The following is a 57,671-nucleotide window of genomic DNA, read 5'->3' on the forward strand; positions in this document are numbered from 1 at the left end:
GGCAATCGGCACACCGACGCGAATATCACCCTGGCCGGTGTAGCGATGCAGCAAAACATTGAACGCGCCCAACAGCAGCATGAACAGCGTGACGTTGTGTTGTTGCGCGCAACTGCGCAGTTGCGCGGCCAATGCCGGCTCAATCGCGAAGTTATGCCGTGTACCTCGGTAGCTGGGCATGGCCGGGCGCGGGTGGTCGGTGGGCAGCTCCAGCACCGGATGTTCATCGCCCAGGCGCGCCTGCCAGTATTCCAACTGGCGCGCCTGCTCCCCCGCTTCCAGCCAGCGGCGTTGCCACAGGGCATAGTCGCTGTACTGGATCGGCAGCGCCGGCAATTGCGGTTCTTCGTTGCGTTCATGGGCGTCATAGCAACGGATGAACTCGTCGATCAGCACATTCATCGACCAACCATCGGAGACGATGTGGTGCAGGGTCAGCAGCAGCACGTGCTCTTGATCGGCGAGTTTGAGCAGTTGCACACGCAGCAGCGGGCCGTGCTCCAGGTCGAACGGCAACAGGGATTGGCGGGTAGCGGCATCGCTGACGGCCTGCTCGCGCTCGGCGGCCGGCAAGGCGCTGACGTCCAGCTGCTCGACCTTCACCGCCGGTTCTACCGCCACCTGCGTCAAGCGCTCGTCAGCCTGACGCTGGAACACGGTGCGCAGGGTTTCGTGGCGCGCCACCAGGCTGGCGAACGCCTGCTCCATCGCAGACAGGCACAGCGCGCCGGTCAAGCGCACCGCGCCAGGCAAATTGTAGGCGCCGCTGGTCGGGTCCAATTGCCAGAGAAACCACATGCGCTGCTGCGCGTAGGAAAGCGCCTGGCGATCCTCAACCTGCACCCCTGCCGGTATCGGAAACCTGGAAAAATCCACGCCCTCTTTCTGCAGGGCTTGCAGGAACAGTTGGCGTTTTTCCAGGGGCAGCCCTATAAACCGGCGAGCAAGTTTCAAGGAGTCTTCAGCATTCATTTCTTCGAATCCGGGGCAATAGGCGGGAAGCACAAAGGCACGTCGTCCCTATAAAACGAACCGGGAAGGGAAAAATTAGCGGGGGGATAGGCGGCCGTTATCCGCGGGGAATGCGGGCTGGCGGGAAACGTCCTACAAAAAAAAGCGTGCGCGGCCGATATTTTCAGCGATGCGTAAGATTCAGGCTTGCCGAGGCCAAGTTATCCAGCCGTTTACGTGAGGAAAATCCGCACAATGAATCGCCAACTGCAATACAAAGGCTATAGAGGCTCGGTTGAACACAGCGCGGCCGTAAATGATTTTCTTGACCGGGAGTGCTCCGTAGCCCCTTCATCCTAAACGCCGGTAACCCAATGCAGCCGAGCACAACACCACCACCCCCGCCGCCAACGCCACCCGGAACCCACTGGCAGCGCCGAAATGATCGATCATCCAACCAGAACTGGCGGCGCCGATAGCAACGCCAATGCTCAGCCCGGTGATCAGCCAGGTCATGCCTTCGGTGAGGCGGCTGGGCGCAACGATCTGCTCGACCATGGCCATCGACACGATCAAGGTGGGCGCGAAAAACAGACCGGAGATAAAGATGGCGACGGCCAGGCCGGGGATGTTGCTCACCAGCAACAAGGGCAAGGTCGTCAACGCCGTGGCCATGCCGCAGAACAGGAACTGACGCGGCAACGGCGCCTTGAGCTTGAGGGCACCGAAGGCCAACCCGGCCAGGCACGAGCCGATGGCGTACACCGACAGCACGATACTCGCCGCCGCCGGCTGGCCCTGATGCTGGGCGAACGCCACACTGACCACGTCCACCACGCCGACGATCACGCCCATGGCCAGCAGCAGGGTCATCAGGATCAACACCGCAGGGGAAGCGATCAACCAGCGGCCGTGAGCGCCGTGGTGCTCGTGAATGGGTGGCTCGGTTTGCCGCTGCAGCACAAAGGTAGTGACGCCCACGGCCAGCAACAGCGCCGCCATCAAAGGTCCAGCTTCAGGGAACAGCCCCACGCTCAGGCCCACAGAAACAGGTGGGCCGATAATGAAGCACACCTCATCGAGCACCGACTCCAGCGCGAACGCGGTTTGCAGCCTGGGCTGGCCGCGGTACAACTGGGTCCAGCGCGCCCGCACCATGGCGGACATATTGGGCATGCAGCCGGCCAGCGCCGCGAACAGGAACAGCGTCCAACTCGGTGCCTGCAAGCGCGTACATAGCAACAACATCAATAGCGCCCCGCCGCCGACCAGCGCGGCTATCGGCAGGACCTTGCCCTGGCCGTAGCGGTCCACCCAACGCGACACTTGCGGCGCACAAAACGCAGTGGCCAGGGCAAACACCGCCGCCACCGAACCTGCCAGTCCATAACCGCCATGCACTTGAGCGAGCATGGTGATCAGGCCGATACCGGTCATCGAGATCGGCATCCGCGCCAACATACCCGCGAGCACAAAGGCCCGGGCGCCGGGGACCTGGAATAATTCGGCGTAAGGGTTTGCCATCCTGCGTAACCTCTTGCTCAACGCCACGGGTTTGCTATCTGAAGCGATCCGGGCAGAATACATACGGTGCGTATGTGACAGATCATGCTTCGCATACGCAGCGTATGTCAATCAACAACCCGTGAGAACTCCATGAGCCGAGCCCGTGCCGAAATGATCGAAGAGACTCGCGCCCGCCTGATCGCGAGTGCGCGCCGGGCATTCGCCACCCTGGGCTATGCCCGCACCTCGATGGATGACTTTACCGCTCAAGCCGGGCTCACACGCGGTGCGTTGTACCATCACTTCGGTGACAAAAAAGGCTTGCTGGCAGCGGTAGTTGCCCAACTCGACAGCGAGATGGACGAGCGTTTGCAGCGCATCAGCGAGCAGGCCGTAGAGCCCTGGAGCGGTTTTTGCGAACGCTGCCGAGCTTATCTGCGCATGGCTCAGGACCCGGAAATCCAGCGCATTGTGTTGCAGGACGCGCCAGCGGTGCTGGGTGATACCGGCTCACAACACCACTGCGTTGAGTCGTTGCGCCAATTGTTGGAGGCCCTGATGCAAGCCGGCTGGGTCGCACCGGCGCCCAGCCAGGCGCTGGCGCAGTTGATCAACGGCAGCCTGGTCAATACAGCGCTGTGGATCGCCCGGGATGCGCACCCCAGCGTGCGGCTGGAGGAAGGTTTGCAGAGCCTGGAAGTGTTATTGCGCGGGCTCAGCCTCACACCAAGCGCTTGATTTGCTTATGCCTCCATACCAGCCGGTAATACGCGGTCTGCAACACCAGCATCGCCAGGTAGGTCACCGGGAACGCCATCCATACCCCTTCCAGCCCGAAGTGGGCGTTGAACAGATAGGCCATCGGCAGCTCCACGCAAAGCACGCAGAAAATCGAGATCGCCACCGGCATCAGCACCACGCCGCTGGCGCGCATGATGCCGCCGATCACGGCCTGGAAACCGAATACCAGGATGCTCCAGAGCATAATGTGCAGCAGGTGCTCGGCTCTGACACGGGCGCTGTCGTCGGTGATGAACAGACCCAGCAACCAGTGCGACAGCCCATAACCGAGCACGATCAGGCCACCGGTCAGGCACAGGTTGATCACCAACCCCGTGCGCAGGATCGGCCCGATGCGCTCCAGGCGCCCGGCGCCGATCGCCTGGGCACCGAGGATCGAGGCGGTGATGGCAATCGACAGCGCCGGGAACTGGACGTAGTTGACGATCTGCGTCACCGCGCCATAAGCCGCCGTGGCCTGGGAGCCATGGCTATTGACCAGGGCCAGGATGACCAATTCAGACAACGACAACACCACCATCTGCAAGCCGGTCGGCAGGCCGATGCGCAGCACTTTACCGAGGATGACGCGGTCCAGACGTAAAGCCGCGAGCAGCTCGCGATCCGGTGCCATCACATGGTTTTTATGTCGCAGGCGCAGGACCAGGAACAGCATCGCCAGGGCGTTACCCACCAAACCTGCGTAAACCGCACTCTGGATGCCAAGGGGCGGCAGGCCGATCCAGCCGCGAATCAGCGCTGGCGTCAGCAGCAAGCCCACCAGGGTCGAAACCATTAACGCCAGCAACGGCGAAATCGTGTCACTCACCCCACGCAGCAACTGGGTATAGAGGATGAACACCAGCAACAGCGGCATGATCAACATCATCATCTGGGCATACCCCACCGCATCGTCGAGCACATCCACCGGGGTGCCTAACGCCTGCAGCGCCGGGCGCGCAAACAGGCCACCCAGCACGGCGGCGATCAGGCCAACCAGCGCCCCGAGCGTCAGGGTGGCGCCGGTAATCACCTTGACCAACCCGATCTCCCGGGCGCCCCACGCCTGGCCGATCAACACCGACGCGCCCGCCCCCAGGCCGATCACCAGGGCGATAAAGAAAAATACGATGGGGAACATTCCCGACACTGCCGCCAACGCCTGGGTGCCGAGCATTTGCCCGACATAAATGCCGTTGAGCGTGCCGGAAAAGCTTTGCAGAAAGTTGGACAGCACCATCGGCGCCAGAAAGATCAGGTAGATCTGCCACAACGGGCGTTGTAAAGGGGTTTGCATGAAAAATGGGGCCTCGAATAACGAAAGCGTCGCAGGGTTATACCGTATGTGGATCCAATCCTCCCTGCGCTTTCTCAAAGAACGCTTATCCTCCGAATGTTTGGGAGGGCCTGCGCAAGGTTGGATCAAAGGGATTTATTCGCGGCCCGATTGCCGCCGCCTCACGCTTCAACAACTCCACCACCATCGGCAATCGGCTGGGCCCCAGGCGATCACTGATGGTCGCCACACTCAACGCCGCGACCGCGTGCCCGTCGCGGTTGAGGATCGGCACCGCCAGCCCCGCCATCCCTTCCAGTACGCCGGTGTTGCGTGCCGCATAGCCTAAATTGCGGACATTCTCCACTTCGCAGCGCAGCAGCACTTCGTCATACAGATGAAAATCCTTGAGCCGTGGCAGGTTGTAGCGAATCACCGTTTCGCGCTCTTCCTGCGGCAGAAAGGCCAGGATTGCCAGGCTGCCCTGCCCGACGCCCAGGGCCACGCGCCCACCGATATCACCGGTGAAGGTACGAATCGGGTATGGGCCTTCGCTGCGGTCCAGGCAAATGGCGTCGAAGCCGCTGCGCGCCAGCAGGAACAGCGAATCGCCCAACGATGCACTCAGGCGCAACAGGCTGGGGCGCACCAGATCGCGCAGGTTGCCGGTCTTGCCGGCATTGGCCGCCAACGCGAAGAACTCCAGGCTCAAGCGATAGCGTTTACTGCGCGCATCCTGTTCGACCATCCCTTCATCCATCAGGCTGCGTAGCAAGCGGTGCGTGGTGGGTTGGGAGAGGCCAACGTGTTGCGCGAGCTGGGTGACCCGTTCCCCACCCTCGGGCACCTCACCCAGGGCGCGCAGCAAGGCGAACACGCGGGACACGCCACCTGCCCCCACTTCCTTGCCGCTTTCATTCCGCTCAATGGAATCCATATCAGCCAGTCTCAACATTAATTCTGCTCAGTGAATAAATCTTAAAATAGTAGTCCGTTGAGTGAAATTCCATCTTTCGCCCATCCTAGTCTTCGCTCTAATCTGCGTCCACAGGGGCGAAACGAACAACAACTGGCAGCCGACTCAAGATCGAGCGTCAACGCACCGGCAACACTCTTTTCGCATCTGCCCAAAACAATAAGCGCGCTTCTGCGCGGCTCAATAAAAGGTGGAACGCAGACATGGCATTTCTCCAACTCAACGCCTTGAGTAAACGCTACGGCGCCGTTGATGCAGTAGTCGCCACCGACCTCGCGGTGCAAAAAGGTGAATTCGTTTCACTGCTCGGCCCTTCGGGCTGTGGCAAGACCACCACTTTGCAAATGATCGCCGGCTTTGTGGATGTGAGCAGCGGCCAGATCCTGCTCAATGGGCGCGACATCACCCACGCCAAGCCTGCCAGTCGTGGCCTGGGCGTGGTGTTCCAAAGCTATGCGCTGTTTCCCCATATGAGTGTGCGCGACAACGTCGCCTTCGGTCTGAAGATGCGCAAGGTACCGGCCGCCGAGATCGCAAGCCTGGTCAAAACCGTACTTGAGCTGGTTCGCCTGGCGCCTCACGCCGAGCGCTATCCCAGGGAATTGTCCGGCGGCCAGCGCCAACGCGTGGCCCTGGCCCGTGCCTTGGTGATTGAGCCACCGGTGCTGCTGTTGGATGAGCCGCTATCCAACCTTGACGCCAACCTGCGCGAAGAGATGCAGTTCGAAATCCGCCGCATCCAGTGTGCGGTAGGGATCACCACCTTGATGGTCACCCACGACCAGGCCGAAGCGCTCTCCATCAGCGACCGCGTGGTCGTGATGCAGGCCGGACGCGTGACCCAGATTGACGTGCCGTACAAGCTTTATGAACACCCACGCACGCGCTTCATTTCCGACTTTGTCGGCAAGGCCAACCTGCTGGCCGGGGACTACGATGCGCTCGGCGTGCCCCAAGTACGTCACCAGGGCGGCGCTGGCGAACTGACGCTGAGCTTGCGCCCGGAAAAAATCCAACTGGTTGAGGCCGGCTCGGGCCGCGTGCAAGGGCAAGTGCTTGACCGTTATTTTTTCGGTAGCCAATGGCTATACCGCATCCAGACCGCCCTTGGCGAAATCACGGTGGTACGCAGCAACGACGGCAGCGCACCGCTGGACAGCGGCGCGGCTGTGGGCCTGCAGTGGCAGGCCGATTTACTGCGGGTGCTGACGGCCGATGAGGTGCACCCATGAGTCGTGGCTACCTGCTCTCGTCGCCGGCGCTGGTGCTGTTTGCCGGGTTGCTGATCCTGCCCCTGGCCTTGACGCTGGTGCTGTCCTTTAACGTCTTCGATTACCAGGTGGGCGTAAAGGCCGATCAGTGGACTCTGGCCCACTACCTGGCATTGTTGAGCGATGCCTATTTCTACGAGATCTTCTGGCGCACCTTCTGGATCAGTGCGCTGGTAACGTTGCTGTGCGTGGTGATCGGTGTACCGGAGGCCTACATCCTCAGCCGCATGGGCACGCCGTGGCGGTCGATCTTCCTGATTTTGATCCTCACACCGTTATTGATTTCCGTGGTGGTGCGCGCATTTGGCTGGAGCTTGCTGCTCGGCGCCGACGGCCTGGTCAACCAAGTGATCCAGGCCCTTGGCGGGCGCCCGGTGAAGCTGCTGTATACGCCGTTCGCCGTGATCATCGCGCTGGTGCACGTGATGCTGCCGTTCATGATTATCCCGGTATGGACCTCACTGCAAAAACTCGACCCCTCGGCGGAACAAGCGGCGTTGTCCCTGGGCGCAAGCCAGGCCACGGTGATGCGCAAGATCGTGTTACCCCAAGTGATGCCCGGCGTGCTCTCCGGCACTTTGATCGTGTTCGGCCTGGCCGCCAGTTCGTTCGCGATTCCAGGGTTGCTGGGCGGACGGCGTCTGAAAATGGTCGCCACTGTGGTGTATGACCAATACCTCTCGGAACTCAACTGGCCCATGGGCGCGACCATTGCGGTGGTGCTGCTGTTGGTCAATCTGCTGATCATGCTGAGCTGGAACCGCATGGTCGAAGGCCGCTACAAAAAATCCCTGGGGGTTTAAGCGCATGTCCAGAAACGGTCCTTTGGCCCTCGGTTTTCATGCTTTGGTGGTGCTGTTCATGATGGCGCCGCTGGTGGTGGTGTGCCTGGTGGCGTTTACACCGGAAAACACCCTGAGCCTGCCCACATCGGGCTTTTCCCTGCGCTGGTTTCGCGCCGTGTTCGAACGCGCCGACTTTATTCAGGCGTTTTATAACAGCCTGGTGCTGGCGTTTACTGCCGCAACCCTGGCGACCTTGATTGCGGTACCGGCGGCCTTGGCGATCAGTCGCTATACGTTCCCGGGGCGCAACTTTTTCAGTGCACTGTTTCTGTCGCCGATCATCATCCCGCACCTGGTGCTGGGGGTGGCGATGCTGCGCCTGTTTGCGCTGATGGGCGTCAATGGCAGCTTTACCTGGTTGATGCTGGCGCACGTGGTGATCATCACTCCCTATGTGCTGCGCCTGGTGCTGGCCGCAGCCATCGGCATTGATCGCAGTGCCGAACAGGCCGCCCAATCCCTGGGAGCCGGGCGGTTCACGCTGTTTCGGCAGATCACTTTGCCGATGATTCTGCCTGGAGTGGCCGGTGGCTGGTTGCTGGCGTTCATCAACAGTTTCGATGAGGTGACCCTGTCGATTTTCGTCAGTTCGCCGGCCACGCAAACCCTGCCGGTGCGCATGTACGTGTATGCCACCGAGTCCATCGACCCGATGATGGCGGCGGTATCGGCGCTGGTGATCGCACTCACCGCAGCCACCATGATCCTGCTCGATCGGGTCTACGGTCTGGACCGCGTCCTGGTGGGGAAACACTGATGGCGTTGTTCAAGCGACTGACCGAAACCCAGCGCCCTGCCCTGGCGTTCACCCTCGACGGCCAGCCCGCCACCGGTTTGCTCGGGGATACCTTGCTGACTGCGATGCTGACCTGCGCGGATCACTTGCGCGGCAGCGATTTCAGCGCCGAGCGGCGCGCCGGGTTTTGCCTGATGGGCGCGTGCCAGGACTGCTGGGTGCGGCTTGCAGATGGGCGTCGGGTACGCGCCTGCTCGACCTTGCTCGAAGAAGGCCACGCGATCAGTCGCGATCCTGGACGTCAGCCATGAAGCCTGTGGTGATCGTAGGTGCAGGACCGGCGGGCATTACTGCCGCACGTACGCTGCTTGACCACGGCATAACGCCCTGTCTGATCGATGAGAGCCCGCGCGGTGGAGGGCAGGTTTATCGGCGCCAACCGGCCAATTTCCAGCGCTCGGCCAGACAGCTTTACGGCTTCGAGGCAGGCAAGGCGCAGGCCGTGCATCGCACCCTGGACGAGCTCGCACCGTTAATTGACTACCGAGCGCAAACCCTGGTGTGGAACGCCGAAAACAAACGCCTGGACCTGCTCAACAACAATCGCACCGACAGCGTCGAGTATTCACGCATCATCGTTGCCACCGGCGCCACCGACCGCATCCTGCCGGTGCCGGGGTGGACATTGCCGGGTGTCTACAGCCTGGGCGCGGCGCAAATTGCCTTGAAATACCAGGGCTGCGCAATTGGCGAGCGCGTGGTGTTTTGTGGTTCCGGGCCACTGCTTTATCTCGTCGCCTACCAATACGCCCAGGCCGGCGCCAAGGTGATGGCAGTGCTCGACAGTGCGCCGTTCAGCGCTCAGTGTCGCGCATTACCGGCGTTGCTCAGGCAACCGGCGACCCTGGCCAAGGGTTTGTATTACCGCGCGTGGCTGACCGCCCATGGGATAGCCGTGCATCAGGACGCAACGCTGGCGCAGATCAAGGGAGAGCAACGGGTGCAGGGCATTCGCTGGGGCGAGCACACACTGGAATGCGATGCGGTAGCCTTCGCTCATGCCCTGCGCAGCGAAACGCAACTGGCGGACCTGCTCGGTTGTGAGTTTGCCTGGAACAGCCTCAACCGCGCCTGGCTGCCACAACGCGACAGTACCGGGCGCAGCAGCGTCGAGGCGGTATATCTGGCTGGCGATGGCGCCGGGATCATGGGCGCGGATGCGGCGCAGATCGCCGGCGAATGTGCAGCGTTGGCGCTGCTGGAGGATGCCGGTGTCAGTGTCGATCGGCATCGGCGCGATACGTTGGTCAAGCAACTGGCGAATATCCAGCGCTTTCGCCAGGGCCTGGAAACCGCATTCCCGTTCCCTGAACAGTGGGCCGTGCAAGCCCCCGACGAACTGATTCTTTGCCGCTGCGAAGAGGTCAGCGTCGGTGAAGTGCGGGCAGTGGTGGACGAGGGTCACTGGGAAATCAACCGGGTTAAAGCCCATTGCCGCGTTGGCATGGGCCGCTGCCAGGGGCGTATGTGCGGGTTGGCGGCAGCGGAAATTGTTGCCCAGCGCAGCGGGCGTGGCATCGCACACATCGGACGCCTGCGAGGCCAGGCGCCCATCAAGCCGCTGCCCTTTGGCGTGGAGGAACAGCCGTGATTGACGTCATCGTACTGGGCGGCGGGATCGTCGGCGCATCCGCCGCCTTGATGCTTGCTCAGAAGGGTCAGCGCGTGGCGCTGGTGGAACGGGATTTTTGCGGCTCGCATTCCAGTGGCGTCAATTATGGCGGCGTGCGGCGCCAGGGTCGGCCCTTGCATCAGTTACCGTTGTCGCAGCGCGCCCATCAATTGTGGGCCGACTTGCCAGGTTTGATTGGCATCAGTGGCGAGTACGTACGCTGCGGGCATTTGAAGCTGGCACGCAGCCCCGAAGATTTTGCCGCGCTGCAAGCCTATGCCGAGCAAACCCGTGGCTTCGACCTGGGCTTGCAGCTGTTGGACCGCACCGCGTTGCGCAGGCGCTTCCCCTGGGTGGGCGACGTGGCAGTGGGCGCTTCCTTGTGCCCGGACGACGGACATGCCAACCCGCGTCTGGTGGCTCCTGCCTTCGCCCGCGCCGCGCTGCGCCATGGCGCCGAGGTATACGAGCAAGCCGAAGTGATCCGCATCGAACACAACAGCCACCTGTTCCAGGTGCACTGCGCCAATGGCCTGCATCTACAAGCTCCCTGGCTGCTCAACTGCGCCGGCGCCTGGGCCGGCAGCCTCGCCGCGCAGTTTGGCGAACCGGTGCCGATCACCTCGGCGCACCCGGCGATGCTGGTGACTGAACCACTACCCGTGGTGATGACTGTCAGTACCGGTGTCGAGGGTGGGGGAATCTATGCGCGACAAGTCGCCAGGGGCAACTGCATCCTCGGCGGCGGTCGCGGCTTTGCACTCGGTCCGCAAAAAGCCAGGCCAGGTCAGGCGGCGCTATTGGAGATTCTGCGCAATGCCGGCGAGCTCTACCCCTTTCTCAAAGGCGCCCAGGCGATTCGGACCTGGAGCGGGACCGAAGGTTACTTGCCCGATCACGAACCGGTGATTGGTCCCAGCAGCACCCAACCTGGCCTGCTCCACGGTTTCGGCTTTGCCGGCGCCGGGTTCCAGCTCGGGCCCGCGGTCGGTGAAGCCCTGGCAGAGATCGTCTGCGAAGGGGCCAGCCGCCAACCCATAGATGCGTTTTCCATCCGTCGTTTCCAAGCCTGAGAGGAAAAGATCCATGCACTCACGTATCGCTTTATCCTGCTTGTCCCTCGCCTTGCTCACCGGCACCGCCCATGCCGCACCCACGCTGTACCTGGGCATGAACGGCGGAACCATGGAGCGGGTGTACGCCGACAAGGTGCTGCCCGCCTTCGAGAAAGCCAACAACGTCAAGGTGGTGATCGTACCCGGTACCTCCTCGGACATCCTTGCCAAGGTCCAGGCCAACAAGGCCAACCCGCAGATGCACGTGATGTTCCTCGACGACGGCATCATGTACCGCGCCATCTCCATGGGCCTGTGCGACAAGCTCACGCCAAATCCGACCCTGGAGCAAATTCCGGCCAAGGCCAGAATCAAGGACGAAGCCGTGGCCGTGACCCTGGGCGTCACCGGCCTGGGTTACAACGCCAAGATGTTCAAGGACAAAGGTTGGGCCGCGCCCACCTCGTGGATGGACCTGGCCGACCCGCGCTTCAAGGACAAGGTAGTCTTCCAGTCCCTGGCCTCCTCCACTTTCGGCTTGCACGGGTTTCTGATGTTCAACCGTATCCAGGGTGGCGACGAAACCAACGTGGAGCCCGGCTTCAAGGCCTGGCCAACCAGTGTCGGCCCCAACGTACTGGAATACATCGCCAGCTCAGCGAAGATCTCCGAGATGGTGCAAACCGACGAAGCCGCGATCTTCCCGCTCACGCCGACTCAGGTCGCCACGCAGAAGCTGCTCGGCGTACCGATGGAGTACGCCCAACCCAAGGAAGGCGCCGTGGTGCTGAACGTGGCCGAGTGCGTGATCGCACGCAATGACCAGCCGGAACTGGCGCAGAAGCTCGCGGCGTTCCTGCTGACCGCCCAAGCCCAGGCACCGGCATTGGAAGAAGGTGACCAGATCCCGTCGAACCCAACCACCCCCACCACCGAAAAAACCCGTACGCGAGTGGAGGCCATGCAAGGCTATTTGCAGACGGCAATTTCGATTGATTGGGACCAGGTTAACCAGGCCCGACCGGAGTGGAATGCGCGGTGGAGTCGCTCGATTGAGCGTTGAGGTGTGAGCCCTGCGCAATCGCGGCCAGTTCTTCGCGGGTGCTGCTGATAACAGCACCCGCCTTGAGCAACTCATTGACCGCCTGTACACCCCCCTCCTCGCTGATGCTGCGACAAGCCGGCAGGTGCAGGACCACTTGCAGGCCGGCCTTGAGCAACTGCAACGCGGTAATCTTGACGCAATAGTCCAGGGCCAGGCCGCCGACGATCACGCGCACCACCTCTCGGGCCTTGAGGTACTCGATGACGCCGGTGGACAGTTTGTCATGCAGGTCGTGGTAGCAGGCGCCATATGGGTGCAGGTCGGGTTCGACGCCCTTCCAGACGAAGTAGTCATAGTCATAAGGCATTGGCAGTTCGTCGAGCAATGCAAAGCCTTCGGTACCCGGTACGCAGTGGCTGACCCAAGTGACATCGGCGTGGGCAAGGCCGGTGGGTTGCAACATCTCGCTGTGCTGCGCAACCACCCAGGGGGCGTGCGGGGTGTGGGCGTCCTTGCTGCCGATGCGATGACCGGCGAGACTGGCCATGTAGTTGAGTTCGGCGCCAATGCGGTCGCCTCCGACCACCGGCAATTCATTGGGGCACAAAGGCGTGAAGCTTTTCTGCGCGTCGACGTCGAATGAAGCGATGGCGGTTTTCGAAAGGGTCATGACGTTCACATCAATGGCGGTAGGGGCAGGCCCCCGATGACGAAGTGTCAGTCACTTGCCACGTGGCTGGCAACACCCTTATCGGGGCACAGGTATAGACGCAATCTTGCTGTAACGCCGGACCTGTGGCGAGGGAGCTTGCTCCCGTTGGAGTGCGAAGCGCTCCCAAGATTTGGCGCCGCTCCGCAGCCCAGCGCAAGCAAGCTCCCCTCGCCACAGTTATTGGTTGTCTTAACTGACTGGCATCAGGCAACCCGCCTCCACCATTTTGAACGGCGCATGGCTTCAGTTCATCCAGTTGCCGCCATCCACGTTGTAGGTCTGCGGCAGACTGCGATGCACGTATTCAACCCCTGTCGCCAAGGTCGTCCGCCGATTTCTGACCAAAGCGTCCGCTAATTCGCATTTTTTCCAAACAGTTCAAGCCATTGACACAAGTTGGTACAACCTGTGCAAACGTTTGCGGAACGAACTTGACCGCCAAGTTCAGCCCTACCCGACGAATCGGGCATAAACCGCGTACGAATAAGGACTTTCAATGCATCTCACCTCTAAGCCTCGTGCTTGCCTTGGTGTTTCCTTGCTACTGGCCGCCGTTACGGGAGTACTCAGTGGCCCCATTTTGGCGCAGCAAAACCCTGCCGATGACTCAGCCCAGGGCGAAACCCTTAGCCCTGAGGCCAGCCCGCCAGCGAAAAAAGGCGTTTACCTGTCGGAATGGTTCAACCAGGACCTGACGCTGATCGGCAGCAAAGACATCAGCTTCGGCCCCAAGCCTCAGGACGATGTCTACCTGGAATACGAATACTTCGGCCGCAAGGGGCCCTTTGAGCTGTATGGCTACATCGACGTGCCGAAGATCCTCACCATCGGTAACAGTAATGACAAAGGTGTGTGGGACCATGGCTCGCCAGTGTTCATGGAGCACGAACCGCGGATTTCCATCGACTACCTCGCAGGACGCAGCCTGGCAATCGGCCCGTTCAAGGAGTGGTATGTGGCCTTCGACTGGATTTACGATCACGGCAGTCATAAAGAAAACCGCGCCAACACCTTGTACAGCGGCCTGGGCACCGATATTGACACCCACTCGCGGGTTAATCTGTCGGCCAACTTCTATGGCCGCTACCAGTGGGAAAACTACGGCGCCAGCAATGAATATTCCTGGGATGGCTACCGCGCGCAGATGAAGTACATCGTGCCGATCGGCAAGTTCGACAACGGTGCTTCGCTGACCTATATCGGCTTTACCAACTACGATTTCGGCTCGGATCTGCACAAGGACAACCCGGCGCGCACCGCCAACTCCCTGGTGGCGACCAACGTGTTGCTGTACTCGTTCACCCACCTGCGTTTTACCCTGGTGGGTCGTTACTTTCACAACGGTGGCAACTGGGAAGACGGCAGCGAGTTGAATTTCGGCGAAGGCAACTTCCGCGCCCGCTCCGATGGCTGGGGTTACTACGCCGGTGTGGGTTACCAATTCTGATCAAGGAGCTGTACATGAAGGCACTGACTCGTATCTCGCTGGCCGTCGGCCTCGCCCTGCTGCCCCACATGGTGCTGGCGGATAACCCGGCACCGATCAAACCCAAGGTAGTGTTGATCACCATGTTCGCCCCCGAGGCGCAAACCTGGATCGACCGCCTGGAACTCAAGCAGGAAGTACGCGTGCCGGGGCTGTCTGCCGACTACCCGGTGATTCGCTGCAACACCCAGGACGTATGCCTGCTGGTAACCGGCATGGGCCAGACCAACGCCGCTGCGTCGACCCTGGCCCTGGCCTTGTCGCCCAAATTCGACCTGCGCCAGAGCTACTTCCTGATCGCCGGTATCGCCGGCATCAGCCCCAAGCACGGCACCATCGGCACCGCTGCCTGGGCCCATTATCTGGTGGAGTTCGGCACCCAGTGGGAGCTCGATTCACGGGATGCGCCCAAAGACTGGCCGACCGGTTATATCGGCATCAACACCCAGGGGCCCAACGAAAAGCCACCGCTGGACTACAAGACCGAAGTGTTCGAGCTCAACCCCAAGCTGCAAGCCAAGGCGTTTGCCTTGTCGCACAAGGTAGAGCTGACCGAAAGCAAAGAGTCCGCCGCCTGGCGCAAGCACTACCCCCAAGCCCCGGCCAACCAGCCGCCGCAAGTTACGCGTTGCGACACGCTGGCGGGCAACACCTGGTTCTCCGGCACCCGCCTGAGCGAACGCGCCGAAGTCTGGACCAAGTTGCTCACCGACAATAAAGGCGAATACTGCACCACCCAGCAGGAGGACAACTCCACTTATGAAGCCCTGCTACGCGCCAGTCGCGAGGGTCTGGTGGACATCCAGCGCCTGGCCGTGGTGCGCGCAGGCTCCGACTTTGACCGGCCTTACCCAGGTTACAGCGAGGTCGACAACCTGCTCAAGTATGCGGACCAGGGTGGCTTTGCACCGGCCCTGGAGAACCTGTACCGCACGGGCAACCCGTTAGTGCAGGCGATTGTGAAACATTGGTCGGAATGGGAAAACGGCGTACCCGAGGTCGAATAAAGATCAGCTGTAGGAGCGAGCTTGCTCGCGAAAAACCCAAAGGCACCGCGTTTATTCAGGAAACACGCGATATCGTTGGCGTTTTCCGCGAGCAAGCTCGCTCCTACCCATTAGTCGAGGCCATTTCGCGCTGATGTCAACCGTGAGCCGACTTGGCGCACTCACAGCCCGTTGCGGCGGCGCAAGGCTCACCATGGGCATGGTGCTCGGCACAGCCCTGGCAGCAATAGCCCTTACCGTCTTTCATGATCGCATCGGCACCCAGTACGCATTTGCAGTGGGGGCAAGCACAGGTTTGATCCGGCATGGTCAGACTCCTTCTTTATGGTCGTCTCGGTGCGGCGAATGCCGCACCTTAAGCAGTGACTGCACGCGCAACACCAAGGTTCAAAGCCATCAGTCGGCCGCCCGGGTATTGCTGCGGTACATGAACACCAGCGCCAGAGCCAGGCACAGCATCGCCACGATGCGGCTGCCCGACAATTCGATCGCAGGGTTGCCCAGCCAGCCAAAGTTGTCGATCAGCATGCCCATGCCCAATTGCCCGACAATCACCGCCACCGTGGCGACCGCCGTGCCCACGACGGGCACTGCGCCGACCATCACCAGCATGTACACCACACCGAACAGGGCGCCGGTCAACTGCCATTTCGGCACGTCCAGCAGGCTGACGGCCTGGGCCGGTTCGAAGAAGAATATCAACAGCGCCGTGATCAGCGCGCCGACGGCAAAGGTCAGCAGACTGCTGCGCAATACGCCGACCGTCTGGCCCAGGCGCCCGTTGATGGCGGCCTGCACACTCAACACCGCCCCGGCTGCAATCACCACCACCAGTAACATCATCAGATTCATCGTCTTACCCTCGTGCAATCAGAACCAGCGCCGCCACAATCAACGCCAATGCAATCCAGCGCTCGCCATTGACCCGCTTGCGCGCCGCGCCGAACCAGCCGAAGTGGTCGATCAACACACTCTTGCCCACCTGTCCCGACAGGATCGCAATCATGGTCATCGCGATACCGATGTGGGGCGTGGCCAGCGTCAACACCACCACGTACATCGGCCCCAGGAACCCGCCAATCAACTGCCAGCGCGGCAGTTCGGTGAATGCCGGGCCCTTCTGCGGTCCGCTGAACAGCAGCAGTAGAAGGAGAATCGCGGTGCCGACGCCGAAGATGCTCAACGTCGCCCACAAATGCCCGACCTGCGCGCCCAATGGCCCGAGCAGGCCAGCTTCCACCGACAGGCCCATGCCCGCCAGGATCACCAACGGCAACAACAGCAACCGCAGAAAATTTTTGTTAGGTCTGGCCTGCGCCACACCTTCAATAGAACGTGCCTGCATAGATCACCTGCGCATCAACAAGGAAAACATGGCGCGCATTATCCGGTGGCCGTCCTGTGCGATAAATGGGAGCATACAAACAACACCTTTGCGCAATACGCACAGCCAGGAGAGATGATGCAGGGTTTGAATGAGCTGAGTTTCAAGGCGCTGCGCCTGTTCGTCGCCGTGCTGGACCACGGCAGTTTTTCCGAAGTGGCCCGCCGCGAGAGCCTCGCACCCTCCTCCATTTCGCGGCAAATTTAACTGATGGAACAGGCCCTCGGCCAGCAGTTGCTGTACCGCCACACTCGCGCCGTCAGCCCTACCGAAGCCGGGCGCCTGCTCGGGCGTCATGCCCGACTGGTCCTGGAGCAGTTGGAAACCGCGAACCAAGCCTTGCAGGAACAGGACAGTGAGCCCAGCGGGCTGGTGCGTATCAACGCGCCCATGGTATTCGGCCAGCGCCACCTTTCACCGTGGCTGGGAGCGCTATGCCGGCGCTACCCGAAGCTGCAACTGGATATCCAGCAAACCGACACCTTCGTCGACCCACTGCAAGACGGCACCGACCTGCTGTTTCGCATCGGCGTGCTCAATGATTCGGGGATGCAGGCACGCATCTTCGCGCCCCAGCGCTTTCGCATTGCCGCCAGCCCCGCCTACCTGGCGCAACATGGCACACCGCACCACCCCGACGAACTGGTCAACCACCAATGCCTGGCCTACAAAGGCATCACCGGCCAGCAACGCTGGTTCTTCAGGCGCGGCCAAAGTGACTGGTCCGCCTACAGCGTCAAGGGCCCGATCACCGGCAACCACGCCGACACCTTGACCCACGCCGCCGAACAGGGCCTGGGCCTGGTGGTATTTCCCTCCTGGCTGATTGGCGAAAGCTTGCGCGCCGGCAGTTTGCAGGCTGTGCTGACTGAATATGATGTCGCGACCACCCTGGAGCCCCAGCAGATTGCCGCGCTGTGGCCGGGCAGCCGAAGGTTGTCGCTGAAAGTGCGTACGGTGATCGACTATTTCGTGGAGTGCTTTGGGGCGGTGCCGTATTGGGATCGGTAAGTGAAGCCGCCCTTCCTGATGATGTCACCGAGGGAAAATTCCTCGGAAGAAAAGTAGGCCGGTTCTGATTTTACGAGCCAGTATTTCTGGATACCGAGCGCTGGGGCAGACTTTGGTTTGTTCTTTCTTGGAGATATGCCATGGATGTCGTGTATTACAAACCATCACGCGCGGAACGAGCAGCTTTGGCCAGTGGTCGAGCCGTCTTTGATAGCTCACGTAGTTTTGGCTATATTTGGCCAAAATACGGGGAAGACCACATGATTACCGTTCCTCTCGGTGAGGCAAAAAACAACCTGTCCAAGCTGGTCGACGATGCCGCCGCCGGTAAAATCATCACCATTGCCAAGCATGGGCGCGCAATGGCACAGCTGGTGCCCGTCGGTAAGACCAACCGACAGCGGATTGGCGCAATGAAGGGAAAGCTGGTCATCCCTGAAGATTTCGACGCGCCACTCCCTAGCGATCTACTGGATGCATTCGAGGGCAACCACGCGTGAGACTGTTGCTGGATACCCATATTCTGCTGTGGGCGCTCAACGATGACCCCAGGCTATCCGGCAAAGCTCACAAGCTGATTGAAAATGCCGCAGACATTTATGTCAGCGCAGCAACATTCTGGGAAATGGCAATCAAGGTTGGGCTGGGTAAGCTCGATGTAGACCTGGATGAAATCCGTGAATATTGCTCCAAAAGCGGTTTCGTCGAATTACCCATCACCCTTGAACACGCCATTGCGGTCAAGGATCTTGAGCATTATCACAAGGATCCTTTTGATCGGCTGATCATTGCAACAGCGTTGAGTGAGCCGATGAAGTTATTGACGGCTGATCCGCAGGTTGCCCAATACACATCATTGGCTATGTTGGTGTAGGTCGTGTTCCAGCGGCCTTCCATCAATCAAACAACCACTGCCCAATCAACCACGCATTCGCCCCACTGATCACCGCGAACAGGAACCACGCCAATAGCCGCGTGGGCAGTCGATTGACGAACGGCCCCATCAACTGCTTGTCACCGGTCATGCGGATCAGTGGGTACAGCGCAAAGGGCAACTGCAGGCTCAGTACCACCTGGCTGAGAATCAGCAGCTTGCCGATGGCATCGTCGCCCATCAACCATACCCCAAGGAACGCCGGGATCAACGCCAGCCCGCGGGTGATCAGGCGTCGTTGCCAGCAGGGTATGCGCAGGTTCAGGTAGCCCTCCATGATCACCTGGCCGGCAATGGTGCCGGTAAAAGTCGAGCTCTGCCCCGACGCCAGCAAGGCGATACCGAACAGGATGCTGGCGAAGGCGCCGCCTACCAGTGGGTCGAGCAGGTGGTAGGCGTCCTGGATTTCCACCACATCGGTATGGCCCGTCTTGTAGAACGCCGCAGCGGCCAGCACCAGGATCGCTGCGTTGACCAACAACGCCAGGGCCAGGGAACCGATGGTGTCGATGCGCGCCAGCTTGACCGCATCCTGCTTGCTCGCCAGGTCCTTGCCGATCAGGCGCGTCTGCACGATGGAACTGTGCAGGTAGAGGTTATGGGGCATGACCGTGGCGCCAAGGATGCCGATAGCCAGGTACAAAGGCGCCGCGTCGCTGATCGCCGACAGTGAAGGAGTGAAACCGCTGAGCACGTCGGGCCAGTAGGGTTTGATCAGCACCAGTTCGATAAAGAAGCACACGCCGATGGTCGCCACCAGCGCCAGCATGATCGCTTCAAGGCGGCGGAAGCCACGGTTTTGCAGGGCAAGGATCAACAGCGTGTCGAAGGCGGTGATGACGATGCCGGTGGTCAGCGAAACGCCAAGCAGCAGGTGAAACGCCAGGGCGCAACCGAGCACTTCGGCAAGATCGGTGGCGATGATGGAGATTTCCGCCAGCAGCCATTGGGTACGTGAGGAGCGCTTGCTGTAGCGCTCGCGGCACAGTTGCGCCAGGTCCTTACCGGTGGCGATGCCCAGCCGTGAGCACAGGCACTGCACCGCCATCCCTGCAAGGCTGGCCAGCAGCACCACAAACAGCAGGCTGTAGCCGTAGCGGGAACCGGCTTCAATGGCGGTCGCCCAATTGCCGGGGTCCATGTAGCCGATGGAGATCAACAAACCGGGGCCGGCGAACATCAACATTCGTTTGAAAAACGACGCCTTGGGGTCAACGGCGACAGAGCCGGCCACTTCCGGCGGGCAGAACGGGGCGGTAGCGATTTTCGGCAGGTTGAATTTCACGCGTCATTCCAAACAATACACAAGGCTTGGGCAGCAGCTTATCAGCCGGACGCGACCGTGCGCATCACCGTGTCCCGCGGCAAATCAAAGGCTTCCACCACTTGCACCACCAGGTCCAACTCCTGGTTCAGTGCCTCGCGCTCCATGCGCTGGCGAATCACGCCGACCACCAATACCGCCAAGGTGGTGATCGAATACGCCGGGCCGGAAAACGCTCGCACACCGCTGACCAGCAGCATCGCCGCCGCCAGCGCCTGGCCCACCACCGGAATCGCCGTGGCCGCACCGCGGCGCAGGATAAATCCGGTCAGCCCGGCCAGTGCGGTACCGCTTAAAGCTGTGGTGGCCGAACGGCCCACGTCGAAGCGGGTGAACAACCCCTGCTCTTTTTGCGCAGCGGCCTTGAGTTCGGCGTCGAACGCCTGACGGTCGGCGCGGCTGAGTTTGTCCTTGTACTGCTCGATCAGCTTTTCTGCGACCTGCGCTTCGATATCAGCCAGCGCCACGCTTTCAAGCGGTTCATCGAACTTGATGCCCAGGCGTTGCGCCACCTCCTCGGCAATCTGGCGATAGCCCACGCCGTGACCACGGGCCAGGTTCATGAAGCTGTCACCGCCCATGCGCTGCAATTCAATAGCCAGCTTCAGCGGTTCGCGCACACTGGCGTCAATCGAGGCACTGCGCTTTTGCGCCATCAACTCGGCGAGAAACTTCAGCTCTTGGGGCCGTGCCTGCACCAGCACCGGGAACAGTTCGGCATCTTCTTCGGCAAACCGCACTTCGCTGCTGCGCAGGTCGGCGCGGATCAGGCCCCGGCGCTCCTGCAGCAAGTCGGTGTACTGCACCACCGTCTTCAATTGCGGCCAATAAGCGGCATGATCGAAGCTGGCCAGATGCACGTTGGTGACCTTGGTCTTGAGTGCTGGCGTGACGTCAATCGCATAACGGCCGATACAGCGCTCGCTATCCGGCTTCAGGGCCAGTGGCCAGTCCTTGCTGGAGTGGCAGTTGATCAACCGGCCCTTGAGCGGCGCCGACACTTCATCCCAGGGGCTTGACGTACAGATCGCGCCGCCCATCAGCAACAGGTTGTTCAATGGCAGTTCGCGGGCGGTATCGGGGCTGGCCAACAGGCTCTTGACCAGGATACGCGCCCCCAGGGAATGACCAATCAGGTTGATGCGCCGCACAGGCAACGACTCGTCGTGCAGGTAGCCGGCCAGTTCCGGCAACAAGGTCCTGGCCACTTCATCAACCCGCGCCTCCACACTTTTGTAATGGTCAAGAAAGTAGGCAATCGCCCTGCCCACGCCCACCGTCGCTGCGCCCAGGCCACCACCGCCGAGCATCGAAGCGATCACATCCTTGAACGGCGCAAACAGGTTTTCCAGAAAGTGCCCCGCCGGCCAGAACAGCATCAGGTTGGTCGAGCCTTCGATACCCGCCAATTGTGCCTTGAAATTGCCCAGTTGCTGGCGGTTGAAAAAGGCCGAATAACCGTGAACATAGAGATTGAGCACATCCCCCTGGGGCTCGCCACATAGAACGAAGGTGGGCTTGCGGGTGCGGTGCATTTCATCCCACTGGTGTTGCATGGGCCGGTGACTCCTGGTGGCAAGGGATGGCGATAGTAACAAACAGTGCCCGCAAGGAAGGTGAATCCTGACGGGCGTTAGCCACGTTCAGGACAACGGGAATAACCCGAGTCGAGCACGCCACAGTTCAGCCAGAGCCAACACTCAGCCTGTGTGACGAGTGAGCTTGCTCCCGCTGGACTGCGCAGCAGTTCCACTCTGGCGAAGAACACAGCGGCTTCAACAGGCAAAGTTGTCAATCTTGACCTGTCCATCCGGAAAGGTTGCGATGATTTCCAACTCGCCCCCCATCGCACGTATGTAGTCACGCAACGTACTGATGTACATATCAGTACGACGCTCCATCTTCGAAACCGCTGCCTGGTTGATATTCAATGCCTTCGCCAGGCTTGCCTGACTCAACTGCTGGGCCTTGCGCAGCTCATGCAGTGGCATTTCTTTCAAATGTTGCTCGAATATCCGTTCGGCATCGGCGCGCGACTCGGGCGTCATGTGAGCTTTCAGTTCCGCGAATTTCTTAGCCATGGTCACGGCCCTCTTTACGCAATGTTTCTAAATGTACGTCGTACAGCTTCTCTGCCAAGGGTACGTACTCGTGGTACCAACGGTGCTGTGCGGTTTTATCGCCACCTATCAGCAACACTGCACAGCGCCGAAAATCGAAGGCATACAACACTCTATAAGGTCGTCCTGCATGCTGTACCCGCAGCTCTCGCAGGTTGCCGTGTCGAGCGCCCTTGATATCGCTGCTATGAGGAAAGCGCAGCCCCGGCCCGAACAGCTCCAGCAAATCAACACTGGCAGCTACCGACGACTGCTCCTTTGCATCCAAGCCACCCCACCAGTCTCCGAATTCATCCGTGTATTCAATGTCCCAGACCATGCAAATATGCCACCCGAGGAATATAAACTCAAGGGCATAACTTTAGGTCGACGTTGGTTAGCCAGCCAGCCGCGCTCCGGAAGAAATTGTGTGTACATTCTTCAGCCTGGCGGGTGAGCCATAAACTCTGTGCATTCAGGAACCCTGAAATACTTCAAAAAAAACCGCCCTTTCGGGCGGTTCAAAAAACTCGGCCTTGATCAAAAACCGAGGGAGAAACTCACCGTCACCGCATGGTCCTTGTCGTTGCGCGAGAGTTGACCCGAATAGCCCAGGCCCAGCTTGCCGTTCTGGCTGATCTGGTAATCCAGGCCCGCTTCCACCACCGCGCTGTCCTTGGCAATCGGCACGCCCTGGGTGCTGAACGAGCCACCGCCATTGATGAAGCTCAGGTCGGCGTCAGGCTTGGTATCGCCGAAGGCATGGCGCCAGCCGATGCTGCCCCGTGGGGTGATTTTCGAGCCGTTGCCCAAGGTGAGGGTCTGGCCGATGCGCACGCCCAGGGTCGAGTAGGTGATGCTCTGGTCAGCGTCGCCACGCAGGGCTGCCGAACCGCCTTTTTCCTTGATCGTGTCGCTGTCGTAGTTGACGTAAGCCAGGCCGGCGAACGGTTCGAGGGCGACGCTGGCGGTTTGGATGGTATAGCCGACTTCACCGAACACCTGTGCACTGCGTGCCTTGTAGTCGGCTTTCAGGCGTTGGCCCGCACCGCCGACAGACACGTTGCGTTTGCTTTCGACGTCATGCCAGCTGTACGCCACGCCCATGCGTGCGGCGAAGGCTTCCTGCTGGTAGGCGGTGTAGGCCATCAAGTGGTAGCTGTCCACATCGGCACTGGAGTTACGACGCTTGGCATCCAGGTCGCTGCGGGTGTAGCCGGCGGCCGCGCCGACGCGCCAGGCGTCGTCCACTTGCTTGTCGGTGCCGAGCAGGAAGCCGCTGAGGTTGCGGTCCAGCTTGGCGGTGTTGCTGTCACCGCCCATATGGCCCCAGGTGCCGAGTACGCGCATCCAACCGACCATCTCGCCGTGGCAACCGGCACTGGTCAGACGGTTTTCGCTTGGCGCCAGGGCATTGCGTGGGTCATCCTCGCGGTAGCAACCGGGTTGGCGCATGCGCTCGTTGACCGCGTCACGTACGTACCGCGAATCTTCGAGCATCGCGCTGGCGGTGCTGGCATGAATCTCGCCAGACAAGCTGTCGAAGGCTGCGCGCGCCCCTGCCACGTCAGAATTGAGCAACGCGTTCTGCACCGCTGCGCCACCGACGGCTGCACCACTGCCCAATGCCGCCGCCACGCCGCGCTGGTTAGCGGTAGCCGCCACACTGGCGTAGCTGACGTTATTACGGCTGACCGCCAGGGCTACCTGGGTTGGGCTGTAGTTAAGCGCGGTAGTGAGGAACGCCAGGTTCTCCAGGTTGGTGGTGGCAAAGGTGCCGTTGACCGCGCCCGCGGTCAGCAGTGTGTAGGTGGTCGCGCCGGCATAGGGTGCCAGGTTGATCACATTCAAGGTGCCGCCCAGGTTAGCAGTGCCGCCCACGGCCAGGGAGCCGGTGGTGGATGGGGTAATCACCAGGTTCAGCGCGCCGGTGCTGGCGTTGGTGAAGTTGCCGGCCACGCTCAACTTGCCGCCGTCAGGCGTTACCGAGCCGTTGTTGACCAGCGAACCGACGCTGCCGTTGCCGGTCAGGCCCGCACCGTTGGCCACGGTGACTTGGCCGCCGAGCACGGCGCCTGGGTTGGCCGCGTTGCCCACTTGCAACACGCCCTCTTCTACCGCCACGGTGCCGCTGAACGGCTGGTTGCCGGTCAGCAGGAGCGCGCCTGCGCCTTGCTTGATCAGCGCACCGGTGCCGCTCAAGGTGCCGCTGAATTGGCCATTGGTGCGTTGGGCAAACAACAACCGAGCGTTGTTGAGGATCCTGCCACGCAGGCTGGTGGTGGTGCCCGCAAGCGTACCGCCACTGACGGTAGTGCCGCCGGTGTAGGTATTCGCGCCAGTCAGCAGCAAGGTACCGGCATCCAGTTTGTTGATGCCGCCGGTTCCCACCAGCGGTGCATCGATCTGGGCCGTCACGCCGGAATTGACTCGCACCGCCGCCAGGCTGCCATCCGCCGCGTTGGTCGGGCTCAAGCTGCCGCCTTCGCCGGCCGTCAGCACGTAGCCGGCGTCCAGCACTTGCAGACCGGTAAAGCCTTGGTTACCGACAACCGTCACGGTACCGCCCTGCCCGCCAAATACGGCGAACTGGTTGGTGGACGCCTGCCCTTGGGTGCCGGTGGGGTCGGTCCAGTTGGTGCCCGGGCCCCAGGTACCACTGCCACCGGTGATGGTGCCATCGGGGTTGGTGGTGCCGCCGTTCCAGAACTGGATCTGCCCTGGGGCGGTTTGCACCACCAGGTTGAGCTGGTTGGCCAGCGCGGTTTGCAGGCTCACGTTGCCCAAAGCGACGGGCAAGGTGCCAAAGGTCAGGCCGTTATCGGTCAGGCTGCCGCCATAGCGGAACAGTTGATACACGCCCAGACCAAAGCCGCCCGCATCACTGACGTTAAGCGTTCCGTCCAGGGTCAGGTTGCCGGCCACATTCACCGCCGTGCTCGAAGCACCCGGGGCGCCGAGGGCAAAGTCCAGCGTGGTGCCCGATGACAACGCCAGCGAGCCGACCGACAGTGGTGTTGCCGCGCCCGCCTTGAGCACCGAACCGTCCGCCATGCTCACCGCACCGCCCAGGGTGCCGCTGCCGCCCAGGGTTGCGCCGCTGGCTACTTGCACCGCAGCGCTGTTGAGGGTGCCGTTGACCAACAGGCTGCCGGTGTTGACGTTGGTAGCGCCGGTAAAGGTGTTGTTACCGGTCAGCAGCAACGCACCGGTCCCGGTTTTGTTCAATACGCCAGTACCCGTGAGGTTGCCGGTGTAGGTACCGTCGGTGGCTTGCTCAAAGGTCAATGCCGCATTGTTGGCGATGGCGCCTTGCAGGCTGGTGGTATTGCCGGTTGTGGTGCCGCCGTTGAGGGTGGTACCACCGCTGTAGGTGTTGGCACCCGCCAGCAGCAAGGCGCCGCTGCCGTTTTTCACCAGGCTGCCGGTGCCGCTGACGACGCCGTTAAGGCCCAGGTCGTGGCTGCCGGCCAGAGTCAGCGGGCCACCCAGGTTGATGGCATTGGCCAGTTGCAGGTCAGTGCCTCCATCCAGTTGCGCAGCGCCACCGACAGTCAAGGCACCGCTGCCCAGTGCGGCGTTGTTGCCCAACACCAGCTGACCGACGTTGAGGCCCGTGCCGCCGCTGTAACTGTTGACGCCATTGAGGGTCAGGGTTGCAGCGCCGTTTTTCACCAGACTACCGCTGCCGCTGATGCCACCATTGAGGGTCAGTGCGTTGCTGCCGCCAATCGCCAGAGCGCCATTGACTACCGCCGCATTGGCCAGGGTCACCGCCGCATTGCTGTCCAGGGTGGTGCCACCCGCCGCTGTCAGCACGCCGGTGCCCAAGGCACTGTTGTTGCCGACCACCAGGGTGCCGCCATTGAGCGCGGTGCCGCCGGTGTAGCCATTGGCGCCATTAAGCACCAGGGTGCCGCTGTCGAGCTTGGCCAGGGTACCGGCACCGTTGAGCGTGACACCGAGGGTAGCGGTAACGTTCGGGTCGACGCGCACCGCGGTGTTGCCGGTGCCGCCATTGACCAGGTTAAGCACCCCCGCAGCGCCGGAGGCCAGGTTATAGCCATCGGTGACGAACTGCATGCCGGTGATGTTTTGCGTGCCGTCCACCGTCACATTGCCGGCCGCGCCCTGGAACACTGCGAAGCTATTGGTCCAGCCTTGGTTGAGCGTGCCGTCGACATTGGTCCAGTTGGTATTACCGGCGCTCCAGGTACCGTTACCACCGTCGATGGCAGCGTTGCCGATCAGGTTATTGCCATCCCAGAACTGCACAGTGGTGTTAGGCGCAGTTACCAGCAGGTTGACCTTGTTGCTGATGGCGGTCTGCACTTGCAGATCGCCCGGCACCACGCTGCCCGGCAATACGCCGAGGGTCAGGCCGTTATTGGTCAGCGCCCCGCCGTAGTTGATGAGGTTGTAAACGCCACTGCCAAAGCCGCCGATATCGGTGACGTTGAGGTTGCCGTCCAGGGTCAGGTCGCCGCCGACATTCAGCAGCCCGGTGCCGCCGCCCAGCACCGGGGTGCCAAGGCCGACATCCAGGTTGGAATTGCCGCCCAGCACCAGCGAGCCCACCGACAGCGTGCTGCCGGTGTTCAGGCCGACATGGCCCCCGTCGGCAACGGTCACGGCACCGGCAAGGGTGCCACTGCCGGTCAGGGTCGCGCCGTTGTTGACCGCCACCGTGGCGCTGGCCAGGGAACCTGTGACATTCAAGGTGCCGCCATTGACATTGGCTGCGCCGCTGATGCCATTGGTGCCGCTCAGGTTGAGCACACCGCTGCCGTTTTTATCCAGGCCGCCGGTACCGCCCAGCGAACCGCCAAAGGTGTTGTCCAGGTTGCTGCCGCCCACCGCCAGCGTGCTACCGCCCGCCACCTGCACCGTGCCGTTGCCGGCCAGGGAATTGAGGCTGGCATTGCCACCCAGGTTGAGACTGGCGCCGCTGCCGACGGTCACGCCCGAGGTAGTGCCCAGCGCGCCGTTCCCCAGCGTGGTCACACTGCCGCCGGCCACGGTGAGTGGGCCGCTGAAGGTATTGCTGCCCGTCAGCAGCAGGTCCGCCGCGCCATTCTTGATCAGCGCCGCGTTGCCGGCCAGCACACCGGCCAGGGTCAGGTTATTGCTGCCTGCGACGGTCAGGTCGCCATTGAGATTGACCGCATTGGCCAGCACCAGTGGCGTGCTGTTGGCCAGGGTTGCCGCACCGCCGACGGTCAAGGCGCCCGAGCCCAGGGCAGTGGCATTGCCCAGGGTCAACGTACCGGCATTCAGAGTTGTGCCACCGCTGAAGGTGTTGGCACCGTTGAGCACCAGGTTGGAGGCACCGGCCTTGATCACGGAACCGCTGCCATCGACTACGCCATCAAGGCTCAGATCATTGCTGCCGCCGACTGTCAGCGCAGCATTCAGGCTGGTGTTATTGGCCAGGGCCAGTGCAGCGCTGGTATCCAGGGTCGCGACGCCATTGACTGCCAGAGCTCCACTGCCCAGGGCCGACGCGTTGCCCAGGGTCAAGGACCCCGCGTTCAATTGGGTGCCACCGAGGTAGGCATTGGCGCCATTGAGGGTCAAGTTGCCCGCACCGGTTTTGGTCAGGCCGCCCGCACCGCTGACCACGCCGTTCAGGCTCAGGTCGGCAGTCCCCAGAATGCCCAGGTTACCGGCCAGGTTCACCGTATTGGCCAAAGCCACCGTCGTGTTGCTGTCAAGACTGGTACCGGCTGCCGCGTTCAAGGCACCACTGCCCAGTGCGGTGTTGGAGGCGACGATCAAGCCGCCGGCGTTGAGTGCGGTTGGCCCGGCATAGGTGTTGTTGCCACTGAGGGTCAGGTTGGCGATGCCATTTTTGATCAGGCTGCCGGTGCCCGCCACGTTACCGGCCAGGGTCAAGGCATTGCTGCCAGCGATGGTCAGCGCACCGTTGACGTCCACATTATTGGCCAGGTTGACCGCCGCGTTGCTGTCCAACGTAGTGCCATTGGCGGTGGTCAACAGGCCGCTGCCCAGGGCACTGTCGTTACCGACCACCAGCGTGCCGCCATTGAGCGCGGTGCCGCCGGTGTAGCTGTTGGCGCCGTTGAGCACCAGGGTGCCTGTGTCGAGCTTGGCCAGGGTACCGCCACCATTGAGCATGACACCCAGGGTCGCGGTGACGCCAGGGTCGACCCGCACGGCGGTGTTGCCGCCGGTACCATTGAACAGGGTCAAGGCCCCCGCCGTGCCACCCGCCAGGTTGTAGCCATCCGTGACGAACTGCAACCCAGTGATAGCTTGCGCGCCGTCAACGGTGACGGTGCCCGCCGTACCTTGGAACACCGCGAAGCTGTTCGGCGCCCAGGCTGTGTTAAATGCGCCATTGACGCCGGTCCAGTTGCCGGTGCCTGCGCTCCAGGTGCCGCTGCCGCCTTCGATGGCGCCGTTGCCGGTGATCTGGCTGCCATCCCAGAACTGCACGTTGGTACTGCCGTTGACCAGCAGGTTGACCTGGTTGCCGATGGCGGTTTGCAGGTCCAGGTCGGCAGCCGGGATATTCACCGGCAGGCTGCCCAGTTGCAGGCCGTTATTGGTCAGGCCGCCGGTGTAGTCGATCAGGCGATAGATACCGGTGCCGAAGCCGCCGATATCACTCACGTTGAGCGTACCGTCCAGGGTCAGGTTGCCGTTGACCTGTACCAGTGCCGTACCGCCGGTGGATGGCGCGCCGAGGCCCGCATCCAGGTTGGAGTTGGCATTGAGCAGCAACGCGCCGGTGGTCAGGGTTGCGCCCGAGTTAACCGCCAGGTGGCCGCCATCGGCGATGACCACATTGCCCAGCAAGGTACCGGTACCGCCCAGGGTCGCGCCGCTGCCCACGTTCACATTGGCGCTGGCCAATGAGCCGTTGACGAGCAGGCTGCCGCCATTGACCAGCGTATCGCCGGTCAACACGCTGAGGCCACCGAGGGTCAGGGCACCCGTGCCATCCTTGGCAAAGTTGCCGAGCCCCGCCAAAACGCCACCGAACGTGCTGTCGAGGTTATTGGCGCCGACACTCAAGGTATCGCCTGCCCCGACTGTCGCAAGCCCAGTGCCGGTGAGCGCGCCCAGGCTGGCGGTGCCGCCCAGGTTCAAGGAGGTACCGCCCGCCAGATTGACGCCGGCACCCACACCCAATGCGCCATTGCCCACGGTGGTAAGGCTGCCCGCTTGCACATCGAACAAGCCGTTGAAGGTGTTGTTGCCGGTCAGGCTCAAATCAGCCGTGCCGGTTTTGATCAGGTCACCGCTGCCTGCCAGCACACCCGCGAGGGTCAGGTTGTTATTGAGGCCGCCCACGGTCAGGCCCGCATTGAGGTTGATCGCGTTGGCCAGCACCAGCGGTGTGCTGTTGGCCAGGGTGGCCGCACCGCCGACCGTCAAGGCGCCGGTACCCAGCGCCGCTGCGGTGCCGAGGGTCAAGGTGCCCGCATTGAGGGTGGTGCCGCCTTGATAGATATTGACGCCATTGAGCGTCAGGTTGGCGGCCCCGTCCTTGACCAACGCGCCAGTGCCACTGAGCAGGCCAGCCATTGTCAGGTCATTGCTGCCGGCCACGGTCAGCGCCGAGTTCAGGATGGCATTATTGCCGACGGTCAAGGCTGCATTGCTATCCAGGGTTGCTGCCCCTCCGACGGTGAGATTGCCCAGCCCCAGCGCCGCCGCATTGCCCAGGGTGAGCGTACCGGCGTTCAGTGTGGTGCCGCCGAGGAAAGCATTGGCGCCTGTGAGGGTCAGGTTGGCCGCACCGTCTTTCGTCAGGCTGCCGGCGCCATTGACCGCACCGGTCAGCGCCAGGTCGGCGGTGCCGCCGATGCCCAGGTTGCCCGCCAGGTTAATTGCATTGTTGACGGTCAGCGCAGTGCTCGCATCCAGAGTCGTGCCGCCCGCCGCATTGAGTACACCATTGCCCAACGCGGTATTGGCCGCCAGCACCAGACCACCTGCGTTCAAGGCCACCGGGCCAAGGAAGGTATTGCTGCCGCCCAGGGTCACACTGGCGGCGCCATTTTTGATCAAGCCGCCTGCGCCGCCAATCACGCCGCTGAGCACCAGCGCGTTGCTGCCCGCCAGGTTCAAGTTGCCGTTGAGGGTAATGTCATTGCCAAGCGCTGCTGCGGTATTGCTGTCCAGGGTGGTGCCCGCCGCTGCGGTCAGGGCGCCAGTGCCCAGCGCGGTGTTGCTGCCGACCACCAACGTGCCGCCGTTAAGCAAGGTGCCCCCGGTGTAGCTGTTGGCGCCACCGAGTACCAGTGTGCCGGTATCGAGTTTATCCAGGACGCCCGCCCCGGTGATATCCACGCCAATAGTCGCGGTCGCCAGCGGGTCGACACGCACCGCGAAGTTGCCGCTGCCGGTGCTCAGCTGCCCGCCGGTGCCATTGACCAGGTTGTAGCCATCGGTGACGAACTGCATGCCGGTAAGAGCCTGCACGCCCTCCACGCTGACCGTACCGGCCGCGCCCTGGAACACTGCAAAACCACCGCCCCAGGTCTGGTTGAGAATGCCGTCGGCCGAGGTCCAGTTGGTGCCGCCCGCCGTCCAGGTGCCGCTGCCACCGTTAACGCTGCCGTTGGCCACGGTTTCGCTGCCGTCCCAGAACCGGATGTTCGGTGCCGACACCACCAGATTGACCTGGTTACTCAACGACGTTTGTACCAACAGGTCACCCAGGCCATAGCCCAACGGCACGCTGTTGACGTTTAATGCGCCGGTCAGGCTGCCGGTGTAGTTGATCAACCGATACACACCGGCGCCGAAGCCACCGGCATCGCTCACATTGAGGTTGCCGGCCAGGTCCACATTGCCCCCGACATTCAGCAACGACGTCAGCGAAGGCGCACCGAGCGCCACATCCAGATTGCCGCCAGCGCTCATGCTCAAGCTGCCGGCGGATAAGGTCGCCCCGCTGTTCAAGGCCAGGTGCCCGCCGTTATTGATATTCACAGCCCCCAACAGCGAACCGGTACCGGTCAGGGTGCCGCCGCTGTTCACGTCAACCACTGCACTGCCCAGGGAACCGGTGAGGTTCAAAGTGCCGGCGTTGATCTGCGTGTTACCGCTGATGCCGTTGATCCCGGTAAGGTCCAACGTGCCGGTGCCGACCTTGATCAAGCCACCCGCGCCACTGAGGCTACCGTCAAAAGTACTGCTGGTGCTCAGGCCACCTACGCTGAGATTGAAACCTCCGCCCACCGCCACGTCGCCCGTGCCGCTGAGGCCGGCCAGGCTGGAATCCACATTCAGGTTCAGCGCCGCACCGGCTGCCACGTTGGCGCCGGAACTGCCCGCCAGGGCATCGGCACTCAACAGTGTGACGCTGCCGGACAAAATATCCACGGCGCCAGTGAAGGTGTTACTGCCCGACAGCGCCAGATCGGCCAAGCCATTTTTGATCAGGCCACCCGCGCCGCTGATCACGCCGTTCAGGGCCAGGTCGTTGTTGCCTGCCAGGCTCAAGTCGACATTCAGGGCAATGGCGTTGCCGATCCCGAAGGCTGCGCTGTTATCCAGGGTGGCGGCGCCGCCGACCGTCAAGGCGCCGCTGCCCAGCGCGCCCGCTGTGCCGAGGGTCAAGGTACCTGCATTGAGGGTGGCGCCACCGCTGAAGGTGTTGGTGCCGTTGAGGGTGAGGTTGGCCAAGCCGTCCTTGATCAGCGGGCCCGCGCCGCTGATGGCATTGCCCAGGGTCAGCGCGTTGGTGCCGCCCAGGGTCAGCCCGGCATTGAGAACAATGCCATTGTTCAGCGCAACCGCGGTGCTGCTGTCCAGGGTCGCCGCACCACCGACTGTCAGTGGGCCAAGGCCCAGGGCCGTGTTGCTGCCGACGGTCAGTGTGCCTGCATTCAGGGTGGTGCCACCCAGGAAGCCATTGGTGCCGCTGAGAATCAGGTTGGCCGCGCCGGTTTTAGTCAGGCTACCGGCACCATTGATGCCACCGCTCAGGGTCAGGTCGGCGGTGCCACCAATGCCCAGGTTGCCCGCCAGGTTGACCGCATTGGTCAAGGTGACGGCCGTGCTGGCATCCAGAGTCGTGCCCGCCGCCGCATTCAAGGCTCCGCTGCCCAACGCGGTAGCGGAACCCACCACCAGCCCACCGGCATTCAGCGCGGTAATGCCGGTGCGGGTGTTGTTGCCGGTCAGGGTCAACAGGCCCGCACCGGTTTTGATCAGGCTGCCGGCACCGGACATGACCCCGCCCAACGTCAGCGGGTTGGTACCGGCCAGCGTCAGGTTGGCGCCCAGCGCCACGTTGTTGGTGAGTAACGACGCACCGCCAGCATTCAGGTTGGCAGCGCCCGTTACACTCAAACTGCCACTGCCCAATGCCGTGTTATTGCCCAACACCAGCGTGCCGGCACCCAAGCTGGTGGTGCCGGTGTAACCGCTATTAACACCGTTGAGGGTCAGGCTGCCCGCACCGCTGTGGGTGATCCCACTGGCGCCGGAAATCGCCCCCCCCAAGGTCAGCGCACCGGCCACGTCGGTGGTCAGGTTGCCGTTCAGGGTCAGCGCATTACCCAGGCTGACAGTGCCGGGGGCTTGCAAGGTGGTGGCTGCGCTGACCGTCACCGCGCCGCTGCTCAAGGCGAGGTTATTGCCCAGTTGCACCGAACCGCCGGCCAGGTTTGTCGCGCCGGTGTAGGTATTGGCACCGCTGAGGATCAATTGCCCGGTACCGGCCTTGGTCAAGCCGCCGGCCCCCGAGAGCACGCCGCTCAAGGTCAGGCCGGTCGAGGCCCCCTGCACGGTCAAGCCGCCCGTGCCCAGGGTCAGCAAATTGGACAGGGTCAAGCCATTGCCGGTGGCCTCGATGGTCCCGCCGTTGGTGGTCAGTACACCGGTGCCGAAGGTGGTGTTGCTATCGAACTGCGAGATGCCGCCATTGAGAGTGGTGCTGCCGCTGACCAAAGGCCCTTGCAGGGTCCAGGTGCCGCTGTTGATGGTCAGGTTGTTGAAGTTGACATAGTTGGCACTCGACGCGATGCCCGTCCCCGTGGCACCACCGCCGACGCCGGTGGTGTTCTGCAAGATCAAGGTGTTGCTGCCCAGTGCGCCGCCGTCGACCTGGCCGGTGGGCGCGAATGTCAGGTTCACACCCAGCAGTCCGCCCAGGCTCAGGCCCGCACCGCCGCCGTTCGTTACGCTTGAACCCGTCACAGCAGTGAAGGTGTTGATGCTGCCGGCCCCCATCGACACACCGCCGGAGATGGTCCCGGTGTTGATAAAGGTGTTGCCGGTGGCGGAGCTTTCGAACGCTACGCGCCCGGTCAAGGTGCCGTTATTGGTCATGTTGACCTGCCCGCCGCCCTGTACTGCCACCACCGGGGTATCGGAAGTGAACAGTGAGACGCCGAGCAAGGACGAAGAGCCGATGGTGCCGTTGTTGACGATGGTGGTGATGCCGCCTGCGCCGTTGGTGGCGTTCAGCGCCATGCCATCGAGCGAAGCCAGGTTGACCCCGAGCAGCGCACCGGTGCCGCGCATGATGCCGCTGGCGGTGTTGGTGATGTTCAATGCGCTGGCTGCCGTGTTGCCGATCACGACGCCACCGCTCAACAATGAAACAAATCCGAGGACTGCCGGGTCAATGGTGCCGGAGTTGTTCAACGTCGTGTTGTTGCCGGTCAGGGTCAATGCTTTGCCGCCCAGCGTTGCGTTGAGTTGCGCCCCGGCGTTGACATTGACCGTCAGGTTGTCGACCGCGCTGCTGAAGGTGTTGAGTAACAATGGCAATGACGGCACGCCCGTACAGGTGACCGTCGCGCCGAACGCAGGACTTGCCGGGGTACAGGCGGCGAGCACATCCGGGCTCGCCAGGCCCACGACCAGACCAGCCACGCCCAGGCGGATAGCAAGAGAAAGCGCAGAAATACGAGGTACAGCGGCAGTCACAAGTGTTCTATCCACGTTCTACTCCTTGTGGTGCAAGCGTTTCGTCCATGAATGCGTAAAGAGCCCGGGTTTAACCTTCCACACGCATCGAATTCGAAATACCTGACCGTGGTGACTAACAATCCAGTTTGTCGAAACGTTAGTAGAGCCACGGAAAAGTCATTGAATTAAATGGTATTAATACTTTCGTAAAACCCGGAAAAGAGCGGGGTGACAACCAACATCCATTGACTGTCGCGACAAAAATACAAGTTTCAAAATGTGAAAAAGCGCTCTAATAGCGCCCTGCCCCCTCTGCGCTGGAGCGCTTTTTTGTGGCGAGGGAGATTGCTCCCTCGCCACAGCAGCGGTTAGCCGTTGATTCAAGTAAACAATGGAGTTCGCAATGCCCCATGAAGGCAACCTGTTACAAGCGGCCGTAGTGTTCCTGCTCGCCGCCGTGCTCACCGTGCCCCTGGCCAAGCGCCTGCAACTGGGCGCGGTGCTGGGCTATCTGTTTGCCGGTGTGATCATCGGCCCGTCGGTTCTCGGCCTGATCGGCAACCCGCAAAGCGTGGCGCAGTTCTCTGAACTGGGCGTGGTGCTGTTGCTGTTCATCATTGGCCTGGAGCTGTCGCCCAAACGCTTGTGGGTGATGCGCAAGGCGGTGTTCGGTGTCGGCCTGGCCCAGGTGCTGCTCACCGGGTTAGTCATGGGCGCGGTGGCGCTGTGGCTGTTTGGCCAGCCCTGGAACAGCGCCATCGTGCTGGGCCTGGGCCTGGCGCTGTCCTCGACCGCGTTTGGCCTGCAAAGCCTGGCCGAGCGCAAGGAGCTCAACCAGCCCCACGGGCGTCTGGCTTTCGCCATCCTGCTGTTTCAGGACATCGCGGCTATCCCGCTGATCGCCCTCGTGCCTCTGCTGGCCGGTGGCAGTCACACCACCACCGAAGCCGAGGGCTTGCGCCATGGTTTGCAGGTACTAGGCAGCATCGCCGTGGTCATCATCGGTGGGCGCTACCTGTTGCGTCCGGTGTTTCGCATCGTCGCCAAGACCGGCCTGCGCGAAGTGTCCACCGCCACCGCGCTGCTGGTGGTGATCGGCACCGCCTGGCTGATGGAACTGGTGGGCGTATCCATGGCCCTGGGGGCCTTCCTCGCCGGCCTGCTGCTGGCGGATTCGGAATACCGCCACGAACTGGAATCCCAGATCGAACCCTTCAAGGGCCTGCTGCTGGGGCTGTTTTTTATCAGTGTGGGCATGGGCGCCAACCTCAGCCTGCTGCTCAGTACGCCGCTGGTGGTGATCGGCCTGACCCTGCTGTTGATCGGCTTGAAACTGCCCCTGCTGTACGCCGTTGGCCGCATGGTCGGCGACCTCAATCGCGAAAGCGCCTTGCGCCTCGGCGTGGTGCTGGCGGCCGGGGGTGAATTCGCCTTCGTGGTGTTCAAGATCGGCCGCGACCAGGGGCTGTTCGAACCGCACCTCTACGATGTGCTGGTGCTGACCATCACCCTGTCCATGGCCTTGACCCCGCTGTTGCTGCTGGTGTGCCCGAAGCTGTTCAAACCCAAGGTCAAGCCGGTGGAAGTGCCGGAGGAATACCGCGCCATCGAAAGCGACGCGCCCCGCGTGGTCATCGCCGGCATGGGGCGGATGGGCCAGATCGTGGCGCGGATCCTGCGTGCGCAGAACATCTCGTTTATCGCCCTCGACACCTCGGTGGAAACCATCGAGCTGACCCGCAGTTTTGGCGGTATGCCGGTGTTCTACGGTGACCCCCAGCGCCCGGAAATCCTCCACGCGGCCAAGGTCGATCAGGCGGAATTCTTCGTCATTGCCATGGACGACCCGGAGATCAATATCAAGACCGCCGCCCTGGTGCGCAGCCTCTACCCGCACATGAAGATCATCGCCCGTGCCCGTAACCGTCAGCACGTGCACCGCCTGGTGGACCTGGACGCTTCACCGGTGCGCGAAACCTTCTATTCCAGCCTGGAAATGAGCCGCCGCACCCTGGTCGGCCTGGGTTTGAGCCAGGCTCAGGCAGATGCGCGCATCAATCGCTTCAAGACCCACGACCAGCAAGTGCTCGCCGCGCAACACGCGGTGTACGACGATGCGGCCAAAGTCATGCAAACCGCCCAGGAAGCCCGTACGGAACTGGCGCGTTTGTTTGAGATGGACAGGCTTGAGGAAGAGTCCGACAAGGTGTGACATGGAGAATGAACGAAATTGCGAATTTTCTGACAGAATACGCCGCAATTTCGTTCATCCCTGGAGCGCCACATGGCCACGTTCACCAAGACCGCAGTGCTGCTGGCCCTCGCGCTTACCGCCGGCAGCGTGTTCGCTGCCGCCAAGCCGACCACGCAAAAAATTTCCACCCTGGGTGGCAAGTTCACCTTCAACCTGCCCAAGGCTTACAGCGCCGACACCCTACCCTCCGGCAAGGCTGAGGACGGCACCGCCGATACCCAGGGCACTCTGTATGCCAATTCAACAACGAAAAGCGTAGTGATCGTCGCCGAAACCGTGCGCAACGATGGGGCAACTATCAAGGATAACGACCCGCAGTTCCTTGATGGCGCCGTGGCTGATTTCGTCAAGGACCAGAGCGCCGCCCTGCCCGACTTCAAGAAGCTCGGCGAGAAGAAGCTGACCTACAAGGGCCTTGGCTTGCGCCAGGTGGACAGCAGCGCCACTCAGGGCGGCGGCAAGACCTTGAACTCCACATTCCTCGGCGGTTCCGGCAATCACTTGCTGGTGATTCAGGCGATTTCCCGGGCCGATGATGTGAAGGGTCATGCACAGTTGGTCAAGCAGATTACGGGCGGTAAGTAATTCACCGCCCTTTGCACATTTTTACTGGATGTTTAGTTCAGGCTTTTCTCCAGCCAGGCTTTCAAGTCCTGCACTTCGGCTTCGCTGATCGTGTGATTCATCCCCGGGTACCCATGAAACTCCGGCTTCAACCCCAACCCCACCAGCACCTCGTTCGCCTGGGTGCCCGACGCATACGGCAGCGCCTGGTCCAGGGTCCCGTGGCCAATAAAAATCGCCAGCTTGCCCAATGATTCCTTGGGCTTGAGCTGCGCCTTGAGCACCGGCAACACACTGCCGCTCAACGCCGCGATACCGCGCACCAGCTCGGGCTGACGCAGGGCCACTTCGTAAGACATGATCGCGCCCTGGCTGAACCCCACCAAAAACACCCGGTCGCTCCGGGTGTGGTACTTGGCGGTGGCTTTGCCGACAAAGTCTTCGATCAGTTTGGCGCTGCTTTGCAGGTCAGCGGTTTCGCCGTTGTAGTCAGGCTCATCGGTCTTGGTAAACCAGCGATAACCCTGGGGCTCTACCGGCATCGGCGCACGCACCGACAGGTAAGTCCAGGTCGGCGGCAACGCGTCCTTGATGCCAAACAAATCCTCCTCGTTGCTGCCAAAACCATGCAGGAAAATCACCAGCGGCTGGTTGCGCGCGTCGCCCTGGGTTTGTTCCAGATAGGCCAGCGGCAAGTCGTTGTGCAAGGTGGAATCGGCATGTGCGGCACTTGCGAACAGGGTCAGCGCCAGGGCAAAAACTTTGAGCATGGAAAGCGTCCTCAGGGTTTGCGCAACAAATAAGTGTCCATGATCCAACCATTGGCCAGGCGCGCCGCCTTGCGTACACGCTCGATCTCGGGCGCCACTTCACTCACTTTGCCGCTGATCAGGATTTCGTCCGGCGTGCCCAGGTAGGCGCCCCAGTAGATGTTAAGGTCCTGGTCGGCAACGCTGCAGTAAGAGTCTTCAGCATCAAGCATCACCACCAGGGTATCGGCATCACTGGCCTGCCCCGCCGCCAGGCGACGCCCGGTAGTGATTTCGACGGACTTGCCGATACGGTTGAGCGGCACCTTATGCTGGGCCGCCAGGGCCTGCACGCTGGTGATACCCGGGATCACTTCGAACTCGAACACGCACCGGCCGCTGGCCAGGATCGCCTGCAAAATGCGAATAGTGCTGTCGTACAGCGCAGGATCCCCCCAGGCCAGGAACGCCCCCACTTCACCGTCAGCCATTTCTTCGTTGATCATGCGCTCGAAGGTGTGCTGCTTATCGCGGTTAAGGTCTTGCACGGCGGTGGTGTAGTCAATTTCACCACGTACGCGCTCAGGGCAATCGGCCTCGACAAAACGGTAGCCGGGCTCGGTGATGTAGGTCTGGCAGATCTCACGGCGCAGGTCGATCAGCTTGTCCTTGCTCTGGCCCTTGTCCATCAGGAAGAACACGTCGGTACGGTTCAGCGCCTTCACGGCCTGCATCGTGATGTAGTCAGGGTTGCCGGCGCCAATGCCGATGATCAGGATGCGTTTCATGGGGTGCTCTCAGTGCGGGGCGTTGATTTTGCCATGATCTGCGCCCCACGCGTGAGTTTCCAGGCGCAGGCGCCAGACGCTGTTGAAGCGCAACTCAATGGCCGACAAGGGTTCGACGTCGATCCGATAGAACATCGAGACCGGGAACTGCATGACGCAGCGCATCGCGGCGCGAATCACGAACGGGTGGGTCACGGCGACTGTATGGCCGGGGTGGGTTTCGAGGGATTGGAGCCATCGGCCCACACGCGAACAGAGCTGATCCACCGACTCGCCGCCGTGGGGTGCGCAAGCGCTGTCGGTGCTCCAGGCCATCAGCGCTTCGCTATCGAGTTGGCTGATGTTCTGGCCTTTCCACGCGCCGAAGTCAGCATCGCGCAACGCCATTTCCACCTCGGCGTGGGCGCCGAACAAGCCGGCTGTCTGGCGGGTTCTGGCCTCGGGGCCGCAGAGCAGACGCGGTGTTTTCTTGTAGCGCCCGGCCAGGGTACACGCAGCACTTTGCCAATCCATCAACACGGACTCATCGTCGGGAAAACGTCCGTGTTTTTGCAAGGGCGTGATGGCGTGGCAGATAAGGGTCAAACGACTGGCGAGCATCGCATTTCACTTTATTTTCGGTAGGTTACTGCCCTCACTATCAACGATTAGCCTGATGAAGGGTAGGCGCGAGCTTGCTCGCGAAAAACATCAACGATAAAGCGTGCTTCCTGAATGAACGCGGCGCCTGTGAGTCTTTCGCGAGCAAGCTCGCTCCTACAGAGGCAAGCCCCCCTCCCGTATATAGTTAGGCGGGCGACGTCTCACTGACCGGCGCAGCTGCCGCCTGGGCCTGCAACTGTGCGGCTTGCTGGCTGTATTCGCGCAGGTAGACGATAAATTCCTGCAGCAGGCGATCCCACAGTTCCAGTTGGCTACGCAGATGCGAGGCGCCGACACCGGCCACCACCACGTCCATCTCCATCAACAGGAACTCCCCCTGCACCGACAACCGCGCAAAGCGCCGCGAGGCATTCCACACCTGGGCCAGGCCCTCGGGCAATTCGCCCTGCACCCGCAGTGCGCAGCTGTAGGTAAAGTCCACATAACTGCCCTGCTCGGCTGCCGGGTTGCCGAAACGCACGGCAAAACCGATGCCCTGGCTGGCGCTGAGCAATTGCACAACGCCATTTTGCTCGGACTGGTTGACCCGGTACCCGGCTTCCTGCAACAGCTCGGTGAGGCTTTGAATGGATACGCTGGTGATCAGTTGAACATCGCTCATAGTGGTCTCTTCCTTGTTGATCATTGATTAAGGCGGTGTGTGAGCATCGAACCGATTAAGGTATAGCTCATTGCCAAAACCTTGGGTCAATTCCTCGCAAATGACCCATCCTCATCACAACAACGACTGGCTCCGTTTTTTCGATCATGCTGCATCAGTGAGATAAGAGTCGGCTATGAGGCCGTCTTCGGGAGCAAGCCCCCTCCCACATCGGCAGGCGCTTGAATCGGGTGACCGCTGGCGACAAAATCCTCCTTGCGCAACAGCACCAATGCCACCAACGACACCACTCCGGTGGCGACGTAGAAATACCAGGGCGAGGTAATGTCGCCCGTCACCTTGATCAACCAGGTGGAAATCAACGGCGCGCTGCCGCCGAACACCGCCACCGGCACGTTATAGGCCACCGCAATCCCGGTAGAACGAATCCGCGTCGGCAGCAGTTCACTCATCAGCGCATAGGTCGACGACGCGTATAGCCCGAACAAAATCGCCACCGCCATCAACGGAGCGAAGAACGACGCCGGGGTCGCGGTGGGGGCCGATTTGAACAGCCAGAACATCGCCAGGGTCGCCAACGTGCCGATCACCATCAGGAACGGCTTGCGCCCGTATTTATCAGTAAATGCCCCGCCAAACGGCATCACGAAGGCCGCCGAGAAACTGGCGACGAACACGTAGAGCAAGGTGGTGCCGCTGTCGAACTTGAGGATCTTGGCCATGTAGGTCGAGGCGAAGGTCAGCACCAGGTAGAAGATCGAGCTGTGCAAGGTGATGATGAAGAACACCAGGGCAATCGCGCGCTTCCACTGCCAGACTTCCCGCAGCGGCGCCCTCGACGTTTGCCCGGCGCGTTGCAGCGCCAGGAACTCAGGGCTGTCTTCAAGCTTGAGGCGGATGTACATGGAGATAAAGCCCAGGGGCGCAGCAATCAGGAGCGGTACGCGCCAAGCCCATTCCTGCATGACCTCGGCACCCAGCATCCAGGTCATGCCATTGGCCACAGCGCCGCCCAACAGCAAGCCGAGCACAGCGGTGACCATCAACCAGCAGGTGGCGAAACCGCGGCGACCGGGGCCTGCGTATTCGGAGATAAAGCTGGTGACGGTGCCGATTTCGCCGCCCGCCGAGAAGCCTTGCACGCAGCGCACCAGGATCAAGAGGATCGGCGCGGCGATGCCCAGGCTGGCGTAGGTCGGCAACAGGCCGAGCATCACCGTGGAGCCAGTCATCATCACCAGCGCCATGATCAGGGTTTTGCGCCGGCCGATCTTGTCTGCCAGCGGGCCAAAGAACAGCCCACCCAGCGGGCGGATAAAGAAGCTCAAGGCAAACGCGGCGAAGCTGGCCAACAGGCTGGTGGTGGGGTCATCGGAGACGAAAAACGCCTGGCCGATATAGACCGCGAGAAATCCATACACGCCGTAGTCGTACCACTCGATCAAGTGGCCCGAGGTGGCGCCGAGAAATGCCCGGCGGCGCTTGCGGACGGTGTCTGGTGCGGGATTGCCCATCGTGGGGACTCCTTGTCTGATTATCGATCCATGTTAAAGCGCGGCGATACTCGCTGCTTTCAACCACTGCCGCAAGTCGGTCTTGAGAATCTTGCCGTAGCTGTTTTTGGGCAAGTCGCTGCGCCATACATATTTTTTCGGTTTCTTGAACGAGGCCATACGCGCCAGGAACCAGGCGGTGAGTTCGCCCTCGTCCAGAGGCTGGCCGCTGCGCGTCACCACAAAAGCCACCACCGACTCGCCCCACTGCGCGTCCGGCTCACCCACCACGCACACTTCAAATACCTGCGGATGCTGGGCCAGCACTTCCTCGACTTCACGGGGGTACACGTTGCTGCCGCCGCTGATGATCACGTCCTTGGAGCGATCCGTCAGGGTCAGGTAGCCGGCCGCGTCGAGATAACCGATATCACCGGTCAACAGCCAGCCGTCCACCAACGTTTGGCCAGTGGCCTGCGGGTTGCGCCAGTAGCCTTGCATCACTGTGGCGCCACGCACCGCGATTTCGCCGCGCTCGCCGGTGGGCAGTGGTTGGTGCGTGGCATCAAGAATGCGGATTTCCACGCAAGACTGCGCATGGCCCACCGAAGCGGCCAGGCTATCCCAGTCGGGGCGCTGGCGTTCGGCAATCACTGTACGGGGCAACACGCTGATGGTCATCGGGCTCTCGCCCTGGCCGTAGATCTGCACCAGGCGCGGGCCGAAAGTATCGACAGCTTCGCGCAGATCAGCCAGGTACATCGGGCCGCCGCCATACACGATGGTCTTGATGCCTGCGCCATGATAATTCTGGCGCCGCGCCTGTTCGACCATGCGTTTGACCATGGTCGGCGCGGCAAACAGCGACACATTGCCCACGTGCTCGGCCAGCCCGAACAGCTCGGCGGCGTCGAAGCCATGGGAGGCCGGCACCACGTGGCGGGCGCCGCAGCGCACATGGATGAAGTTGTACAGGCCAGCACCGTGGGACATCGGCGCGGCATACACCGCGGCATCGTCGGCGCTGACCGCATCGACATCCGTGGCGTAGCACAGCGACATGGCGACCAGGTTGCCATGGGACAGCATCACGCCCTTGGAACGCCCGGTCGTGCCGGAGGTGTAGAACAACCAGGCGAGGTCCTGGTCCCGGCGTAGCACCGGTTGCTCCAGGGTCGGCCAACCACGATTGGGGGGGAGCAGATGGCCGTCCAGTTCCTTGCAGCGCGGCGGTAAATCCCGCGATGAAAACACTCGGCCGCCATCGGTAAAGATCAACCGAGCTTCGGCATTATCGGCAATCCACGCCGCTTCGCTGGGGTGCAGCTTGGCGTTGATCGGCACTGCCACGGCGCCCATCCACCAGATGGCATAGAGCAATTCCAGGTAGTCGCAGCTGTTTTTCATCAGCAGCGCCACCGCGTCCCCGGGCACCAGGCAGTGCTGGTCCACCAGGTGCGCGGCGCGTTGGCGCACGTGGGCGGCGAAGGTGGCGTAGTCGGCCACCTGGGTGGTGCCGTTGAACAGCGCCGGGCGTTGCGGGGCCCGACGCTGGGTGTCGTGCAGCCAGTTGGCAATGTTCATGGCTCAGCTCCGGCGTGCTTGCAGGACCGACGCGTAGTTGGCCACCGCCATGCCGCCCATGTTGAACACCAGGCCGAACTCCGGGTTGGGTACTGCCAGGCCGATCGGTTCGCCGGTCAATTGCCGGAACGCCAAAGCATGCATGGACACACCCGTGGCGCCGACCGGATGCCCCTTGGCCTTGAGCCCGCCGGACAGGTTCACCGGCAAACGCCCGCCGGCACGCACCACGCCGCTGTCGAGTACGCGATGCCCTTCGCCCTTGGGCGCCAGGCCCATGGCTTCGTAAATCAGCAACTCGGCAATGGTGAAACAGTCGTGCACCTCGGCGAAGCTCAGGTCTGCCAGGGTCACATTCGCTGCGCGCAACGCTGCATGGATCGCGCGTTGCGGGCCTTCAAAGGCAAGGATGTCGCGCTGGGCGATGGGCAAGGTGTCATTGACCTGGGTCATCGCCCGGATCTGCACTTCGCGGCGAAACGCCCGTGCACGTTTGGGCGAGGCCAGGATGATCGCAGCAGCGCCATCGCTGATCAGCGAGCAGTCTGTCAGGCGCAGGGAATCGGCCACGAACGGGTTGCTTTGGGACACATTGTTGCAGTGCTCGAAAGTCATCTCCCGATGCATCTGCGCCAGCGGGTTGGCCATGGCGTTGGAGTGGTTCTTGGTGGCGATGGCGGCCATTGAGCCCAGCGGGCAGTGGTAGCGCTCGGCATATTGGCGGGCGGCGCGGCCGAACAATTGCGGGAAACTCAGGCCGGCTTCGGCCGGGTCGTTCTGGTAGCCGGCGCCGGCCAGGGCTTGGGTGACGGCGGCGGTGCTGGTGTGGGTCATCTTTTCAGCGCCCACCACCAGCACCAACTCGGCGCTGCCGGAGAGAATCGCATGGACTCCCGCCTGGATCGCCGCCGAACCCGAAGCGCAGGCGTTTTCGCAGCGGGTGGCAGGTTTGAAACGCAGCCCGGGGTCAGCCTGCAACAACAACGAGGCGGCAAACCCGTCGGGCACCAACCCTGAGTTGAAATGCCCCAGAAACAGCGCGTCGATTTGCGACGCATCAATTGCAGCGTCGTGCAGGGCTTCACGGGTAACCTGGACGATCAGGTCTTCCAGCGTGGTGCCTTCCAGGCGACCAAAACGGGAGTGACCAGCGGCAACAATGGAGACGCAATCAGCAGGCATAATCAATTTCTTCTGTTCTTGATCCGGACTTTACTTACAATGACCCACCCCTGGTCCCGCGCCAATTCGTGTAACTACTTACATGGGTAAGTAGCGCGCCAGGGAACCGAACAACGAGGCAGGATGCCCCATGAACATGCTTGCACAGCAATTCCCCGACCTCGAACGCCTGGCGTTCAAGCTGTCCCCTGCCCCGCAGATCGTCACCAGCGACCGGGTGATACTCGACTGCAACGATGCCTTCCTGAAGCTGTTCGGCTATACACGCCAGGCGCTGGTCAATCAGTTGACCCTGCTGATCTACCCGTCCCAGGCCGACTACCACGCCATCGGCAAGCGCAGCCATGACTGGCTGCTCGACAGCGACAACGGCTTCTACTCCGATGAACGCTTCATGCAGCACCACAATGGCGAAGTGTTCTGGGCCAAGTCCCACGGCTACACCCTCACCCCCAAAGACCCGTTCAAGCTGATGATCTGGCACTTCGAACGCCTGGACCGCCAGCATCAGGGCACCGGCGACCTCACGCCGCGGGAGCGGGAGATTGCCATGCACATCGTCAATGGCTTCAAGTCCAAGGAAATCGCCCTGCGCCTGGCGATTTCCCACCGTACGGTGGAAGTGCACCGGGCGCGGCTGATGAAGAAGTTGCAGGCCAAGACCGTGGTGGAGCTGGTGTCGAAGATCATTCTGGTGGCGTGACAAACAACATCTATTGAGCAGGCTGCCCTCCCACGCCTGCCCCATTTCAATCCAACAGCCGATTCAGCTGCCTTATCCCCCTTTTCAGCTTTCCCGGCTGAGCTGCCCCGCTGTTTCAGCCGGGATCCTTCCACCCTATGGCACAAAATAGCGTCACAAGATCCCCCATGGACCCGTGCCCCCATGCAAACCACCAACACCGTCCTGATGATTCGCCCGGCGCGCTTTGCCTTCAACCCGGATACCGCGATCAACAACCGCTTTCAACGCCCGCCGCCGGACCCGCTCAGTGCACAGCACAAAGCGCTGGAAGAATTCGACGGCTATGTCGACACCCTGCGCCGGCACGGCGTGGAAGTGCTGGTGGTGCAGGACACCCCGGCACCTCACACCCCGGATTCGATCTTCCCCAACAATTGGTGGAGCAGCCACGCCGACGGCAGCCTGGTGCTCTACCCCATGCAAGGCCAGAACCGACGACTGGAGCGCAACAAGGGCGTGCTGCAAGTGCTGGAGCAGCGCTTTGCGATCAATACCACCATCGACCTCAGCCACCTGGAACAACAGGATATCTTCCTCGAAGGCACCGGCAGCATGGTGCTCGACCGCCAGCACCGCATCAGCTACGCCTGCCATTCCGGGCGCACCCATCACGCGGCGCTGCGCCAGTTTGCCGAACGTCTGGACTACCAACTCTGCGTGTTCCACGCGCTGGACCGTCACCACGCGCCGATCTACCACAGCAACGTGATGATGAGCGTCGGCCGCGACCTTGCAGTGGCGTGCTTGCAAGCCCTGCCCGACGAGGGCGAACGCCTGGCCCTGGAGCGCTCCCTGCGCGACACCGGCAAGGACATCCTCGCCCTCGACTTCGACCAGTTGGAAGCCTTCGCCGGCAACATGCTCGAAGTCCACGACCGTGACGGCCAGCCGCTGCTGGTGATGTCTGCCAGCGCCTGGCGCGCATTGCAACCGGCGCAGCGCCAGCAGGTGGAGCGCCATACGCGGCCAGTGGTGGTGAATATCGACAACATCGAACGCATCGGCGGCGGCAGTGCCCGTTGCATGCTGGCCGAAGTGCATCTGCCGGTGCGCCCCTCATTTCAATAAGGAGTCTTGCCATGACCCGTTATATCGACGTCAACGACCTCAGCTACCTGGTTTCGCAAAAAGGGTTACAAACCTGCATCACCGAGATGGCCGAGTACATCCGTGCCGACTACCTGCGCTGGCAGGACTTCGAGAAATGCGCACGCCTGGCCAACCATTCGCCGGATGGCGTGATCGAGTTGATGCCTGTCTCGGACGCCTCGCTGTACGCCTTCAAATACGTCAACGGCCACCCCAAAAACACCCTGGCCGGTATGCTGACCGTGATGGCCTTTGGCGCCTTGGGCGATGTGGACACCGGCAAACCCGTGCTGCTGGCGGAAATGACCCTGACCACCGCCATCCGCACCGCTGCTACCTCGGCCCTGGTCGCCCGCTACCTGGCGCGCGACAACAGCCGCAGCATGGCGTTGATCGGCAACGGCTGCCAAAGCGAATTCCAGGCCCTGGCCTTCCACGCCATGCTCGGCATTAACGAAATTCGCTTGTTCGATATCGACGCCAGGGCCACCGCCAAACTCGCCGCCAACCTCAAGGCATTCCCGGCGATCAAGGTGATCCTGGCTGATAGCGTGGCCGAGGCGGTCAAAGGTGCGGATATCGTGACCACCGTCACCGCCGACAAGGCGTATGCAACCATCCTCACCGACGAGATGATCGAACCGGGCATGCACCTCAATGCCGTAGGCGGCGATTGCCCGGGCAAGACCGAGCTGGACCGGCGCATCGTTGAACGCGCCCGGGTAATCGTGGAGTACGAACCGCAAAGCCGCATCGAAGGTGAGATCCAGCACATGCCTGAAGATTCGCCGGTGACCGAGCTGTGGCAAGTGATCAACGGCCAGAAGCCCGGCCGCGAGAATGCGCGCCAAATCACCCTGTTCGACTCGGTGGGTTTTGCCATCGAGGACTACTCGGCCCTGCGCTATGTACTGGACGTCGCCAAGGCGCTGGACGTGGGCAGCGAACTGGAACTGGTACCCGACCTGGCTGACCCCAAAGACCTGTTTGCCCGCCTGGCCCAGCAGCCGGTCGCACAGCAGAAAAAGCGCGCCTGAGAACGCTCTGGCCTGCCGCTTTGCGTCGAGGGTGGGCCGGACCTTCCTGGGTTAAAAGCCGATTCGGCGGGTTAAACAGCCGATTACGCTGCATTGTCAGTTTTAACAGCGCAATTTGCGCTTTATGCAGGGGGTAAACGACACAAAAAACGCACCATCATGAAGCATTCTCTGCTCCCAGTTATTCACTGCCCTGACATCAATTACAAAATATAGGGACCTCCACATGACTCCACTGCGATCACTCTTCGCTGCGTTGCTGTTGCCTCTGTGCGCCACCGCCGCCCACGCCCAGGACTGGAAGGAAATCCGTTTTGGCGTGTTCCCCGAATACCCACCCTTCGAATCCGTAGCCGCCGACGGCAGCCTGCAAGGCTTCGATATTGAGTTGGGCAACGCCATCTGCGCCAAGCTCGAAGTGAAATGCACCTGGGTACACAACGAATTCGACGGCATGATCCCGGCCCTGCGTGCGCGCAAGTTCGACGCCATCATGTCCTCCATGGCCGTGACCCCGGCGCGTGAAAAAGTCATCGACTTTACCGACCGCCTGTTCCTTAGCCCCACCTCGGTGATCACGCGCAAAGGCGCCGACTTCGGCGATACACCCGAATCGCTCAAGGGCAAGCAAGTGGGCGTGCTGCAAGGCTCGCTGCAGGAAGCCTACGCCCGTGCGCACCTGGCCAAGCTGGGCGCACAGATCAAGGCGTACCAATCTCAAGAGCAGAACTACGCCGACCTGCAAAACGGGCGCCTCGACGCCACCCTGACCGACAAGCTCGAAGCCCAGCTCAACTTCCTGTCCAAACCCGAAGGCGCCGACTTCAAGACCGGCCCGGCCTTCAAGGACCCGACCCTGCCGCTGGACATCGCCATGGGCCTGCGCAAGAACGACCAGGCACTGCGTGAGCTGATCAACAAAGGCATCGCCGCCGTCCAGGCCGATGGCACCTACGCCCAGATCCAGAAGAAATATTTTGGCGATCAGGACATCTACAACGAGTAACCGGCAACCCGTGCCCCTGTGGGAGCGGGCTTGCCCGCGATAGCGGTGCTTCAGGCACCCACGCCGTGACTGCACCACCGTTATCGCAGGCAAGCCAGCTCCCACAGTAAATCCGTGCACTCCTTCGAGATCTTCCCCATGAACGAACTCCTCAACCTGCAAGGCTACGGCCCCATGCTGGCCCAGGGTGCCTGGATGACGCTCAAGCTGGCCTTCCTCGCCCTGGCCTTGAGCCTCACCCTGGGCCTGGTCGCCGCGGGCGCCAAACTGTCCAGCACCAAGTGGCTGCGCGTGCCGGCCACGCTGTACACCACGCTGATCCGCAGCGTGCCGGACCTGGTGTTGATCCTGCTGATTTTCTACAGCCTGCAACTGTGGCTCAACGACCTGACTGAAGTGTTCGGCTGGGACTACTTTGAAATCGACCCGTTCACCGCCGGGGTGGTGACCCTGGGCTTTATCTACGGCGCGTATTTCACCGAGAACTTTCGTGGCGCGATCCTCAGCGTGCCGGTGGGCCAACTGGAAGCCGCCACCGCCTATGGCCTGAGCCGCTGGCAGCGCTTTCACCTGGTGCTGTTCCCGCAACTGATGCGCTTTGCCCTCCCGGGCCTGGGCAATAACTGGCTGGTGCTGCTCAAGTCCACGGCGCTGGTGTCGATTATCGGCCTGTCGGACCTGGTGAAGGCCGCGCAGAACGCCGGCAAGTCCACCAGCGAGCCGTTGTACTTCCTGATCCTAGCGGGGCTGGTGTATTTGCTGATCACCACCCTCTCCAACCGCATCTTCAAGCGCCTCGAACGGCGCTACAACCTGGGCATCAAGGGGATGGCGCGATGATCGAACTGTTCCAGCAATACGGCCTGGCCTATCTGTTCAGCGATGGCAGCGGCTTGTCCGGCGTCGCCATGACCTTGTGGCTGTTCATCATCTCGGTGGTACTTGGCTTTTGCCTGTCGATTCCTTTGGCACTGGCGCGGGTTTCGCAGCATGTCTGGCTGCGCTGGCCGGTGGAGATCTACACCTATCTGTTCCGGGGCACGCCGCTGTATATCCAGCTGTTGATCTGCTACACCGGGCTATACAGCCTGGAAGTGGTGCAGGACAACGCCTTGCTCAACCAGTTTTTTCGCAATGCGCTGAACTGCACCTTGTTGGCGTTTGTGCTCAATACCTGTGCCTACACCGTGGAAATTTTCGCCGGAGCGATCCGCAATATTCCCCACGGCGAAATCGAAGCGGCACGCGCCTATGGCCTGCACGGCTGGCGGCTGAATCTGTTCGTGGTGGTACCTGCCGCCTTGCGCCGCGCATTGCCGGCCTACAGCAATGAAATGATCCTGATGCTGCACGCCACGTCACTGGCGTTCACCGCCACCGTCGCCGACATCCTCAAGGTTGCCCGCGATGCGAATGCCGAAACCTTCCTGACCTTCCAGGCGTTCGGTATCGCCGCCCTGCTCTACATGCTGCTGTCCTTTGCACTGGTGGGCCTGTTCAGGCTGGCCGAACGTCGCTGGATGCGTTTTCTTGTTCCTACCCGAGGCTAACCCATGAATCAGTCCGCGCAGGCCCTGGCCGCTTATCCGGTGGATGTACCGGTTGTCGAAACTGCAACTGCTGCCATCAAGCTTCAAGTCGAAGGCATTCACAAACGCTACGGCGACCACGAAGTGCTCAAAGGTGTGTCCCTGAATGCCCGTCAAGGCGATGTGATCAGCCTGATCGGCGCCAGCGGCTCGGGCAAAAGCACCATGCTGCGTTGCATCAACTTTCTGGAACAGCCGGACGCAGGCGTCATCACCCTGGACGGCATCAGCATCGAAATGCAGCAAGGCCGCGCCGGCACCCGCGCGCCGCACCAGGCCCAACTGCAAAACCTGCGTACGCGCCTGGCCATGGTATTTCAGCACTTCAACCTGTGGAGCCACATGACAGTGCTGGAAAACATCACCATGGCCCCGCGCCGGGTGCTGAACGTCAGCGCCGCCGAAGCAGAAAAACGTGCGCGCCTGTACCTGGACAAAGTCGGCTTGCCTGGCCGCGTGGCGGATCAATACCCGGCGTTCCTCTCGGGTGGTCAGCAGCAGCGCGTGGCGATTGCACGGGCATTGGCGATGGAGCCGGAGATTATCCTGTTCGACGAACCGACCTCTGCCCTGGACCCGGAACTTGTAGGCGAAGTGCTCAAAGTCATACAGACGTTGGCCGAGGAAGGCCGTACCATGCTGATGGTCACCCACGAAATGGGCTTTGCCCGTCAGGTGTCCAGCCAAGTGCTGTTCCTGCACCAGGGCCGAGTCGAGGAACACGGCGGCGCCGAGATCCTCGACCACCCCAACAGCGAACGCTTGCAGCAATTTCTTTCCAACCGTTTGAAGTGAACTCATGGATACCAAGGCCAACGGACCCCATTCCTCCCCTGCGCTGGATCGCATCGACGAGGCGATCATCGACGTACTCAGGCACCAGGGGCGCATCACCTATGAAAAGCTCTCGTCACTGGTGCACCTGACCCCCAGACCCTGCCTGGAGCGGGTGCGCAAGTTGGAGCGACGCGGGGTGATCCGCGGGTATGGGGCGATCATCGACGTGCAGATGGTCTCACCAGGGCTGTCGCTGCTGGTGCTGGTGGCCTTGTCCAACCAAAGCGGGCGCTCAGCGCAAAAGGCCTTCGAGGCCTGCGTCAAAGCCTGCCCGCAGGTATTCGAATGCCAACTGATCAGCGGGCCGTTCGACTACAGCCTGCGTATGCGCTGCCGGGATATGGAACATTACCGGGTGCTGACGGAGATCTGGTTGAACAATGATGAGTTGCACATCGATAAATTGGTGGCGCATCCGGAGTTGGCGGTAGTCAAGAACACCGCGACCGAACTGGCCTGACTCCCACTCCCCCAGGCTGCGAAAATCAAATGTGGGAGCTGGCTTGCCTGCGATAGCGGTGCATCAGTCATCTCACATCTGACTGGTCGACTGCCATCGCAGGCAAGCCAGCTCCCACATTGACCGGGTTTGCAATTCTTTTGCCTGGCTTGGCCCCCACCAATTTCGCCTGCCCATCCTTCTGCTTGCCCGTACGCGCCTCGCTGATCAACCCTGGGATCAACTTGCCCTCCGGCAAATTCTTCCAGAACCGGCTGGGCAAATGCCCTTCCATGACCTTGGGGTTCAACCGCGCCGGGTTGAAGATATGGCTGTAGTAGGTCAACCACATGGCGCTGTGTGGATCTTCGACATTCTGTGCCAGTTGCTGCCACGCCTCGGGGCAGCGGCGTTGATGAACAAGCTGCTCGCCGTCGTAATACACCCCGTCCAGGGGCGTGGCGATCATCCAGCGGTGGCGGCCCATGCGCCCGACAAAGTGCTGGCTGGCGCTCTTTAGAATGTCGTGGGCCGGTTCATGCCAGGCCACGTATTCCGGCAGTTCAGGCCCCGCCTCGGCCGGCAGGGCAATAAAGCGCACAAACGCGTGCAGGTGATGGGCCTCGCGGCTGACTTGCTTGATGCGCCGCTGCAACTCACTGCCCAGCTTGTCCCCGGCGAGCATCGCGGTGCGATCACCGTGGCTGACCCGCCACAACACTTCATACAGCAAGCTCCAGCGTTGATCACCGTGATAACAGGCGGCGGACTCCAGCAACGCCAACAGCGCCTTGGGAATCCGCGCCTGAAACGGCCCCAGCCCTGGCGGGATCGGCTCATCGGTGGCGAACAGGTCAGCCGCTTGTGCCTCGCCCCAGCTCACCTGGCTGGGGTCGACCTGATGGCTGAGCAGCCAGCGCGCCTGTTCGCGCCAGGTGCTGAACAGGTTGTCGCATTCCAGGCTGATCATCCCCACAGCCCCATCTGTTGCGGCTGCGGACGGTCGCGCAATTGTTCGCGCAGCAACACGCTGGTGCTCTCGGCCTGTTGCGGGTGGTAGTCACTGGTAATGAAGAACGGCTTGGCCTTGGCCAGTACGCAGCGCATACGCGCCAGGTCTTCGAAGCGGATCTTGCGCTCGCGGCGCAGGTCCACCAGGCGCTGGGTGGTGCGCAGGCCAATCCCGGGAATGCGCGCAATCAGGGTGGGCTCTGCGCGGTTCAGGTCCAGGGGGAACACCTCGCGATGCTCCAGGGCCCAGGCCAGCTTGGGGTCGATGTCCAGGGCCAGGTGGCCGGGGCCGGCAAACAGCTCCGTGGCGCTGAAACCGTAGCTGCGCAGCAGGAAATCGGCCTGGTACAAGCGGTGCTCGCGCATCAACGGCGGCGCGGCCAGGGGCACGCTTTTCGGGCTGTTGGGGATGGGACTGAACGCCGAGTAGTACACGCGGCGCAGCTTGAAATTGCCATACAAGGCTTCAGCCCCGTGAAGGATGGTGCTGTCATCGGTGTCGTCCGCGCCGACGATCATTTGCGTGCTCTGCCCGGCCGGTGCGAAACGCGGGGCGCGAGGCTCGTTGAACACCGTCTGTTCACCGGTATAGATGGTCTGCATGGCCTGCTTGATCGACACAATCTGCTTCTCCGGCGCCAGGGTCTGCAGGCTGGCCTCGGTGGGCAGTTCGATATTCACGCTCAGGCGATCGGCATAGCGACCGGCCTCGGCGATCAGAGCGGGGTCGGCATCGGGAATGGTCTTGAGGTGGATATAGCCGCGAAAGTCATGCTCTTCGCGCAGCAACCTGGCGACCCGCACCAGTTGCTCCATGGTGTAGTCCGACGAACGGATGATGCCCGAGCTGAGAAACAGCCCGCTGACACAATTGCGCTTGTAGAAATCCAGGGTCAGGGTGACCACCTCTTCCGGGCTGAAACGCGCACGGGGCACGTCGCTGGAACGGCGGTTGACGCAATACTGGCAGTCGTAGAGGCAAAAGTTGGTGAGCAACACCTTGAGCAGCGACACGCAACGGCCATCGGGCGTGTAGCTGTGGCAGATGCCCATGCCATTGGTGGAACCCAGCCCCGCCTTGCCCTCGGAACTGCGCTTGGGCGCGCCACTGCTGGCGCAGGACGCGTCGTACTTGGCGGCGTCGGCGAGGATGCTGAGTTTTTCGATCAACTGCATGGAGGGGCTACCGATACTGGTTTTTTGTACAGTACCAATAGCCACACGTTGTCACAAGTGCCGTCTGTAGGAGCGAGCTTGCTCGCGAAGAACGCAAGAGCGCCGCGTTCACTCAGATGAAGCGCGTTATCGTTGACGTGCTTCGCGAGCAAGCTCGCTCCTACAGAGGGGATCGGTCAGCTGGCAGTGGCCAGAAGCAAATCCTGCACCGACCGCGCCTTGCCATGGTGACGGTCCAGCGCATACAACGACGCGGCAATCTCATCGGCGCGAATCGGCAGCACCGACAGCAAGGTATCACTCAAACCATGGCTGGCCTGGCTGAAGCCCTGGATGTAGATACCGGCCTTGCAGCGCTCGTCGGTGACGATGCGGTAGTCGCGGGCCACTTCGAAGTCGCCCATATAGGCGTGCAGCGGTGCCAACAGTTCGCGGTGCATCTGGCGCTCGTAGCCGGTGGCGAGGATCACGGCGTCGTAGTGGTTGACGCTGGTTTCGCCCGTGGCATTGTTGCGCAACACCAGTTCGATACCCAGCGGCCCGGGCGTGGCCTTCTCCACCACGGTCATGGTGCGAAACGCCTGGCGGGCAATGCCGGAGACTTTCTGACGGTAAAAAATTCCGTAGATGCGCTCGATCAGGTCCAGGTCCACCACCGAATAGTTGGTGTTCTGATATTCGGCGACCAAACGCTCACGCTCGGCACCGACTTGCTGGAACACCAGGTCAGTAAAGGCCGGCGAGAACACTTCGTTGACGAACGGGCTGTCATCGGCCGGTTTGAGTGCCGAGCCGCGCAGGATCATATCGACCTGTACCGACGGGAAGCTGTCATTGAGGTCGATAAAGGCTTCGGCCGCACTTTGGCCACCACCGATCACCGCAATGCGCATCGGCTTGCCGTCCACGCAGGGCTGGCTCGCCATGCGCTCCAGATACTGGGAATGATGGAACACGCGGCTGTCGCCCTTGAGCGCCTTGAACGCTTCGGGAATACGCGCAGTGCCACCGGCGCTGACCACCACCGAGCGGGTGGTGCGCACATGCTGCTCGCCTTGTGCATCGCGGGAAATCACGCGCAAGGCCTCCACCTGCTGCTGATGCAGGATCGGCTCGATGGCCAGCACTTCCTCACCGTAGTGGGCCTGGGCCTGGAACTGCCCGGCCACCCAGCGCAGGTAGTCGTTGTACTCCATGCGGCAGGGATAGAAAGTACCCAGGTTGATGAAGTCCACCAGGCGATCGTGGGCCTTGAGGTAGTTGACGAAGGAGTACGGGCTGGTGGGGTTGCGCAGGGTCACCAGGTCCTTGAGGAAGGAAATCTGCAGTTCACTCTGGGTTACAAGGGTATTGCCGTGCCAGCGGTAGTCGGCTTGTTTGTCGAGAAACAGCACGTCCAGCTTGCCCTGGGCCTTCTCACGCTCCTGCAGGGCGATGGCCAGCGCCAGGTTCGAAGGGCCGAAGCCGATACCGATCAGGTCGTGAACCGCGGGCGAAGCAATTGCCTGTGTCATTCCAGTGTCCTCTGGATAAGCCCCTTGGCGGTGGGGCGGGAATACCTTCATGGCCTGAACAACAGGCCGTGTGTTGATAGGAAACGAGGACAGTGAAATAAAATTTAACTAACCGGCGATCAGTGCGCTTCCCACTCGCGCATACGCACCCGGCAATGCTTCATGGCGTTGACGATGTGTTTTTCCACCAGGCTGCGGGAAATCCCCAGGCGCGCGGCGATTTGCACATGAGACAGGCCTTCCAGCTTGCGCAGCAGGAAGCTGTCGCGGCACGCCGCCGGCAACTCGGCCAGGGCACGCTCAAGCATCTCGAGACGCTGGCTGTGGTCGTGACAGGCGTGGGGTGAACAGGGGGCGAAACGTTCTTCGCTGTCCAGCACCTCAAGCGGCTCGGACTGACGCAAGGCATTGCGCCGGTGGCCGTCGATCACCAGGTTCAATGCCGTGCGGTAAAGAAACGCGCGCGGCTGTTCGATCGGGGTATCGCTTACGCGCTCCAGTACCCGCACATAAGCGTCATGCACCACATCTTCGGCCACCTGACGGTTGCCCAGCTTGGCGTTCAGGAAACACACCAGCTCGCGATAGTAGTTTTCCAACATGACTCCTGACCCCACGGCCTTGGTACAAACGACACCCCGCCCCTGTAGGAGCGAGCTTGCTCGCGAAAAACCCAAGAGCGCATCCCTTTACCTGGATGCGCTCGCAATCATTGGCGGTTTTGCCATCACCGATGATGGCAGTTTGTGAGAGTGTGCAATTTATAGTAATTCTCATCTACTTTTAAAGAAGTCTTGCACTCACGTACGGTTTTTTTCGCCGACACAGCTGTTACTGCGTGTGTAAACGCCTAAATATTCGCGCATTTTTCTCGTATAACAGTCAGCTCTTCGCCACTTCGGCCCCCTTTCCCTGGCTGGAACCAACGCATGAAACGCCCTCGCCCCGCCCGCCTCGCCCTGCTCGCCGTGGCGTGCCTGATCCCCATTGTTGCGCTGGCTGCCTGGCAGCTGTTGCCGTCGGCTCGAGATAGCATGCCCACCGTCACTGTGGTGCGCGGCAACATTGAGAACAGCGTCACCGCACTGGGCACCCTGCAACCGCGACGCTATGTGGACGTCGGCGCCCAGGCCTCCGGGCAGATCCGCAAGATCCATGTCGAGGCCGGTGACCAGGTCAAGGAAGGCCAGTTACTGGTAGAAATCGACCCTGCCACGCAACAAGCCAAACTCGACGCCAGCCGCTACGCCATCGAAAACCTGGAGGCCCAGTTGCAGGAGCAGAAAGCCCAGCATGAACTGGCGCGCCAGAAGTATCAGCGCCAGCAACGCCTGAGTGCCGGTAACGCCACCCGTGAAGAAGACGTGCAAACTGCCAAAGCCGAACTGAGTGCGACCCAGGCGCGGGTCGACATGTTCAAGGCCCAGATCCGCCAGGCCCAGGCCAGCCTGCGCAGTGATGAAGCAGAGCTGGGATACACCCGTATCTACGCACCGATGACCGGCACCGTCGTTGCCGTGGATGCGCGGGTTGGCCAGACCCTCAACGCGCAACAGCAAACCCCGCTGATCCTGCGCATCGCCAAGCTGTCGCCCATGACCGTATGGGCCGAAGTCTCCGAGGCCGACATCGGCCACGTCAAACCCGGCATGAGCGCTTATTTCACCACGCTGAGCGGCGGCAGCCGGCGCTGGAGCAGTACCGTGCGCCAGATTCTGCCCATCCCCCCCAAGCCCCTGAACGAAACCCAGGGCAACGGCAGCCCAAGCAGTTCCGCCAAGAGCGGCACAGGCCGAGTGGTGCTGTACACCGTGCTGCTGGACGTCGACAACGCCGATAACGCGCTGATGGCAGAGATGACCACCCAGGTGTTTTTCGTCGCCGGCCAAGCCAGGGATACCCTGACCGTGCCCGTCGCCGCCCTGCAAGGCACCTCCGGCACCGAATCGCAAATCGCCCGGGTGGTCGCCAAAAACGGCGCCATCGAGGAGCGTAAGGTGCGCCTGGGTATCAGCGACCGTCTGCACGTCGAAGTGCTGGAGGGCCTGAACGAAGGCGATCACCTGTTGATCGGTCCGATTGATAGCAATGGGGGTTGAAGTGACCACGCCCCTGATTGAGCTCAAAGGCATCCGCAAGTCCTACGGCGGCGGCGACAGCCCGCAAGTCGACGTATTGCGTGGCATTGACCTGTCGATTCATGCCGGGGAATTCGTCGCCATTGTGGGCGCTTCGGGTTCGGGCAAATCGACGCTGATGAATATCCTGGGCTGCCTCGACCGCCCTACCGAAGGCGACTACCTGTTCGCCGGCGAAAACGTCGCCCACCTGGGCAGCGACGAACTGGCGTGGCTACGCCGCGAAGCCTTTGGTTTTGTGTTCCAGGGCTACCATTTGATTCCCTCGGGCTCGGCCCAGGAGAACGTCGAGATGCCGGCGATCTATGCCGGTATCAGCGCCACTGAACGCCATGCTCGCGCCAAGGCGCTGCTCACCCGCCTGGGCCTGGCCGAGCGCACCGCCAATCGCCCGCACCAGCTTTCCGGCGGCCAACAGCAACGGGTATCCATCGCTCGCGCGCTGATGAACGGCGGCCATATCATCCTCGCCGACGAGCCCACCGGCGCCCTCGACAGCCACAGTGGCGCCGAGGTCATGACCCTGCTCGACGAACTGGCGAGCCAGGGCCATGTGGTCATCCTGATTACCCACGACCGCGAAGTGGCGGCGCGGGCCAACCGCATCATCGAGATTCGCGACGGCCTGATCATCAGCGATTCGGCTGAAACCAGCGCGGTGAAACCCACCGTAACGGCTGGCGCCTTGCACGCTGTGGACCTGCGCCAGCGCCTGGCCGACGGCGCCGAGCATAATGGCGCCTGGAAGGCCGAACTGGTGGACGCGGTACAAGCGGCCTGGCGGGTAATGTGGATCAACCGCTTCCGCACCGCCCTGACCCTGCTGGGGATCATCATCGGCGTAGCTTCTGTGGTGGTGATGCTGGCAGTGGGCGAAGGCAGCAAGCGCCAGGTTATGGCGCAGATGGGCGCGTTCGGCTCCAATATCATCTACCTCAGCGGTTCTTCGCCCAACCCGCGTACGCCGCTGGGTATCGTAACCCTGAGCGATGTCGCGGCCCTGGCGACCTTGCCTCAGGTCAAGCGCATCATGCCGGTCAATGGCACCGATGCGGGCGTACGCTTCGGCAATGTCGACTACATGGCGTATGTGGGCGGCAACGACACCAACTTCCCGGACATCTTCAACTGGCCGGTGGTCGAGGGCAGCTACTTCACCGAGGCCGACGAACGCGCGGCAGCCACGGTCGCCGTGATCGGCTCAAGCATCCGCGCGAAACTGCTCAAAGACGTAGCCAACCCGA

The 57,671-nt window shown here is 61.8% G+C and carries 48 protein-coding genes and 1 pseudogene (1 of these 49 running past the window's edge); 25 read left to right on the plus strand and 24 right to left on the minus strand.

Annotated elements, in window-relative coordinates:
• Positions 1–972 (minus strand): condensation domain-containing protein (locus tag JFT63_RS25855; protein ID WP_233102412.1); only part of this gene is annotated, 972 nt, incomplete at its 3' end.
• Positions 973–1,302: 330 nt separating this feature from the next.
• Entirely contained in the window at positions 1,303–2,475 is a 1,173-nt protein-coding gene (locus JFT63_RS25860; RefSeq protein ID WP_198845039.1) for an MFS transporter, read from the minus strand.
• 132 nt (positions 2,476–2,607) lie between these two features.
• On the opposite strand from JFT63_RS25860, the gene JFT63_RS25865 reads away from it, so the two are divergent.
• Positions 2,608–3,195, plus strand: a complete 588-nt coding sequence (locus JFT63_RS25865) for a TetR/AcrR family transcriptional regulator (RefSeq protein WP_057702727.1) — start codon at positions 2,608–2,610, stop codon at positions 3,193–3,195.
• On the opposite strand, the gene JFT63_RS25870 is transcribed toward JFT63_RS25865, so the two are convergent.
• Together JFT63_RS25870 and JFT63_RS25875 are read right to left on the minus strand one after the other, a co-directional pair.
• Positions 3,179–4,534 carry an MATE family efflux transporter gene (locus JFT63_RS25870; protein WP_198845040.1) on the minus strand — a complete coding sequence of 452 codons (1,356 nt, stop codon included), beginning with the start codon at positions 4,532–4,534 and terminating at the stop codon, positions 3,179–3,181. The genes JFT63_RS25865 and JFT63_RS25870 overlap by 17 nt on opposite strands.
• A gap of 85 nt (positions 4,535–4,619) precedes the next feature.
• Positions 4,620–5,450: an IclR family transcriptional regulator gene (locus JFT63_RS25875; RefSeq protein WP_198845041.1), complete on the minus strand. Its 831-nt coding sequence runs from the start codon at positions 5,448–5,450 to the stop codon at positions 4,620–4,622.
• Between the two features lie 242 nt (positions 5,451–5,692).
• On the opposite strand from JFT63_RS25875, the gene JFT63_RS25880 reads away from it, so the two are divergent.
• From JFT63_RS25880 to JFT63_RS25910, 7 genes are read left to right on the plus strand one after another with little or no spacing between them, the layout of a single operon-like run.
• Entirely contained in the window at positions 5,693–6,721 is a 1,029-nt protein-coding gene (locus JFT63_RS25880) for an ABC transporter ATP-binding protein (protein ID WP_186560214.1), read from the plus strand.
• A complete protein-coding gene (locus JFT63_RS25885) occupies positions 6,718–7,563 on the plus strand; it encodes an ABC transporter permease (RefSeq protein ID WP_057702723.1) in 846 nt (281 codons plus the stop codon). Before JFT63_RS25880 ends, JFT63_RS25885 begins: the two co-directional genes overlap by 4 nt.
• A gap of 4 nt (positions 7,564–7,567) precedes the next feature.
• Positions 7,568–8,362, plus strand: coding sequence for an ABC transporter permease (locus tag JFT63_RS25890; RefSeq protein WP_057702722.1), 795 nt, complete (start codon positions 7,568–7,570; stop codon positions 8,360–8,362).
• Positions 8,362–8,652, plus strand: a complete 291-nt coding sequence (locus JFT63_RS25895) for a (2Fe-2S)-binding protein (RefSeq protein WP_005787618.1) — start codon at positions 8,362–8,364, stop codon at positions 8,650–8,652. Before JFT63_RS25890 ends, JFT63_RS25895 begins: the two co-directional genes overlap by 1 nt.
• A complete protein-coding gene (locus tag JFT63_RS25900; protein WP_198845042.1) occupies positions 8,649–9,992 on the plus strand; it encodes an FAD/NAD(P)-dependent oxidoreductase in 1,344 nt (447 codons plus the stop codon). The genes JFT63_RS25895 and JFT63_RS25900 overlap by 4 nt, the downstream gene beginning before the upstream one ends.
• A complete protein-coding gene (locus tag JFT63_RS25905; protein ID WP_198845043.1) occupies positions 9,989–11,086 on the plus strand; it encodes an NAD(P)/FAD-dependent oxidoreductase in 1,098 nt (365 codons plus the stop codon). Before JFT63_RS25900 ends, JFT63_RS25905 begins: the two co-directional genes overlap by 4 nt.
• Positions 11,087–11,099: 13 nt before the next feature.
• Positions 11,100–12,131, plus strand: a complete 1,032-nt coding sequence (locus JFT63_RS25910; protein WP_198845044.1) for an ABC transporter substrate-binding protein — start codon at positions 11,100–11,102, stop codon at positions 12,129–12,131.
• On the opposite strand, the gene JFT63_RS25915 is transcribed toward JFT63_RS25910, so the two are convergent.
• A complete protein-coding gene (locus JFT63_RS25915; RefSeq protein ID WP_198845045.1) occupies positions 12,076–12,783 on the minus strand; it encodes an isochorismatase family protein in 708 nt (235 codons plus the stop codon). The genes JFT63_RS25910 and JFT63_RS25915 overlap by 56 nt on opposite strands.
• Positions 12,784–13,321: 538 nt before the next feature.
• On the opposite strand from JFT63_RS25915, the gene JFT63_RS25920 reads away from it, so the two are divergent.
• Entirely contained in the window at positions 13,322–14,272 is a 951-nt protein-coding gene (locus JFT63_RS25920; RefSeq protein WP_198706497.1) for a nucleoside-specific channel-forming protein Tsx, read from the plus strand.
• Positions 14,273–14,286: 14 nt separating this feature from the next.
• Positions 14,287–15,318 carry a purine-nucleoside phosphorylase gene (locus JFT63_RS25925; protein WP_198845046.1) on the plus strand — a complete coding sequence of 344 codons (1,032 nt, stop codon included), beginning with the start codon at positions 14,287–14,289 and terminating at the stop codon, positions 15,316–15,318.
• Between the two features lie 136 nt (positions 15,319–15,454).
• Here JFT63_RS25925 and JFT63_RS25930 read toward each other — a convergent pair whose 3' ends face one another.
• The 3 genes from JFT63_RS25930 to JFT63_RS25940 all read right to left on the minus strand — a co-directional run bounded on the left by JFT63_RS25930 (position 15,455) and on the right by JFT63_RS25940 (position 16,663).
• Positions 15,455–15,625 carry a putative metallothionein gene (locus JFT63_RS25930; RefSeq protein WP_019816816.1) on the minus strand — a complete coding sequence of 57 codons (171 nt, stop codon included), beginning with the start codon at positions 15,623–15,625 and terminating at the stop codon, positions 15,455–15,457.
• A gap of 89 nt (positions 15,626–15,714) precedes the next feature.
• Positions 15,715–16,170, minus strand: a complete 456-nt coding sequence (locus tag JFT63_RS25935; RefSeq protein WP_057704516.1) for a DMT family transporter — start codon at positions 16,168–16,170, stop codon at positions 15,715–15,717.
• 4 nt (positions 16,171–16,174) lie between these two features.
• Entirely contained in the window at positions 16,175–16,663 is a 489-nt protein-coding gene (locus tag JFT63_RS25940; RefSeq protein ID WP_057704515.1) for a DMT family transporter, read from the minus strand.
• A 117-nt stretch (positions 16,664–16,780) separates the two neighbouring features.
• Between JFT63_RS25940 and JFT63_RS25945 the strand changes: the two are divergent.
• The 3 genes and pseudogenes from JFT63_RS25945 to JFT63_RS25955 all read left to right on the plus strand — a co-directional run bounded on the left by JFT63_RS25945 (position 16,781) and on the right by JFT63_RS25955 (position 18,587).
• A pseudogene (locus JFT63_RS25945) lies at positions 16,781–17,713 on the plus strand (LysR family transcriptional regulator).
• Positions 17,714–17,853: 140 nt separating this feature from the next.
• Complete coding sequence (locus JFT63_RS25950) at positions 17,854–18,213, plus strand: type II toxin-antitoxin system Phd/YefM family antitoxin (protein ID WP_198845047.1); 360 nt, start codon at positions 17,854–17,856, stop codon at positions 18,211–18,213.
• Complete coding sequence (locus tag JFT63_RS25955; protein ID WP_057704513.1) at positions 18,210–18,587, plus strand: type II toxin-antitoxin system VapC family toxin; 378 nt, start codon at positions 18,210–18,212, stop codon at positions 18,585–18,587. The genes JFT63_RS25950 and JFT63_RS25955 overlap by 4 nt, the downstream gene beginning before the upstream one ends.
• Before the next feature lie 22 nt (positions 18,588–18,609).
• Here the strand turns inward: JFT63_RS25955 and JFT63_RS25960 are convergent, their stop codons facing one another.
• From JFT63_RS25960 to JFT63_RS25980, 5 genes are all read right to left on the minus strand, one after another.
• Complete coding sequence (locus tag JFT63_RS25960) at positions 18,610–19,932, minus strand: Nramp family divalent metal transporter (RefSeq protein WP_057704512.1); 1,323 nt, start codon at positions 19,930–19,932, stop codon at positions 18,610–18,612.
• Positions 19,933–19,973: 41 nt separating this feature from the next.
• Positions 19,974–21,527: a DUF726 domain-containing protein gene (locus JFT63_RS25965; RefSeq protein ID WP_198845048.1), complete on the minus strand. Its 1,554-nt coding sequence runs from the start codon at positions 21,525–21,527 to the stop codon at positions 19,974–19,976.
• A gap of 219 nt (positions 21,528–21,746) precedes the next feature.
• Positions 21,747–22,052, minus strand: a complete 306-nt coding sequence (locus tag JFT63_RS25970) for an XRE family transcriptional regulator (protein WP_057704510.1) — start codon at positions 22,050–22,052, stop codon at positions 21,747–21,749.
• Entirely contained in the window at positions 22,045–22,410 is a 366-nt protein-coding gene (locus JFT63_RS25975) for a type II toxin-antitoxin system RelE/ParE family toxin (protein ID WP_057704509.1), read from the minus strand. Before JFT63_RS25975 ends, JFT63_RS25970 begins: the two co-directional genes overlap by 8 nt.
• 200 nt (positions 22,411–22,610) lie before the next feature.
• Complete coding sequence (locus JFT63_RS25980; protein WP_198845049.1) at positions 22,611–34,001, minus strand: autotransporter-associated beta strand repeat-containing protein; 11,391 nt, start codon at positions 33,999–34,001, stop codon at positions 22,611–22,613.
• Between the two features lie 370 nt (positions 34,002–34,371).
• Here JFT63_RS25980 and JFT63_RS25985 point away from each other — a divergent pair, with 370 nt between their 5' ends.
• Together JFT63_RS25985 and JFT63_RS25990 are read left to right on the plus strand one after the other, a co-directional pair.
• Entirely contained in the window at positions 34,372–36,180 is a 1,809-nt protein-coding gene (locus JFT63_RS25985; RefSeq protein WP_198845050.1) for a monovalent cation:proton antiporter-2 (CPA2) family protein, read from the plus strand.
• A gap of 72 nt (positions 36,181–36,252) precedes the next feature.
• Positions 36,253–36,807 carry a hypothetical protein gene (locus JFT63_RS25990; RefSeq protein ID WP_057704506.1) on the plus strand — a complete coding sequence of 185 codons (555 nt, stop codon included), beginning with the start codon at positions 36,253–36,255 and terminating at the stop codon, positions 36,805–36,807.
• Positions 36,808–36,839: 32 nt separating this feature from the next.
• On the opposite strand, the gene JFT63_RS25995 is transcribed toward JFT63_RS25990, so the two are convergent.
• From JFT63_RS25995 to JFT63_RS26025, 7 genes are all read right to left on the minus strand, one after another.
• On the minus strand, positions 36,840–37,556 hold the full coding sequence (locus tag JFT63_RS25995; protein WP_057704505.1) for an alpha/beta hydrolase: 717 nt from the start codon (positions 37,554–37,556) through the stop codon (positions 36,840–36,842).
• 11 nt (positions 37,557–37,567) lie between these two features.
• Positions 37,568–38,323, minus strand: coding sequence for a precorrin-6A synthase (deacetylating) (cobF, locus tag JFT63_RS26000; protein WP_198845051.1), 756 nt, complete (start codon positions 38,321–38,323; stop codon positions 37,568–37,570).
• A 9-nt stretch (positions 38,324–38,332) separates the two neighbouring features.
• Entirely contained in the window at positions 38,333–38,923 is a 591-nt protein-coding gene (locus JFT63_RS26005) for a histidine phosphatase family protein (RefSeq protein ID WP_198845052.1), read from the minus strand.
• 187 nt (positions 38,924–39,110) lie between these two features.
• Positions 39,111–39,587 carry a YbjN domain-containing protein gene (locus tag JFT63_RS26010; RefSeq protein WP_057704502.1) on the minus strand — a complete coding sequence of 159 codons (477 nt, stop codon included), beginning with the start codon at positions 39,585–39,587 and terminating at the stop codon, positions 39,111–39,113.
• Between the two features lie 173 nt (positions 39,588–39,760).
• The gene (locus tag JFT63_RS26015; RefSeq protein WP_198845053.1) at positions 39,761–41,101 is read right to left on the minus strand and encodes an MFS transporter; all 1,341 of its coding nucleotides are present in this window, start codon (positions 41,099–41,101) and stop codon (positions 39,761–39,763) included.
• A 33-nt stretch (positions 41,102–41,134) separates the two neighbouring features.
• Positions 41,135–42,664: a class I adenylate-forming enzyme family protein gene (locus JFT63_RS26020; RefSeq protein ID WP_198845054.1), complete on the minus strand. Its 1,530-nt coding sequence runs from the start codon at positions 42,662–42,664 to the stop codon at positions 41,135–41,137.
• Between the two features lie 3 nt (positions 42,665–42,667).
• Positions 42,668–43,846 (minus strand): acetyl-CoA acetyltransferase, encoded by a 1,179-nt coding sequence (locus JFT63_RS26025; protein WP_057704499.1) that lies wholly within the window; start codon positions 43,844–43,846, stop codon positions 42,668–42,670.
• A 130-nt stretch (positions 43,847–43,976) separates the two neighbouring features.
• Here JFT63_RS26025 and JFT63_RS26030 point away from each other — a divergent pair, with 130 nt between their 5' ends.
• The 8 genes from JFT63_RS26030 to JFT63_RS26065 all read left to right on the plus strand — a co-directional run bounded on the left by JFT63_RS26030 (position 43,977) and on the right by JFT63_RS26065 (position 50,609).
• Positions 43,977–44,549: a LuxR C-terminal-related transcriptional regulator gene (locus JFT63_RS26030; RefSeq protein WP_057704498.1), complete on the plus strand. Its 573-nt coding sequence runs from the start codon at positions 43,977–43,979 to the stop codon at positions 44,547–44,549.
• Positions 44,550–44,732: 183 nt separating this feature from the next.
• On the plus strand, positions 44,733–45,659 hold the full coding sequence (gene ctlX, locus JFT63_RS26035; RefSeq protein ID WP_057704497.1) for a citrulline utilization hydrolase CtlX: 927 nt from the start codon (positions 44,733–44,735) through the stop codon (positions 45,657–45,659).
• 11 nt (positions 45,660–45,670) lie between these two features.
• Complete coding sequence (locus JFT63_RS26040) at positions 45,671–46,717, plus strand: ornithine cyclodeaminase (protein ID WP_057704496.1); 1,047 nt, start codon at positions 45,671–45,673, stop codon at positions 46,715–46,717.
• A gap of 226 nt (positions 46,718–46,943) precedes the next feature.
• The gene (locus JFT63_RS26045) at positions 46,944–47,723 is read left to right on the plus strand and encodes an ABC transporter substrate-binding protein (protein WP_057704495.1); all 780 of its coding nucleotides are present in this window, start codon (positions 46,944–46,946) and stop codon (positions 47,721–47,723) included.
• Positions 47,724–47,861: 138 nt separating this feature from the next.
• Positions 47,862–48,563, plus strand: coding sequence for an ABC transporter permease (locus tag JFT63_RS26050; RefSeq protein WP_057704494.1), 702 nt, complete (start codon positions 47,862–47,864; stop codon positions 48,561–48,563).
• A complete protein-coding gene (locus JFT63_RS26055) occupies positions 48,560–49,273 on the plus strand; it encodes an ABC transporter permease (RefSeq protein WP_057704493.1) in 714 nt (237 codons plus the stop codon). The genes JFT63_RS26050 and JFT63_RS26055 overlap by 4 nt, the downstream gene beginning before the upstream one ends.
• Positions 49,274–49,276: 3 nt before the next feature.
• Entirely contained in the window at positions 49,277–50,107 is an 831-nt protein-coding gene (locus JFT63_RS26060) for an ABC transporter ATP-binding protein (RefSeq protein WP_202889065.1), read from the plus strand.
• A 4-nt stretch (positions 50,108–50,111) separates the two neighbouring features.
• A complete protein-coding gene (locus tag JFT63_RS26065; protein ID WP_005787545.1) occupies positions 50,112–50,609 on the plus strand; it encodes an Lrp/AsnC family transcriptional regulator in 498 nt (165 codons plus the stop codon).
• Positions 50,610–50,676: 67 nt separating this feature from the next.
• Here JFT63_RS26065 and JFT63_RS26070 read toward each other — a convergent pair whose 3' ends face one another.
• The 4 genes from JFT63_RS26070 to JFT63_RS26085 form a co-directional block, all read right to left on the minus strand.
• On the minus strand, positions 50,677–51,558 hold the full coding sequence (locus JFT63_RS26070) for a TIGR03915 family putative DNA repair protein (RefSeq protein ID WP_198845055.1): 882 nt from the start codon (positions 51,556–51,558) through the stop codon (positions 50,677–50,679).
• A complete protein-coding gene (locus JFT63_RS26075) occupies positions 51,555–52,775 on the minus strand; it encodes a putative DNA modification/repair radical SAM protein (RefSeq protein ID WP_198706485.1) in 1,221 nt (406 codons plus the stop codon). The genes JFT63_RS26070 and JFT63_RS26075 overlap by 4 nt, the downstream gene beginning before the upstream one ends.
• A 176-nt stretch (positions 52,776–52,951) precedes the next feature.
• Positions 52,952–54,289, minus strand: coding sequence for a lysine N(6)-hydroxylase/L-ornithine N(5)-oxygenase family protein (locus JFT63_RS26080; RefSeq protein WP_186560242.1), 1,338 nt, complete (start codon positions 54,287–54,289; stop codon positions 52,952–52,954).
• Positions 54,290–54,408: 119 nt separating this feature from the next.
• A complete protein-coding gene (locus JFT63_RS26085) occupies positions 54,409–54,891 on the minus strand; it encodes a sigma-70 family RNA polymerase sigma factor (RefSeq protein ID WP_269835584.1) in 483 nt (160 codons plus the stop codon).
• 327 nt (positions 54,892–55,218) lie between these two features.
• Here JFT63_RS26085 and JFT63_RS26090 point away from each other — a divergent pair, with 327 nt between their 5' ends.
• Both JFT63_RS26090 and JFT63_RS26095 read left to right on the plus strand, forming a co-directional pair.
• The gene (locus JFT63_RS26090; protein WP_198845057.1) at positions 55,219–56,388 is read left to right on the plus strand and encodes an efflux RND transporter periplasmic adaptor subunit; all 1,170 of its coding nucleotides are present in this window, start codon (positions 55,219–55,221) and stop codon (positions 56,386–56,388) included.
• Positions 56,378–57,671: the 5' portion of a MacB family efflux pump subunit gene (locus tag JFT63_RS26095; RefSeq protein WP_198845058.1), read on the plus strand. It continues 689 nt past the right edge of the window; 1,294 of the gene's 1,983 nt are visible here — the first part of the coding sequence; its start codon is at positions 56,378–56,380; the stop codon falls past the right edge of the window. Before JFT63_RS26090 ends, JFT63_RS26095 begins: the two co-directional genes overlap by 11 nt.

The sequence above is a fragment of the Pseudomonas sp. MF7453 genome (genome assembly GCF_016405455.1).
In the GTDB taxonomy this organism is placed as follows: domain Bacteria; phylum Pseudomonadota; class Gammaproteobacteria; order Pseudomonadales; family Pseudomonadaceae; genus Aquipseudomonas; species Aquipseudomonas paralactis.

Coding starts and splice junctions, on each gene's coding strand:
- JFT63_RS25940 (WP_057704515.1), bottom strand. CDS start 16,663: ATGCAGGCACGTTCTATTGAAGGTGTGGCGCAGGCCAGACCTAACAAA.
- JFT63_RS25935 (WP_057704516.1), bottom strand. CDS start 16,170: ATGAATCTGATGATGTTACTGGTGGTGGTGATTGCAGCCGGGGCGGTG.
- JFT63_RS25985 (WP_198845050.1), top strand. CDS start 34,372: ATGCCCCATGAAGGCAACCTGTTACAAGCGGCCGTAGTGTTCCTGCTC.
- JFT63_RS25975 (WP_057704509.1), bottom strand. CDS start 22,410: ATGGTCTGGGACATTGAATACACGGATGAATTCGGAGACTGGTGGGGT.
- JFT63_RS25885 (WP_057702723.1), top strand. CDS start 6,718: ATGAGTCGTGGCTACCTGCTCTCGTCGCCGGCGCTGGTGCTGTTTGCC.
- JFT63_RS25915 (WP_198845045.1), bottom strand. CDS start 12,783: ATGACCCTTTCGAAAACCGCCATCGCTTCATTCGACGTCGACGCGCAG.
- JFT63_RS25950 (WP_198845047.1), top strand. CDS start 17,854: ATGGATGTCGTGTATTACAAACCATCACGCGCGGAACGAGCAGCTTTG.
- JFT63_RS25865 (WP_057702727.1), top strand. CDS start 2,608: ATGAGCCGAGCCCGTGCCGAAATGATCGAAGAGACTCGCGCCCGCCTG.
- JFT63_RS25925 (WP_198845046.1), top strand. CDS start 14,287: ATGAAGGCACTGACTCGTATCTCGCTGGCCGTCGGCCTCGCCCTGCTG.
- JFT63_RS26010 (WP_057704502.1), bottom strand. CDS start 39,587: ATGAGCGATGTTCAACTGATCACCAGCGTATCCATTCAAAGCCTCACC.
- ctlX (WP_057704497.1), top strand. CDS start 44,733: ATGCAAACCACCAACACCGTCCTGATGATTCGCCCGGCGCGCTTTGCC.
- JFT63_RS26070 (WP_198845055.1), bottom strand. CDS start 51,558: ATGATCAGCCTGGAATGCGACAACCTGTTCAGCACCTGGCGCGAACAG.
- JFT63_RS25930 (WP_019816816.1), bottom strand. CDS start 15,625: ATGCCGGATCAAACCTGTGCTTGCCCCCACTGCAAATGCGTACTGGGT.
- cobF (WP_198845051.1), bottom strand. CDS start 38,323: ATGAAACGCATCCTGATCATCGGCATTGGCGCCGGCAACCCTGACTAC.
- JFT63_RS26090 (WP_198845057.1), top strand. CDS start 55,219: ATGAAACGCCCTCGCCCCGCCCGCCTCGCCCTGCTCGCCGTGGCGTGC.
- JFT63_RS26015 (WP_198845053.1), bottom strand. CDS start 41,101: ATGGGCAATCCCGCACCAGACACCGTCCGCAAGCGCCGCCGGGCATTT.
- JFT63_RS25965 (WP_198845048.1), bottom strand. CDS start 21,527: ATGCAACACCAGTGGGATGAAATGCACCGCACCCGCAAGCCCACCTTC.
- JFT63_RS26085 (WP_269835584.1), bottom strand. CDS start 54,891: ATGTTGGAAAACTACTATCGCGAGCTGGTGTGTTTCCTGAACGCCAAG.
- JFT63_RS25990 (WP_057704506.1), top strand. CDS start 36,253: ATGGCCACGTTCACCAAGACCGCAGTGCTGCTGGCCCTCGCGCTTACC.
- JFT63_RS25910 (WP_198845044.1), top strand. CDS start 11,100: ATGCACTCACGTATCGCTTTATCCTGCTTGTCCCTCGCCTTGCTCACC.
- JFT63_RS25870 (WP_198845040.1), bottom strand. CDS start 4,534: ATGCAAACCCCTTTACAACGCCCGTTGTGGCAGATCTACCTGATCTTT.
- JFT63_RS25860 (WP_198845039.1), bottom strand. CDS start 2,475: ATGGCAAACCCTTACGCCGAATTATTCCAGGTCCCCGGCGCCCGGGCC.
- JFT63_RS26005 (WP_198845052.1), bottom strand. CDS start 38,923: ATGCTCGCCAGTCGTTTGACCCTTATCTGCCACGCCATCACGCCCTTG.
- JFT63_RS25900 (WP_198845042.1), top strand. CDS start 8,649: ATGAAGCCTGTGGTGATCGTAGGTGCAGGACCGGCGGGCATTACTGCC.
- JFT63_RS25970 (WP_057704510.1), bottom strand. CDS start 22,052: ATGGCTAAGAAATTCGCGGAACTGAAAGCTCACATGACGCCCGAGTCG.
- JFT63_RS25995 (WP_057704505.1), bottom strand. CDS start 37,556: ATGCTCAAAGTTTTTGCCCTGGCGCTGACCCTGTTCGCAAGTGCCGCA.
- JFT63_RS26020 (WP_198845054.1), bottom strand. CDS start 42,664: ATGAACATTGCCAACTGGCTGCACGACACCCAGCGTCGGGCCCCGCAA.
- JFT63_RS25880 (WP_186560214.1), top strand. CDS start 5,693: ATGGCATTTCTCCAACTCAACGCCTTGAGTAAACGCTACGGCGCCGTT.
- JFT63_RS25920 (WP_198706497.1), top strand. CDS start 13,322: ATGCATCTCACCTCTAAGCCTCGTGCTTGCCTTGGTGTTTCCTTGCTA.
- JFT63_RS26040 (WP_057704496.1), top strand. CDS start 45,671: ATGACCCGTTATATCGACGTCAACGACCTCAGCTACCTGGTTTCGCAA.
- JFT63_RS26055 (WP_057704493.1), top strand. CDS start 48,560: ATGATCGAACTGTTCCAGCAATACGGCCTGGCCTATCTGTTCAGCGAT.
- JFT63_RS26025 (WP_057704499.1), bottom strand. CDS start 43,846: ATGCCTGCTGATTGCGTCTCCATTGTTGCCGCTGGTCACTCCCGTTTT.
- JFT63_RS26045 (WP_057704495.1), top strand. CDS start 46,944: ATGACTCCACTGCGATCACTCTTCGCTGCGTTGCTGTTGCCTCTGTGC.
- JFT63_RS26030 (WP_057704498.1), top strand. CDS start 43,977: ATGAACATGCTTGCACAGCAATTCCCCGACCTCGAACGCCTGGCGTTC.
- JFT63_RS25890 (WP_057702722.1), top strand. CDS start 7,568: ATGTCCAGAAACGGTCCTTTGGCCCTCGGTTTTCATGCTTTGGTGGTG.
- JFT63_RS26080 (WP_186560242.1), bottom strand. CDS start 54,289: ATGACACAGGCAATTGCTTCGCCCGCGGTTCACGACCTGATCGGTATC.
- JFT63_RS26060 (WP_202889065.1), top strand. CDS start 49,277: ATGAATCAGTCCGCGCAGGCCCTGGCCGCTTATCCGGTGGATGTACCG.
- JFT63_RS26050 (WP_057704494.1), top strand. CDS start 47,862: ATGAACGAACTCCTCAACCTGCAAGGCTACGGCCCCATGCTGGCCCAG.
- JFT63_RS26065 (WP_005787545.1), top strand. CDS start 50,112: ATGGATACCAAGGCCAACGGACCCCATTCCTCCCCTGCGCTGGATCGC.
- JFT63_RS25895 (WP_005787618.1), top strand. CDS start 8,362: ATGGCGTTGTTCAAGCGACTGACCGAAACCCAGCGCCCTGCCCTGGCG.
- JFT63_RS25875 (WP_198845041.1), bottom strand. CDS start 5,450: ATGGATTCCATTGAGCGGAATGAAAGCGGCAAGGAAGTGGGGGCAGGT.
- JFT63_RS26075 (WP_198706485.1), bottom strand. CDS start 52,775: ATGCAGTTGATCGAAAAACTCAGCATCCTCGCCGACGCCGCCAAGTAC.